This window comes from Nesterenkonia muleiensis, from assembly GCF_003600155.1.
GTDB classification, from domain to species: Bacteria; Actinomycetota; Actinomycetes; order Actinomycetales; family Micrococcaceae; genus Nesterenkonia; species Nesterenkonia muleiensis.
The window spans coordinates 1-55930 of record NZ_QWLD01000024.1; the positions used below are offsets into that span (position 1 = coordinate 1).

A 55930-nucleotide genomic window follows, 5' to 3' on the forward strand; every position below is an offset into this window, starting at 1 on the left:
CGGGTCGCCCTCAGGATCACCAGTGGGGTCACCTTCTGGATCACCGGTCGGGTCGCCCTCAGGGTCACCGGTCGGGTCACCTTCTGGATCACCGGTCGGATCACCCTCATCATCTGGTTCAATCACGGTGATAGCGGTGGTCGCGGGAGTCTCCGATACCTCACCAACAGCAGTCACCTCGGTCTCGCCCAACTCATAGTCGGCCGGGACCGGCAGCGACACACTGATGTTTCCATCCTCATCAGCAGTGGTCTCCACCGGCTCCTCACCGGGGATGCTGACCTGCACGGTCTCACCAGGGGCGAAACCCTCACCAGTAATGAGAGTCGACTCACCCTGCTCCACTTCAGAAGGATCAGCCGAGATAGAGGTCTCGAACACCGGATCCTCATCATCATCAGCCGGGATGATCGTAGAGGAGGCCAGATTCACCTCAGCCAACGGGCTGCTGGGCAACAGGCTGAGCTGCAGAGCTCGCACAGTCTCGGAACCCTCGCCGAGATCACCCGTCTCAGGTTGCACATTGGCAGTCAGAGAGACCAACTCTGTCACCACGTTATCCAGGAGTGGCCCAACAATAGTCTCGTTCAGACCACCCACGATGTCAGCGACAAGTGTATCCAGGGTCTGGAGCTCATCCACGATGTCGAAAACACCATTCAGAACACCGCCAAGCACGCCGAAAACAGCGTTATCCAGGTCACCTTCATCGTCAAGCCCCAAGCTGGTCAGCACAAGGCTCAGAACATCCTCGAGGACAGTGCTGTCTTCACCCGGAACGCCGATGGACAGCGAAGCGTCACCCGATTGGATCTGGGCCACGGTGGCGTCAAGGGAGATCATGAGGCTCAGCCCGATCAGGTCGCCAATAGCATTCGTGAGATCATCCAAGAGGTCACAGATCGCGCCAAAGACCGGCAGATTACAAACGCCTAGACCGGGGGTAACATTAAGGCCGCTGAGCAGTTCCACCGAAATCTCGAGGTCGACACCAGTGTTGCCGATCTCGTCCTCGATGTCTTCCACCAGGTCAGTCACGATGGCCGTCACAGTTGTCATCACGCCCTCACTGATGGCATCGATCACATCAGCGTTCAGCACCTCATAGTTGGCGGGCAGCGCATTCAAGCTGGGGAGATCATTTGAAGGATCATCCAGCACAGCCTCCAGGTCCACGTTGATCAGGCCTGTATTGAGATCAACGGTGATGCCCTGAGCTTCTCCTCCGACCGGATCATCGGGCAGCAGCGCCGAAAGGCTCGGCGCGGTCAGGCTCAGACTAGGGTCTACCGACAGCAGACCACTCTCTTCGGGAGTCAGAGCGCTCGTGAGGGCATCGAGGACGCCGCTCTCGCCCACCAGAGCATCAAGAAGTCCTTGAGTTTCGGCCTCCACGGCAGAGAGAGCGTCACCGAGTTCGCTGTAGACGCGGCCAAGCGCCGGGCTCTCCAGTGTCAGATCGGCAGAGGCGATGCCATAATCGCGCTCTACTTCCCCATCCGCGATCTCACGGATGCTGGATGAAATCGCCCCAAGTTCCAGACTGACATCGCTGACCAAGCCGTCCGTCAGTCCAGCGAGATTCAACTGACTCAGAAGCGCCGTCAGGTCAACCGCTGCGTTGGACGGGAACTGGTCTGCCACGCCCAGATCGATGGCCCCGCTGTCAGACACCGCACCGGTGGCTGCGAAAACATCGTCCTCCTGCACGGAGGCCACCTGGTTGACCGCACCCAGGTCAATCACGCCGTCTGTGCCGAACAGGTCGACGCTGATGCCAGAACCAAGATCGACACCTACAACATTGAGCAGCTCGACTCCCAACGGGTTCTGATGGAATAGTTCACCGTTCTCCGTGGGTGCCTGAGCGCCGGCGATCTGTGCGATGTCGTCGAGGTTGAGATCCACGGCTGATCCGCCGAGGAACTTGCCCAGAGCCTCAGAGTCGCCATGTGTGTCGGCGTTAGCCGGTCCGGCGGCGACTAAGCCAGTGCTGGTGGCCAAGAGTCCTGCTGTGACATAAGCCACTGACCTGCGTAACCAGCGCCTGGCGAGACCCGGCGGCCTTTCAGGACGCTGGGCACTACCTGATGGATTTACCATCATTCCCCCTAGAGATTCTATTTTTGACTGACTCAACCAGCGAGCAGACTGACCTCGAGCAAAACATCGCCGGACCAACCAGCTGGCTGTTACTCATTCGTCACGTTTCGCATTAATGATCACGAAACCATCTCGACGCTAACACAGCGCCAAGGCCACCAAAAGGTTTTACAGGGACTTTTTCAAGGAATAGCTAGAAAACTGAACACCGTCTGACAAGCAGGAGCAGTCCGAAACTCAGCCGATCAGGTCGCGGACTTGGATGACCTGGTCACGCCCCGGGCCCACCCCGATTGCTGAGAACGGCGCCCCAGACATCTCCTCCAGTGCCAACACATAGGCCCGAGCGTTCTCCGGAAGATCCTCCAAAGTACGGGCACCGGTAATGTCCTCCTCCCATCCGGAAAAGGTCTCATACACAGGCTCAGCGTGGTGGAAGTCAGTCTGGGTCATCGGCATCTGACCGTGCAGCGTGCCGTCCACGTCATAGCCCACACATACCGGGATCTCCTCAATGCCGGTGAGCACATCCAGCTTGGTCAGAAAGTAGTCGGTGAAGCCGTTGACCCGGGCCGCGTAACGGGCCATCACGGCGTCGTACCAGCCGCAGCGGCGCGGACGCCCGGTGTTCACCCCGAACTCACCGCCGGTCTTCTGCAGGTACTCGCCCCACTTGTCCTCCAGTTCGGTGGGAAACGGCCCAGCACCCACACGGGTAGTGTAGGCCTTCACAATCCCGATCGACCGCCTGATCCGTGTAGGACCGATGCCCGAACCGACGCTCGCTCCACCAGCGGTGGGGTTCGAGGAGGTCACAAACGGATAGGTGCCGTGATCGACGTCGAGGTAGGTGGCCTGACCACCCTCCATGAGCACCACTTTGTCCTCATCCAGGGCATCGTTGAGCAGGATGGTGGAGTCCACCACCATGGGCCGCAGCCGCTCCACATAGGAGAGGAAATACTCCGCAATCTCCTCGACGGCAATCGAACGCCGATTGTACAGCTTCACCAGCAGCTCGTTCTTCTGCCGCAGCGCGCCGTCGATCTTCTGCCGGAGGATGGACTCGTCGAAGATGTCCTGGACCCGGATGCCCAGCCGGCCCACCTTGTCCATGTAGGCCGGCCCGATCCCGCGGCCGGTGGTGCCGATGGCACGCTTGCCCAGGAACCGCTCGGTCACCTTGTCCATGGTCTGGTGATAGGGGGCCACCAGATGCGCATTGGCGCTGATCCGCAGCCGAGAGGTGTCCGCCCCGCGGGCTTCGAGCCCGTCGATCTCCTCGAACAGGGCCTCGAGGTTGACCACCACGCCGTTGCCGATCACCGGGGTCGCATTCGGTGAGAGGATGCCCGCCGGCAGCAGCTTGAGCTCGAACTTCTCCCCGCCGACCACCACCGTATGCCCAGCATTGTTGCCGCCGTTGGGCTTGACCACGTAGTCCACCCGGGAGCCGAGCAGGTCGGTGGCTTTGCCCTTCCCCTCATCGCCCCATTGAGCGCCGACGATCACGATGGCTGGCATATGGTGTCCTCTCACGCGGTCAAAAGCCGGCTCTGAGTCTATCAACGCGGAAGTCCAGTCAGCGTTGAGGCTCCCTGGCTAGGGTGAACAGTGAACATGGATACGCAGCTCAGGAAGTAGGGGAGCACATGATGGCACTTCGCAGTATTCCGCGCATCGCTCTGCGCCACGCGCCCAAAGTCCTAGCGCCCAAGGTCTATGCCGGCTACTACGCTTTCTCCCGCGGGGCTCGCCTCGCCCGCCGCGTGGTCGGCTGGAGGCGGGGCCGCCCATGAACCTCAGCGGAGCGCGCACCGTCACCAATTTCGAATCATCCGTCAACGCAGTCCGGGCGGTCTCCGGGTTCCTGAAGGGCACCGGCCACCCAGCCATGGGTACCGGGCCCAGCTCCACCCTGCTGGCCAAGGCCGCAGCTCTCCCCCCGCGCGGGGTGCGGGAGAAGCTCTACGAGCTCGCCGGACGCAGTGAAGCCCTCCCGGAGCGGAAAGTGCCCCAGGTTGATGTGGATGCCATTGACCGGTGGGTGGTCAGAGAGTACGACGACGCCGGCTCACCTCATCAGACTTACCCGGCAGTGATGGTGGGGGCGGTCTCCGGGGCGGCGTTCTTTCTGGCCACCGCACTGGGGATCCCGTTCCTGCCGCAGACCACCCTGGTCTCAGTACGCGACGGCTCCACTCATCCTGATGACATCGCCGGGGCGATGCGCCGCTGGGCGCCGGCAGCCCGGCAGATCGCCGCCAATAACCCCCGGGTCAGCGCCTACCATATGCACGATCCGGCCCAGGACCGGCCGATGATGGCTCAGGCCGCGTTCTTCCGACTCAAGCGGAAGTCCCTGGGCCCGGTCTATACGCAGTTCCTGCGCGACCGGCTGGACCCCGGCGGAGTGATCATCACTCTGGACAGCACGCGCACCTGGCGCTCCACCCAGACCGGGGAGCACAGCCTGTTCCAGTTCGGCTGCCTGGGCGGCATCCCGGAGGAGGAGTACAGCACCGGCAGTGAGCGGATCACCAAGTTCCTGGCCGACCAGGGTTCGGAGTACACCGGCTGGCAGCCCCCACAACCCACTGACCGCACTCCGGACGGGGAGTGGGGATTCGACCCGCAGCTCGGTGCTGCTGTGGACCAGCTGGCAGCTGAGTCCGGGTGGCGGCGTCGTACCCTGCACCAGAATGAGCCGCAGGACTCCTCAGCGTTCATCGCCGAGCTCTACCGCCACTGGTACCGGCAGCTGGGGTGGCAGGACAGCCGCTTGCTGGCCCAGACCTATCACCACCTGGACCCCTGGTACACCCTGGCCACCGGCTCGGTGCCGTTCTGGAACAGGTTCCATATGCGGCCCAGCTTCGAGGTGCTCTCCGAGTACCTATCCGCCGCAGATCCCTATGATGAGGTGCTGATCAGCCTGTTCTCGCACGGACTGGACTCCCCCGGCCTGGTGGAGGTGCCCGAATGGGACGAGCTGGCGCGAACTTCAGCCAGAAGCCGGGGCGAGATGATCGGCGTGGACAAACAGGCCTACCCCGCTGATACCGGGGCGGCCTTTCGCTACCAGGAGGCCATCAAGGACGTGGGCCCGCACCGAGAGCTTCCTGAGCCGCTGACTGTGGAGGAAGTGGACGAGTTTGCGCAGAATTATGGGATTGCCCAGGACGCCGGTTCACTTCCCGAGCACACTGACGACCTCGCCGGCCAGGGGACTAGAAACCCCGTGACCTGGGTTAACCTAAACGACCGTTAGAAGCGGCCAAATAACAGTAGGCACAGAGAGACTCGTACCACACGTCAGCGCCGTCGATGGCGACCTGGTCGCCGTCGAAGATTACGTGCTCGCCCTGGCGGCGGGTGTTGAACACCGCCTTGCGGCCGCACCGGCAGATGGTCTTCAGCTCCTCCAGGGCGTGGGCCAGATCCATCAGCCGGGCTGAGCCGGGGAAGGCCTTGGTGCGGAAGTCGGTGCGGATGCCGTAGGCCAGCACCGGCACATCGTCCAACACCGCGATCCGCAGCAGGTCATCGACCTGTTCGGGGGTCAGGAACTGGGCCTCATCGACCAGCAGACACGCCACCGGCTTCACCACCGTTGGTGCCTCGGCGCCGTCGTTCTCCAGTCCCTCCAGCAAAGTGCCGGCCGGATCTGCGGTGGCGTGCCGCTGATAGAGGCTGCGCAGCCCGGCCGCTGGCGGGATGAGGAAGTCCACGCTCCTGGCCACCCCGAGCCGGGAGACGATCAGGTCCTCGCCCTTGGTGTCCACCGCGGGCTTGGCCAGCAGTACCCGCTGGTCTCGCTCCTCATAGTTGAAGGCTGCCTGGAGCAGTCCGGTCGATTTGCCGGAGTTCATGGCCCCGTAGCGGAAGTAGAGCTTGGCCATCAGCTCCGGAGAGTCTTGATCTGCTCAGCAGCGGCGGGGTCGGAGTCGTTGAGCAGCTTGCCGATGCGCTCGACCTCATCCGTCTCCCCAATGGCTGCGGCGGCCTGACCCAGGGCGGCCAGCGAGCGCAGGAACCCGCGGTTGGGCTCATGCTCCCAGGGCACCGGTCCCTGTCCGCGCCAGCCGTTGCCGCGCAGCGAGTCCAGGCCGCGGTGGTAGCCGACCCGGGCGTAGGCGTAGCCCTCCACGGTGTAGCCGGCGTCCAGCGCCTCCTCCGCCAGCAGGGCCCATACCAATGACGACGTCGGGTGCTTGGCGGCCAGGTCCACCGGCTCCTCACCAGTGGCCAGGGACTCGACGACCTCCGGCTCGGGGGGCAGCAGAGTGGGGTCGGGCTCCATGAGATTGCGGCCGATCATGTTCATGGGTTCATCCTAAACCTGCCACCGGCTTTTCAGCGTGCTGTGATGCCCAGGGTGCGTCCCCTACACGGGGATGGCGGCGGACTTGGTCCCCTCAGGTCCGGAGGCATCGCCGTTCTTGCGCTTCCTGCGCCTCTTCTGCCTGACGATCTTGCCGTGGATCACCCGGTGCCGGACGAACCCTGAAATCTGGTCCACCAGGATGGTGATCGCGATGATCACGAACAGGGTGATCCCGATCGCCTCCCAGTCGTAGGGGCGCTGGCCGAACAGACCGTTGGGCGGGCTGATCAGCCGGCCGATGCCGCCGGCGCCCAAGGCGCCCAGGATGGCCGAGGCGCGGATGTTGACCTCGAAGCGGTAGAGCCAGATGGCGATGATGTCCGGCATGACCTGCGGCAGCACCGCCCAGCGGATCATCTGGGCGTGGGTGGCTCCGGAGGCCCGGGAGGCCTCCAGCGGTCCGGGGTCCACGCCTTCGATGGCCTCCGAGATCAGCTTGGAGAGGGTCCCGATGGAGCTGATGCCCAGGGCGAAGGCACCGGCCATCGCCCCGCCCATCTGCGCCGGCCCGACCCCGAGCAGGGGGATGAAGATGGCCACGGCGAACACGATCTCCGGCACCGCGCGGATCACTGAGAGGATGAACCGCATGGGGATGTAGATGGCCAGCGGGGTCATGTTGCGGGCGGCCAGGATGCCGCAGGGCAGGGAGAAGAGGGCCCCGACGATGGTGCCGATCCAGGCGATCGCCACCGATTCCAGCATGGCGTCGAAGGCGTTCGCCCAGTCCCCGCGGGCCTCCTCATCGGGGATCTGGGCCACCCCGCCGACCATCTGAACGCTGTAGTCCCACACCCGGGCAGGCATCTCCAGCAGGGCGCTGAGCGTCATGCCGGTGCCGGCTGCCGAGGAGACGAACAGCACGGCGATGGAGATCAGGGCCATGTTGTACCAGAACTTGGACGGCTTCACCGGGCGCATGTCCAGCCGGTCGGGGGTGTAGCCGGACTGGCCGGCGTCACTGGCAGCCTGGGCTTCGGCCCGCTGCCTGCTGGTGCCCAGGTAGGCCAGACCGTAGATGGCGGCCGCGACGGCGACCACGGCCGCGGAGATGACCAGGCCCCACATCATTCGGCGGAAGACCTCTGAGGTCTCTGCCGCCGGGGCGTAGGTGAGGAGGAAGCCCAGTGCCGCGAGCAGCACCGGGGCCACCACGCCGGCGGCGATCTTGTATCCGTGGCTCACAGCAGCTTCCTCCGGACCCACATGGAGAGCAGGTCGACTAAGAGCACCACGATCACCAGTGCCCAGAGGATGGCTCCGACGTTCTCATAGCCCTGGGACATCCGGCGGATCTGCCGGGAGAGCTCGCCGCCGATGCCGGCCACGCCGACCACTCCCAGGGCGGCGGAGGCTCGGATGTTCAGCTCAAAGACGTAGAGGCTGTAGGAGACGAAGCTGGGCATCACCGCCGGCAGCACGGCGACCCGGTCGCGCTGGAGGAGGTTGGCACCTGCGGCGTCGGCAGCCTCCAGCGGGCCGGGGTCGACCGCATCGATGGACTCACCGAGCAGCTTGGCCACGATGCCGATGTTGAACATCATCAGCGCCAGCACTGCCGCCAGGGCGCCCAGGCCGTAGGCGGTGCCGCCGATGAAGGCGGCGAACAGCAGCGCCCAGCCGACGTCGGGGATGGAGCGGACCACCGAGTTGATGGCCTTGACCGTCTGGCTGCTGGTCTTGCTGAAGCTGGAGACCGGGGAGGCCAGCATGGCCAGCAGCAGACCGATGAAGCAGCCGATGATGGTGGCCACCACCGCCATGCACAGGGTGATCAGCCACTCTCCCCAGATGGGCCGGGAGGTGCCGGCCACGTTGCTGAACAGCAGGTAGCTCCAGTCAGGATTGAAGTATCCGATGAGCTGCTCGCGGGTGTTGCCGGCGGTGAGCCGGCCCGGGACCTCGACGATCCGGTCGATGAAGTGGATGTTGGAGCCGGCCCAGTAGCTGAAGATCACCACCGTCAATGCCCCGAAAGCTGCCATCACGCCGGTGCGGGTGAACCAGCACAGAGCCAGGACGGCCAGCATCACCAGGAACCCGATGAGCGGCCACTGCGGGGCCCACAGCGTGGTCACGCCCAGCGGCAGGTAGAGCACGGAGGTATCGTCGCGGGTCCACCAGAAGAAGGCGAAGGCTGCCACGGCCACCACCACCAGGCCCAGATAGTTGACCAGCGGCGGTGTGGGCGGCTCGGGCCGGGTGACCCGGGCAGGGCCGGCCTCTGCGGAGGTGCGTTCAGCCACAGCGGTCACGCTCAGGGCTTCCTGTCAGGCTCGCCGGCAACGACACCGGCAACGGCCTCCGCCGGAAGATCCTCCAGGCTGACCGGGAAGTCAGCGGTGGCGATGTCCTCAGCGGTCAGCGAGCGCTGGTAGACGTCCTCGATCACCGTGTCCGTCGCCTCCTCGGTGGGGCCGTCGAAGACCACCCTGCCGGCGCGCATGCCGATGATCCGATCGGCGTAGTCGCGGGCCAGGTCAAGGTGGTGCATGTTCACGATGCACGTGATGCCCAGGTCCTGCTGGATCCGGCGTAGGTCGCCCAGCACTTTGCGCGCGGTGGGCGGGTCCAGGGAGGCCACCGGCTCATCGGCCAGGATGACCTCCGGGTCCTGGGCGAGCACGCGGGCGATGGCCACCCGCTGCTGCTGGCCGCCCGAAAGGGCGGAGGCCCGGTTGTAGGCCTTGTCCACAATCCCGACCCGCTCCAGGGACTGGAAGGCGACTTCCTTGTCCTCAGCCCCGTACCAGCCGATCAGGGAGCGCCAGGTGGGAGTGACTGCCGAGCGGCCGATGAGCACATTGTTCAGCACGCTGATGCGTCCCACGTTGTTGAACTGCTGGAAGATCATGCCGACTTTGGAGCGCAGCCTCCGCAGTTTGGACTTGTTCTTGGGATCCACCACGGTCTCGCCCACGGTCAGCGTGCCGCCGGTGTAGGGGACCAGCCCGTTGACCGCGCGGATCAGGGTGGACTTACCGGCCCCGGAGAGCCCGATGATGGCGACGAACTCGCCCCGAGCGATCTCCACGTTGACATCGTCCAGCCCCTTGAAGCCATTGGGGTAGATCACATCAACGTTCTCAAAAGTAATCATATTATGGAGAATCCTAGGACAGGGTGCGGCCCCGGGCTGGGAGCAGTCCGGGGCCGCACCGTCAGTCAGTCAGTGGGCAATCACTCGTCGCCGAACTCGTTGTAGACCTGGCGAGCGACGTCGAGGGCTTCCTCATCAGCCGGAGCCAGTCCGTTGATCTCGTAGACGTCATAGAGCGGATCGCCCTCGTCCAGGTCACCGGACTCGGCGAAGCCCAGCCACGCCTCGACCAGGACGTCCAGCTCCTCGTCGGTGAACTCGCTGGAGGCCACAATGCCGTCATTCGGGATCGGGCCGGCCCAGGCGAAGACCACCAGCTCCTCGCCCACATCGGGGTTCTCGTCGACGATGTTGCCGCGGGCGTCGTCGAAGGAAGTGCCGATGGTGAACTCATCGTTGTACACAGCCTCAACAGCCTGGTCGTGGCCGCCGGCGAACTGCGGGTCGACCTCCACGCCGAGCTCGTTGAGCTGGGTCTGCGGGAAGTAGAAGCCGCTAGCCGAGCCTTCCTCCACATAGGCCACCGCAGTGCCGTCCTCGATCAGCTCGAGCGCGTCCTCGCCCATCGGGCCGTACTCGGCGAGCTCACCGGACTCCTCGTCGTAGATGCCGTTGCAGAAGGAGAAGCCGTCCTCGTCCTGCACCACATCGTCCAGGCAGTAGGTGTCGGGGTCGTTGGTGAACCACTGGGTGACGTACTGCTCGGAGCCGAAGCGGATGGACTGCAGGATCGGGGTGCCGCCTGCCTCGTCCTCGGCCTGGATCATGCCGACCGGTCCGGACATCAGCAGCTGGACGTCACCGGACTGCATGCCCTGGATCACGCCCAGGTAGCTGTCGGCGAAGAAGATGTCCACTTCGAAGCCGCCGAGGGACTCGGAAAGCTGGTCGGCCAGAGACTCGGCGTTCTCCTGCTCAGCCTCGGTGGCGGAGTCGGTGGCCGGAACCAGGCCGATGGTGATGGAGTCGACAGAGGTGATCTCACCGGCAGCCTCGCCGTCCTCGTCCTCCTCGCCGCCGTCGTCGTCACCGTTGGCGTCATCGACCTCGGAGGTGTCGTCGTCGTCCTCCTCGTCACCGGCGACGTCGTCCTCGTCACCGGCACAGGCAGCCAGGGTCAGGGTCAGGACACTGGCCAGCGCGAAAGCTGACTTGGTGTTCATGCGCATAGTGGGAACTTCCTTTGAGCTCAATCAAGGTGTAAGTGCGGTGCCTGAGCCGGGAGCCGCTCCGGCCCCCTCCTCAGACAGCCCCGCAGACATGAAGCCCGCGAGTCTGAAACTCACTCTAAGTCCCGGTCAACCTTGCCACAACCTGGAAGAGGGTATTTTTTCAACCTGTCATCTGTTGTTAACGTGCGCCGTCCGCGCGAGCTGATCACTGCTCAGCCCGCCCAGCGGCGAATCACCGGAGCCGCCTCGGCGAAGCTCCGCACCCGGTGGCTGGGGCTGCCCAAGCCGGTGCCGAACCGGTCGATCAGGATGGTCTGGCCGCCGAGCTCATCCACATGGGCCAGGTCATTGGCCCAGATGTCACCCACCGAGAGGATCTGGGCTGGCGGCACCGGCGGGGCGGCGATCTGCCTGGCACGCTCCACCGCCTGGGGCATACCCACCGGCTTCTGTGCAGAGTTGGTCACCGCATCGAAGCTGCTCTGCAGCCCCAGCACCTCCAGCCAGGCACCGAAGTCCTCGGCCGGAGCGTTGGTGAGAAGAACGACGACGACGCCGGCTTCTCCGGCTGCCCCCCGCAGCTGGTTCAGCAGCGGGGCAGCCTCCGCCGGGGCGTGGAGGTCGGTGCTGGCCAGCCCGGCGGCCAGCAGGGTTCGCCGGGCCTGCCGGAAAGCATGGCCGGTCTCTTCATGGGTGAGCCCGGACTGCATGGCCAACAGCTGGACCAGTTGGTAGCCGTCCTGCAGCGGCCAGGAGCTCGGGTGCGGAGCTCGGGTCCCGGTGGCGGGCTCCTGCTCAGCGGCCAGCGGAGTGACGCCGGCCTCATGCTCTGCGGCATCGGGGTCGTATTCGATCTCCTGGACCAGCAGCTCATCATCAGCCAGCGCCTCGGCGACCACCTCGTGGACCCCTCTGCCGCCCGGGCCGGGCAGACCGCGCTGGTCCAGTTCGGCATCCACCTGGCCTGCGTAGGCCAGGATCGGGTCCTCACCCAGGCAGAGGGTGCCGTCAAAGTCCAGCAGCAGCAGTTTGTGCATGCTACTTGATGGACTTGCCGGCGGATCCGAGCTGCTGGGCCGCCTCCACAATGCGGGCTGCCATGCTGGCCTCAGCGGCCTTGCCCCAGACGCGGGGGTCGTAGGTCTTCTTGTTGCCGACCTCGCCGTCGACCTTCAGCACCCCGTCGTAGTGGGTGAACATGTGACCGGCCACCGGGCGGGTGAAGGCGTACTGGGTGTCGGTGTCGATGTTCATCTTGATCACACCGAAGCTCACGGCATCGGAGATCTCCTGCTCGGTGGAGCCGGAGCCGCCGTGGAAGACCAGGTCGAAAGGACGCTCTGTGCCGTACTTCTCCCCGGTCTGGTCCTGGATGTCCTTGAGGATCTCCGGGCGCAGCTTCACATTGCCGGGCTTGTAGACGCCGTGGACGTTGCCGAAGGTCAGGGCGGTGATGTAGCGGCCCTTCTCCCCCAGCCCGAGAGCCTCGAGGGTGGCCACGGCATCCTCGATGGTGGTGTAAAGCTTCTCGTTGATCTCGTTCTCCACACCGTCCTCCTCACCGCCGACGGTGCCGATCTCCACCTCGAGGATCTGCTTGGCCGCAGCGCTGCGCGGCAGCAGCTCAGCGGCGACCCGCAGGTTCTCCTCCAGAGTCTCAGCGGAGCCGTCCCACATGTGGGAGTTGAAGATGGGGTCGCGGCCTGCTTTGACCTCCGCCTCGGAGGCCTCCAGCAGCGGCAGCACAAAGCCGTCGAGCTTGTCCTTGGGGCAGTGGTCGGTGTGCAGGGCGATGTTGACGCCGTAGTTCTTGGCGACCTCCTTGGCGAAGGCGGCGAAGCCCAGTGAACCGGCCACCATGTCCTTGACCTCGGCGCCGGACCAGTAGGCCGCGCCTCCGGTGGAGACCTGGATGATGCCGTCAGAGTCCGCGTCGGCGAATCCCTTGATGGCGGCGTTGAGCGTTTGGGAGCTGGTGACGTTCACCGCGGGGTAGGCGTACCCACCGGCCTTGGCGGCATCGATCATCTCGGTGTACTTGTCAGGGGTTGCAATGGCCACGCTGAGCTCCTTCGTGTATGAGAGGTATGGTGGGCAGCATCATCGGTGCCGGCGCCGACCCCTTGGGGCCGGCGCTTGACTCACCATCCTAACGAGGAGCAGTACCGGTCACCACAGTTCCGGCTGATCCTCCAAGCGGCTGTCCTCGATGTCAGGCACCACCATGACCGGACCTTCGGCGTTGTACAGCGCGCTGCGGGAGACCGATCCCAGCAGGCTGCTGGCCAGTCCTCCTCGGCCACGGGTGCCGACCACGGTCAGCTGAGCTGTCCGGGTGGCGGCACTGAGCACAGCGGTTGCCTCACCGACCTCCACCACGGCGTTGATCTCCAGATCCGGGAAATGGCCCTGGACCCAGTCGACCTCTGCCCGCAGCTCTCCGCTGAGCTCTGCCTTGCGCCGTTCGACCAGCTCCTCGTCGCCGAGCACCAGGTCGGGGTACCACATCAGCGACCTGTCCACCGGCGGCAGCGCAACCAGCAGCTGCAGTGCCACACCGCGGCCCTCCGCGGCCTGTGCGGCGATCAGGGCGGCCAGGCGGGAGGAGTGCGAGCCGTCGATGCCGGCCACCACCGGGGCATCGGAGACCATCGGGGCAAAGCGCTCGGGACCGGTGGCGTCCGGAACACTGTAGTGACGGGGCACGACGACCGTGGGGCACTTGGCGTGCGCCGGCAGTGCGCTGGAGACCGATCCCAGCAGACGGCCGAAGAAGCCGCCGCGGCCGCGGGCACCGACCACCACCAGCTGAGCCCGTTCAGAGAGTTCGACCAGCACGCCCGCCGCGTCGCCGCCCTCGGCGCGGTAGGTCACCTTGCCGGGGTAGTCCTTGAGGTACTCGCGGGCTTCATCAAGGGTGCTCTGGGCGATCTGACTCTTGACCCTGGCCTCCTGCGCATCCGGGAGTGCGGCCAAGGCTGTGTAGACACCCACCGGGATGGTGTAGGCGCTGACCACAGTCAGCGGCACCTCCCCGCGCTGGGCGGCCCGGGCTGCGTAGTGCAGGGCCAGAAAGGCATGTTTGGAACCGTCGAAGCCGACCAGCACACCGAGCTCGCGGTCCTCCGCGGCGAAAGGAATGGTGCCCTGGGGGGCAGAAACCTGAGAGCGAACGTCGTTGTTCATCACTTCCCTATCCGGGGGTCTCCTACCTATGTGACGACGACTGTGACCCCCTAAATCAGTGGAACCATCCTCGTCACGCTCCAGTCTACTCCTTTTTTCTACAACGTGTAGAAATTAGGGAGCCATGACACCTGCCCGTTCCGCTCAGGCAGATTCGTCCCTCCGGACAGCAGTCTAGACCCTGGGTAAGCTGACCTTCCAGGGCTACCGGCCCCGCGCAGCCGGAGCCCCGCCGCGGACGATGTAACCTCAGCTCGCTATCCTCCGCATGCACACCGCGCAACGGCAAGACCACCATGATTGAGCACGGCGATGCTCTGATGTCACCGCTCCAGCAGCCTCACGTGTCCTCCACCGCAACCAGGAACTCCCCGAGCACCTGGTTGAACTCTTCCGGGCGCTCCAGGTTCGGGTAGTGGGCGGTGTTCGGGATGACCCTCAGCTGCCCTGCCGGCACCGCTGAGACCAGTTCGCGGACCATCCGCAGGTGGTCTTCGGCGTCCTGTTCGCCCACGATGCCGAGCACAGGAACGTCCAGGCCAGGCAACCGCTGGCTGATACGTGTCACCGGGGTCGGGGGTCTCGGCATCACCGGCCCGCTTGGACCGACGATGTGGGTGAACAGGGTGTGGCGGATCATGATGTCCACCTCCTGCAGGATCGCGTCCTCCAGGTCCTCGAGTTCGCGGTGCGGGCCGGCGACGAATTTCAAGGCCGCAGCGATCCAGGCCTCAGGGTCATGGGCCTCAGCGGCGCGCTGCCATTCTGCGAGGATGCCCAGCACCCAGGGATCACGGAACTCCGACTGGCTGGTCCCCGCCCCGCAGGCGATAACGCCGGCCATCCGGCCGGGGTGTTCCAGGGCGGCGTCGACTGCGGTGGAGGCGCCCATCGAGACCCCGGCCAGGACGGCACTCTCGATGCCGAGGGCGTCAAGTGCTGCGATGACATCGTCGCAGTGGCGAAACGCCGCTGGATCAGGCGCTGTGGTCCACCCATGGCCACGCGCGTCCAAGGCGATCAGCCGGCGGCTGCCGAAGGCTTGGAGCTGCCGGTGCCACATCCGGTGGTCCAGGGAGCCGCCGTGGAGGAGCACCAGGGGCGTTTCCGCAGGATCGGAGGAGGGCCGGTGCTCGGAGAAGGCAATCCAGGCGCCGCCGACCTCCACGTACTGAACCAGGGATGGTGCGTCGTCGTTCTCAATCATGACAACTAGGGTGTCATGTTGTGCATGAATTGGCAACCAAGGTGTCATAATGAGTCGATGAGCAGCGCCGATCATCCCTCCGCCGAGCCGCTTGCCCCCGAACCCCTGGCGCGCAGGCTGGCCGAGGTCTACCAGGTGCTGGGACCGCTGTACCGGAAGGTGTCCCGCACCGTTGAGCAGCTGCAGCCGCAGATGGGCATGTCCGTAGGGGTGCGCGCCGTGCTGGAGCAGCTGCGGCGGGCCGAGGGCCTGACCGTACCTCAGATGGCGCGGGCCCAGGAGCTGAGCCGGCAGTTCGTCCAGCGCATGGTCAACGACGCGGCCGCTGCCGGGTGGGTGGAGGCGCAACCGAATCCCGCGCACCGGAAGTCTCCGCTGATCAGGATCACCACCGCCGGCGCCGAGGCGATCGGGACGGTGATTCGCCGGGAGCACCAGCTGATGGGCCGGGTGCGGGGCGATCTCACCGATGACGAGATCCGTGCCACGCTCAGAGTCCTCACCGCGATGTCAGACGGGCTCGAGGATGTGCAGCGCGAGGCTTCTCCGTAGCATCGGTGCTCGCGATGTTCATGCGCTACCGTTTCTGAGCTCCCAACTGGGCATCGGCTAGAGTGCCTTGAGTGAAAATCGGTGTCTTCGACTCCGGGGCCGGCGGCGAGGCGGTGGCTGCCACCCTGCGCGAACTGCTCCCCCACGCTGTGGTCAGCACGGCCAGTGATCGCGAGCATGTGCCCTACGGAAGCCGATCCGATGCTGAGGTCCTCCATCTCACCGATCGCGCGATCCAGCCACTGCTGCGCGCCGGCTGCGAGGTGATCGTGTTGGCCTGCAACACCGCCACCGCAGCAGCCGTCGAACACCTCCGGCAGGACTATCCCGCGACTCCGTTCGTTGGCCTGGAACCCATGGTCAAACCCGCCAGCGCGATCACCCGGTCGAAGAGCATCATCGTCTGCGCCACCCCAGCCACCCTGCGCAGCCGGCGCTACCAGCGGCTCAAGGACACCTGGGGCGGTGGCGTCAATATTGTGGAGCCCGACTGCGCCGACTGGGCCGCCGCCATTGAACGCGGCGAACCGGAAACCATAGACCTGGAACCGCTGAGGCTGCTTGTCCAGCAGAGGGCTGCTGACGTCGTCGTACTGGGCTGCACCCACTATCACTGGATCAAGCACCGTGTGCAGCAGGCAGCCGGCGCAGAGGTCACGGTGCTGGAGCCGACCGACGCCATCGCCGCACAGATCCGCCGGGTCACCGCCGCGGCCGCGGGGCGCTGACGACTGTCTCCGAGGAGAACACTCCACGTATCATCGGACTATGGCCGGGGAACAGCCGTTCTCGGAGTTCGTCCAGGCGCCCCCGCGTGGCGCGCCGGGCGTCATCTCGATGCTCGGATACCGGGCCCATGGCCTGCCTGAGTCGGTCCACCGCGGTCTTCCCTCGTCGGCACTGACCTTCATTCTCGCCTTCGACGAGGGCGTCCAGGCGGCGGCAACTGCCCCTGCCCTGGCCTCTGCCACCCCAGCGAAGATCGTGCTCGGCGGCCTGCACACCACCACGGCATTCGTCCAGCAGCGCTCAGACTGGGCCGGCATCGAAATCACGGTACACCCGCTGGCAGCCCGGTCTCTGTTCGGCGTCCCCACCCGGGAGCTGAGCGTCACCGACTTCGACGGCAGCTCACTCCTGCAGCGATGGGGCGAGGAGCTGCACGGTCGCGCCGTCGAAGCCCGCGACTGGGCTGCCGCATTTGCCCACGTCGAGTCACGGCTGATCAGACAGTTCGACGGCCATCTTCCGGTCCGCCCGGAGCTTCTCCACGCCTGGCAGCTCTTGGAGCGCACTGGCGGCCGGATGCCCATCAGTGCACTTGCCCGGCAAGTCACCCTCACCCCGAGGCATCTGGGGACTCTGTTCCAGCGGGAGGTCGGGCTCTCACCCAAGGCGGTGGCCGGGCTCATCCGGTTCAGCAGGACCGCCAAGACCATCGCCGACCAGCTCCGGTGGACCGGGCAGCCGGATCTGGCGCAGATCGCATCCGACACCGGATACGCTGACCAGGCGCATCTCAGCCGGGAGTTCAGCCGCTACGCCGGCATCAGCCCTCGAGCCTGGATGGCTGAGGAATTCCGAAATATTCAAGACGGCGGACACAGCACGGAGGCATACTGACACCATGAATGCCACCACACCTCATCCAGCTTCCCTCTCCGCCGACCAGCCCAGCGTGTGGGTCACGCTGCAGGCCCATGACGCGGTGGCCCTGATCGACTTCTACGCTGAGAAATTCGGCTTCCACGTCACCGTGAATATGACCGAGGGCGATGTTGTCCACCACGCCGAGCTCCGCTGGCCCGACGGCGCGGGCGGAGTCATGCTGGGATCCTACGATCCTGAGAAGCCGTGGGTTCGCGAGCCTGGGACCGCCGGTGTCTATGTCGTCACCGGAGAGATCGACGCCCTCTATGAACGGGTCACCAGTCGCGGGGCCGAGGTCTTCCGCCCGCTGACTGATACCGACTATGGCAGCCGAGAGTTCGCCGTCCGTGACCCCGAGGGCAACCTGTGGTCCTTCGGCACCTATCTCGGCGAGCCTCGGGAGAATGCTTGATTGAGCAGCAGAAGGGCCCCGGGTATAAGTTCGGCCTCGACGTCGGCGCCCCGACCTGACTCAGAGGTTCCGGAATGGAGCTCATCACCGTCGGCGAAGACGGGAACACCCTCGGGGACATGGATGCGGATATGCCGTAGCCGCTGGGTGACCAGTGGCCTCAACCAGCGGTGCACGCGCATCATCAGCAGCGGAAACAGCACCACCAACCCCGGACGGCTCAAGGGTGCGATATGTGAGACCTCGGCCCAGCCGTCGTCGGGCCGTCCCTCCCGCGACAACGGGATACCACCGCCGATGAAGGAACCGTTCTGGATGCAGATCAGGGCCGACTGCTGCACGGCCTCCTCCCTGGCACCGATCTGCACGCCGAACTCCACGGAACGGAACCGCGGCACCTCCTGCGCCAGGGCCAGCAGATACCGCAGCCGGCGTGGCACTCTGCGCTGGAGGTTGGCCCGCTGGTTGACCCGGGCATCGAACCCGATGTTCACCGAGTTGGCAACCCACCGAGATCCCGGCTCGAACGAGCTCCTCAGCCGCAGAGCGTCCACTGACCGCAGCGGGAGCTCAGGCTGGTCCAGCGCCCGAAGAAGCTGGCGGACCGCCTCAGAGGTGCGGCGCGGGATACCCAGCACCCGGGCGAAGTCATTTCCGCTGCCGGTGGGAACGATCCCCAGCGGCACGGCTCGCTGCGCCACCAGATTCACCGCGCGGCTGACCATACCGTCGCCCCCGCAGACCACCACGGCATCAACCCCTGATTCCAGGGCCGTCTCCGCGTCACCGAGCTGTCGGTGCTGATCAACGGGGTCAGGAACCACCAGTTCCAGGTCAGGACCGCCGCGAGCCTCAAGACGCCGCTGCACCTCATCAAGAACGGGGCCCTGTCCGGCACCGGGGTTGAGCAGCACCAGGACGCGGCGGCGCCCACCCTCGGAACGGGTCATGTGCGCACTCCGGTTCGCCCCCTCGTCGTCATCGTGTCTGATGATGCTACCCGGTGGGCTACGGTGCTGAGTGTGGATGAGCAGACACATGAACGGGTGCGGGAGATCATCGCCTCAGTCCCGGCAGGGAGGGTAGCCACCTATGGCGACATCGCCAGGATCGCCGGGCTGCCCACCCCGCGGATGGTCGGCTGGGTGCTCCGGGAGGACGGATTCGACCTGCCCTGGCACCGGATCATCCGGGCCGACGGCGTTCCCACCCCGCATCTGAGGGCCGAACAGCTGGAGGCACTCCGCGCCGAGGGCGTTCTGGCCCGGGGGCAGAAGGTCGACCTGCGGCGCTACCGGTGGCAGGGGTGACTGCGCCTTGGGCTAACGTAGTTCTATGGCATGGGAGCGCACCGAGTCCTTCACCCACGGCGGCAGACAGATGGTCTACAGCCGGCTGGACGGCCCGGACGGACTGACCTTCGTGGTGATTCACGGGATCGGCATGGGGCGGCAGGTCTATGCCGACCTCTGCCGGGAGCTGGCGCGTTCGGGCACCGTCTACGCGGTGGACCTGCCAGGTTTCGGCGACTCACCGGAGCCCTCCGAGCCCCTGACCATGCCGGCCACCGGTGACTTCCTGGCTGATTTCATCCGGTCCCTGAACATCGAGAACCCGGTGCTGATCGGCCATTCGATGGGTGGCCAGGTGGTCGCAGAGACTCTGGCTCGGCACCCCGAGCTCAGTGACCGCGGGGTGCTGATCGCCCCTGCGGTCAACTACGCCGAGCGCACCGCACCCAGGCAGGCCCTGCGCATGGTGCAGGACCTCGCCGGGGAGAACCCCAAGGTCATGGTCCTGGGCACTGTCCAGTACCTCAAGGCCGGACCCCGTTGGTTCCTGCGCAAGATGCGCCAGATGCTCGAACATGAGCTGGAGGAGACCTGCCCGGAGATCCGTGCCGACGTCCTGGTCATGCGTGGGGAGAAGGACAGGGTCTGCCCACGGCCCTGGATCCAGGAGATCGCCGAGCTCCTGCCCTCATCGCAGATGGAGGAGATCCCCGGCCGAGGCCATGAAGCGGTCATCAGAACCCCTCAGCCCGCCGCCGATATGATCCTCGCCCACGCCGAAGCCACACGCTGAGCTGAACCCCTCATACAGGCAGATGCCCCTCCCTCGGGAACAATCACAAGCGCCGCATCGCGGAGGCGAAGCTGACGAGGCGCTACCTCTATGGGTGGCGATTTGCTCAGTTCGAACGCGGCGAATTGCACAATAGAGAGGCGGCCACCTGCTAGCTTGTACTCATGGTCTACCAGCGACGCATCGTAGACGACGTCCTCGACGAGCTCTTCCCCCACCTGGCGGCCATCGCCCTGGAGGGGGCCAAAGGCGTGGGCAAGACAGCGACAGCGAGCCAGCGCTCCAAGACAATCCTGTCTCTCAATCGGCGTGGCCAGCGCGAGACTCTGGCAGCCGATATCGACTACATCGCGCGGGCTGCGCCGCCAGTCCTGATCGACGAATGGCAGCTTGAGCCACCTGTGTGGGACCGGGTTCGAACCGCGGTGGACGAGAACAACACTGGCGGGCAGTTCCTGTTAGCCGGTTCGGCCGGGGTCGCCCCGGGCGTGCGGATTCACTCCGGTGCAGGTCGCATCGTCAGCATCCCGCTGCGACCACTCTCCTTCAGCGAACGCGGGTTGATGGAGCCGGCGGTCTCACTACGCGAGTTGCTTGCAGGCAACCAGCCCAAGGTCAGCGGACACTGCCCGATCGGCCTGCCCATTTACGCCGACGAGATTCTCGGCTCCGGGTTTCCTGGCATCCGCTCCCTGCCCGAACGGGCAAGGAACGCCCAGCTCGACAGCTACATCACCAGGATCGTCGAACGTGAGTTGCCGGAGAACGGCGTCGCGGTTCGCCGCCCCCGGGCACTCAACGCCTGGCTGAGCGCCTATGGAGCGGCCACCGCAACCGATGCGTCATACTCCAAGATCCTCGACGCAGCGACAGCTGGAGAACGTGACAAACCCGCACGCGGGACCGTCGATGCCTACCGCGAGCACCTCACGCGAATCTTCGTGCTCGACCCGATTCCGGCATGGATCCCCCTGTTCAATCCGCTCAAGCGCCTGACCCGTGCTCCCAAACACCATCTCGTCGACCCGGCCCTGGCGGCACGTTTGATGAAGATCAGCAAGGACGGCCTGCTGAGGGGCGAGGGGGATCGAGTCGCAGCCTCGACTGGCACCTGGCTGGGCGCACTCTTCGAGTCACTGGTGACACAGAGCGTGCGCGTCTACGCACATGCGCTCAACGCTGACGTTGGACACCTCCGTACCAAGGACACCACCCGCGAAATCGACCTCATCGTCGAGGGCAGTGACCGTCAAGTCGTCGCGATCGAAGTCAAACTCGCTGCCACTGTTACTGACCACGACGTACGTCATCTGAACTGGCTGCAGCAACAGATCGGCAGTCGCCTCTCTGACCGGGTCATCGTCACCACCGGCGAGCATGCCTACCGCCGCCCAGACGGGGTTGCCGTCGTCCCTCTGGCCCTACTCGGACCATAGCGGGACAGCCTCAGAGAGCCTTGCCAGCAGACTGAACCCAAAACACGCCCAAACACGACGCAGACCCTTGCTGAGCCGCCGTCGCACCGTAAATGAGGGCACTTCCGTCCGCAGTGACTTCGGCACCCCAGAGCCGGGCATTGGCCCGTTTGAGGTGAGGCTTCTTCACCAGGGCAGGCGGCAATGTCTGTGCAGAATTGTCGCGCAGCACCTCGGCCGAACCCACGGTGAGAGCCGTGGCATACAGTGCGGCCAAGAGCCAACCGGCCCCAGCGGGAGACTCCGCCAGTCCGGCCTCCACGGCCTCAGGGTCGGGAATATGCGCTTGATAGATCAGCACGGCCACGGCGAACCCGCCGATCACCGCAGCCCGCAGCATATCCATCCACACGAGCAGCCTGCGCCGGTCCACCCGATCGGCGATGACTCCGGCCGGCAGTGAGAGCACCAGCCAGGGCAGCCGGTGGCCAGCACCACCAGGGCGATCAGCAGCGGGTCCCGGGTCAGGGCAGTGGCGATCCAGGGCACGGCCGATTGGTCGCACACAGGGGCCCGGACTGAATCGAGTGCGGTTGTTCCTGGCCGAAGAGGCCAGAAATAGGAGGTCTATGAGCAAGGAACAGCAGCACTCGTGGCGCGGTGGGCCGCGGAGGAGGGCTGCTGGATCTGTTCAGGAGTCCTGCTGAGCAGGAACCTCGGCGTGCTGGCGGATCCAGGCGTGCATGGCGATCCCCGCGGCCACCCCGGCGTTGATCGACCGCGTGGAGCCGAACTGGGCGATCGACAACGTGGCGTGGGCGGCCTGCCGGACCTCTTCGCTCAGCCCGGGACCCTCCTGGCCGAAGACCAGCACGCAGCGCTCGGGCAGCTGGTAGGTCTCCAGCGGCACCGAGTCCGGGAACAGGTCCACACCGAGGACGACGACGCCGGCAGACTCCGCCCAGCCCACGAACTCCTCCACAGTCGGATGGTGCCTGATGTGCTGGTATTTGTCGGTCACCATGGCGCCACGCCGGTTCCAGCGCCTCTTGCCGATGATGTGGACCTCTTGGGCCAGAAAGGCGTTGGCGGTGCGCACCACGGTGCCGATGTTGAAATCGTGCTGCCAGTTCTCGATGGCCACATGGAACCCGTGCCGCTTGGCGTCCAAGTCCGCCACGATCGACTGATGCCTCCAATACCGGTAGCCATCCACCACGTTGCGGCGATCCCCGGTCCGCAACAGGTCAGGGTCGAAATGCTCGCCCTCAGGCCAGGGGCCCTCCCAGGGGCCCACCCCTACTTCACGCTCAGCGCTGTCCTGATCCACCCGCTCAGCCTACTGGTGGTCTGCTCACCGCAGCCCGCCCTGCCAGAGGGCGTCGAAGGGGGTGTTGCCGGCCACCCGCTGGGCGATGCCGGCGCTGACGAACTCTTTGGCGCGGCGGGCGGCCTCCAGCGGTGCCGTCCCCTTGGCCAGCTCCGCGGCCACAGCCGCAGCCAGTGAGCAGCCCGCACCGGAGACCGCATGCTCACCGACCTTCGGGGCACTGAGGATCTCGGTGCCCTCTTCGCCGACGAACACGTCCACCGCATCAGGGCCCTGCAGCCGGACCCCGCCCTTGGCCAGCACCGCCGCCCCGGAGATCCGGTGGATCTCCTCTGCGGCAGCCTGCAGCTGGTCCACCGAGCTGACCCTCCTGCCGGAGAGCTGCTCGGTCTCGAAGTGGTTGGGGGTCACGAAGGTGGCCCTGGGCAGCAGCTCCTCTTTGAGCGCGTTGTCGGTGTCCAGGGCGTGGCCGGGCTCCTGCCCCTTGCAGATCAGCACCGGGTCCAGCACCACATGCCTCGGTGACCTGCTGGCCAGTGCCGCCGAGACTGTGGCGATTGTGGCAGGTGAGCCCATCATGCCGAGTTTGACGGTGTTGAGCTGATCGGTGCTGTAGGTGGCGAAGATGGCTTCGATCTGATCGGCGATCACCTGCTGGTCCACCGGGGTGAACCGGTGGTTCCAGCTGTCCCGCGGGTTGAAGGCCACAATGCAGGTCAGTGCGGCGATGCCGAAGGTGCCCAGCTCCTGAAAGGTCTTCAGGTCAGCCTGGGCCCCGGCCCCTCCGGTGGCCTCGGAGCCGGCGATCGTGAGGGTCATCGAGGGGTTGTTCGCAGTAGTGGCCATAGTGTTTCCTTACGCAGGGCCTCCTCACACAGTGGTGGCGTCAGGCTGGTCTTGTCCGTCGCCGGCGTGGCACCTCAGCGCTGATGCGGCAACAGACCATACGAGTCTACCGGCGTCAGCGCTTGCGCAGGCCGCTGGGAGCTCAGGGGCAGACAGGGTGAAGGGGCGGCGTCGTGGTGTGTCTGCTGCTGATCCGCTCACACTTTTCGTAGAGCTTTCGACTTTTCGTAGGGAAATAACCCTACGCAAAAGAGAAAACTCTACGACGATTCACTGGACGGGACGCCATGACGTGTATCGGGGCTCTTCGATAGGGTCACTGTATGGGTGAAGTAGAGAATCCTCTGGAAGCGTTCAACCTCGACCAGCTGCGCGAACGGCGATCGATCAAATGGCGGGCCTTCGGCAATGACGTGCTGCCGCTGTGGGTCGCGGAGATGGACACTGCGCTGGCAGAGCCGGTGGCCGGAGCGCTGAGGCAGATCATCGAACGCGGGGACACCGGCTATCCGCATACCGGCCCGTATGTGGAGGCCTTCCGGAGCTTCTCCCAGCAGCGGTGGGGGTGGGAGCCCAGCCCAGCCCAGGTGCGCCCGGTGCGTGATGTGATGACCGGTGCGGTGGAGGCGCTGAAGCTGGTCGGCGAACTGTGGGACACCGTCATCGTCTCCTCCCCGGTGTATCCGCCGTTCTTCACCCACCCGGTCAGCGCCGGACGCCGCGTGGTGGAGGCTCCGCTGGGAGCCGACGGGCGGCTGGACTTCGAGATGCTGGAGGATTCGTTCAACCTGCGCACCGCCGGCGGGCAGGCGGCCTACCTGCTGTCGAACCCGCACAACCCCACCGGGGCAGTGCACACCCAGCAGGAGCTGGAGCGGCTCGCACAGCTGGCCGCCGACTTCGGGATCCGGGTGGTCGCAGACGAGATCCACGCCCCGCTGGTCTACTCCGAGGCCGCCTTCACCCCCTATCTGACCGTAGACCCGCGCGGATACTCGGTGATGTCAGCCTCCAAGGCCTGGAACCTGGCCGGGCTGAAGGCCGGGCTGCTGATCGCCGGCGAAGAGGTGACCGCCGAACTGGCCGGGCTGCCGCCCGAGGTCTCACACGGGCCGAGCCACGCCGGCGTGCTGACCCAGACCGCCGCCTACGCCGAGGGCGGACCGTGGCTGGACGCTGTGCTCAGCGGTTTGGACGCCAACCGCAGGCTGCTGGGCGAGCTGCTTGCCGAACATGCTCCAGAGGTCGCCTACTCCGCACCGGAGGCCACCTACCTGGCCTGGCTGGACTTCTCCGCCTACGGATTCGACGACGAGCCCAACGGGGGAGCCGAGACTCCCCTGGTGGGACCGGCCCGGCACCTGCTGGACCAGGGCCAGGTCGCGCTGATGGGCGGACATGCCTTCGGCACCGGAGGTGAGCACCACGCACGGCTGAACTTCGCCACCAACCAGGATGTCCTCACTGAGGCGGTGCGCCGGATGGGCGCTGCCTTGGCACGCTGAAGAGCAGCGCGATCACGGCCAGCGCACCGATCACCGCCAGCACCAGGTACATCATCTCCCAGCTGCCCAGCAGTTCGGCCAGCCACGCCCCCAGGGCAGGGCTGATCGCGATGCCGAACATCACCGGGGCGTTGAACACCCCGGAAAGCCGCCCATAGGCCCGCGGCCCCCAGCGGTCAGTGACCGCGGTGGCTTTCAACAGGGTGGAGATCCCCCGGCCCACCCCGGCAACCATGGAGATGGCGATCAGCCACACCGCATTGGTGGCGTCCAGGGCGAGGGCAGCGGTGCTCACCGCCAGCAGGCCGTAGATCCACAGATGCCGGGCCCGGACGCTCAGCCGCCGCTCCAGGCTCATGTAGAACAGTCTGCCGATGACCTGGCCCAGTCCGCCCAAGCCCAGGATCCAGGCTGCCAGGCCGGAGGAGACGCCGCGTTCGATCAGCATCGGCACCAGGTTGATCATGGCCGCGAACATCGCCATTCCGCCCAACGTCAGCCCCACGGTCATCAGCACATAGGCCGGCGAGCGCATCACCTGCCGGGCGTAGGCGGCCTCGCTCTGGCCCTCGGCGGCGTCGGGCTCTAAAGCCCCGCCGTGCCCAGGTCCGCGTGGCTCCACCGGCCAGGGTCTGCGCAGCACCACTCCGTGGACAGGAATCGCCACCACACCCAGCACAGCTGCCAGCACCAGGTAAACCCCGCGCCAGTCGAAGGTCTCCGTCAGAGCCTCGGTGACCGGGGCGAACACCGTGGAGGCCAGCCCGCCGATCAGGGTGATCATCATCAGCGCGAACACCCTGCGTGCCCCATACCACCTGGTCACCGCGGCGAATGCCGGCGGATACAGATTGCCGGCCATCGCCACCCCGGCGGTCAGCCACCCGGCCAGGAACACCCAATAGTTGGCGGCACTGGCGATCATCACCAGCCCGGCCACCCCGAGCACCGACCCTGCGGTCATCACCAGGCGCGGTCCGCGGCGGTCCAAGACCTTGCCCACCGGAATGCCCAGCAGGGCGGAGACCACCAGGCCAGCCGAATAGGCCACCGTGACAGAAGCGGTGGTCCAGCCGGTGTCCGCTGCGATCCGGGCCGAAAGCACCGGGAACGCGTAGTAGAGAATGCCCCAGGCGATGATCTGGGTGGTGCACAGCCCGGCGAGAATCACCGGAAGCGCAGGACGCTCCTTCGCCAATTCACTCCAGCCCGAGGTCGTCCTTGGAGAAGACGTAGAGGTAGGGCACCCCGGCCTCGGCCTCGATCCGCTCCTTGGCCCCGGAGTCGCGGTCGACGATGACGGCCACAGCCTGGATGTCACCTCCAACCTTGCGCACAGCCTCCACCGCGCTCAGCGGAGAGTTCCCCGTGGTCGAGGTGTCCTCCACCACCACCACCTTGCGCCCCTCGATGCTCGGGCCCTCCACCTGGCGTCCCTTGCCGTGGCCCTTGGGCTGTTTGCGCACCACATAGCCGTCAACAGCCCGCTGGTGAGCCGCGGCGGTGTGCAGCACAGCAGTGGCCACCGGGTCAGCGCCCATAGTCAGTCCGCCGATGGCCTCGAACTCGATCCCGGCGGCGTCGAGCATCTGCAGCACCAGCTGACCCACCAGCGGGGAGGCCTCATGGTGCAGGGTCAGCGGACGCATATCCACATAGAAGTTGGCCTGCTGTCCGGAGCTGAGAGTGAAGCTGCCGTGCTCCACGGCAAGGTCCAGGATGAGCTCGCGCAGCCGGGTGGCGGCGGCGTCGTGCTCTGCCAGCAGTGCCGAGGCGAAGGGTGCAGAAGTCATGGCCACCATCCTACGTGCGCGGGCACCGAGCACACTCAGGCAGTTTTCACCCCGGCGTTACACATACTGGCTAGACTGAGGCACATGCGCGAGCTTCAGCAGAGCATTGTCGAAGAGATGGGCGTCAAGCCCCAGATCGATCCCGAGGAGGAGATCCGGCGGCGCAGCGATTTTCTGGCCGAGTACGCCAAGTATGCAGGCGCCGAGGGCTTCGTGCTGGGGATCTCCGGCGGGGTGGACTCCACACTTGCCGGTCACCTGGCGCAGCGGGCGGCGGAGAAGCTGCGCGCCGAGGGTGTTGAAGCTCAGTTCCATGCGATGCGCCTGCCGCACGGGACCCAGCATGACGAAGATGACGCTCAGCGTGCCCTGGCATTCATCAACGCCGACCACGTCCACACCTTCAACGTCGAGAAGGCGGTGACCGGGGTGGATGTGGCGTTCAGGGAGACCTTCGGGGACTCCATGGCCGACTATCACCGCGGCAACGTGAAGGCCCGGCTGCGGATGACCGCCCAGTACGCGGTGGCCGGCGAGCACAAAGCCCTCGTGGTCGGCACCGATCACGGCGCGGAGTCCATCACCGGGTTCTTCACCAAGTTCGGCGACGGCGGGGCGGACATCCTGCCGAACTTCACGTTGAACAAGCGGCAGATCCGGCAGATCCTCCAGCACCTGGGCGCAGCCGAGGAAATCTGGTCCAAGGCCCCCACCGCCGATCTTCTCGATAACACTCCCGGTCAGCTCGATGAGACCGAACTGGGCATCAGCTACGACCAGATCGACGACTATCTGGAGGGCCGGGAGATCGACGACGCCGCCGCCCAGCGGCTGGAGCACCGCTACCTCACCACCCGGCACAAACGCACCATCCCGGTGACTCTGCTGGATAAGTGGTGGAGGGACTGATCCGCTGCCGGTGACCCCTTGTGACGTCTTTTTCGTCCGAAGGACCGCAGCAGCGTCGTCGTTGTGGGCCACCGTCGGCGGGGGCACGCTGGTAGCGTGGTGAGCGTGAAGATTGCGACCTGGAATGTGAACTCCCTCCGCGCCCGGGCAGACCGGGTGGAAGCCTGGCTGGAGAAGTCAGAGGTAGATGTCCTGGCGATCCAGGAGACCAAGTGCAAGGACGAGAATTTCCCCTGGGAACTGTTCGAGCACAGCGGGTACGACGTCGCCCACTTCGGTATCAACCAGTGGAACGGCGTGGCCATCGCCTCTCGGGTCGGGCTCAAGGACGTGGAGCGAACCTTCGGCAATCAGCCGCCCTTCGGCAAGAACGGCCAGGACCCGATCCAAGAGGCCCGTGCCATCGCCGCGACCTGCGGCGATGTGCGCCTCTGGAGCCTGTATGTGCCCAATGGCCGGGCCCGTGAGGATGAGCATATGACCTACAAGCTGGCGTGGCTGGACCAGCTGCGCGAGCATGCCTCGGCCTGGCTGGCCGAGGATCCGCAGGCGCAGGTGGTGCTGGCCGGGGATTGGAACATCGCCCCGCAGGACGGCGATGTCTGGGACATCGATTTCTTCGAGGAGAACCAGATGACCCATGTCACCGCGCCCGAGCGTGCGGCATTCCAGGCGTTCCTGGAGGCAGGCTATTCGGACCTAGCCAGGCCCCATACCGCTGACCCCGGGATCTACACCTACTGGGACTATACGAACCTGCGCTTCCAGAAGCGGCAGGGCATGCGCATCGACTTCCTGCTGGGCTCCCCGGCGCTGGCCGAGCGTGTGCAGAACGCCTATGTGGACAAGGACGAGCGCCGCGGAAAAGGCGCCAGCGACCACGCCCCCGTGGTGGTCGAAATCTCCTGAGGGCGTGGCCTGACGCTCAAGGCTCCTCGGTCAGATGCTGGTCGGCGTAGTGCTGCACAGCGGTGCAGACGAACTGGGCTCCGGCCGGAGACACCCGGGTGTAGTTGGCGGCGAAGCGTTCATCGTCAACGTACATCTGGGCGATCCCTTTGACCGCAGAACGCGGCATATGCGCGGTCTGCCAGCTTGAGCCCAACCAGCGAACATGACGTTCAGCCACGTCCTGGGCGGCTTCGGAGACAGGGGCCTCGCACTCGGCGATCACCTGATCCCAGGCGTCGTTGAGGTCTTCCAGCTCCTGCTGGAAACGCTGCCTGCCCTGCTCCCCCAGGCCGTCCCACCAGGTGTTGGACCGCTGCGCCGCGTCATCGCCCCAGCGCTGACGCACCTCATCCTCGTACTGACTGTGGTCGAAACCCTCGAACATTGTTTTGGGCATGATCGTCTCTCCTTTCCTGAGTGCGTTGATGGTGTCTTCCACCGAACGCATCTGAGCGTCGATTCTTTCTTTCTGACGCAGCAGGTGCTGCCTCTGCTGCTGCAGTGCAGTGATGTCGCTTGACTGACCTTCCAGCACAGCGGCAATGTCAGCCAGCGGAAGCCCAAGCTCCCGCAGCAGCAAAATCCGCTGCAACCGGACCAGGGCCAACTGATTGTAGTGACGAAGCCCTCCAGCGCTGAGGCTGGAGGGCTTCAGCAGGCCGATCTGGTCATAGTGGCGCAACGTGCGGGAGGTGATGCCGGTGGCGCTCACCACCTCGTGGGTCGACCACTCCATGAGGCCTCCTTTACTGCTCTGTGATCAGTTTCGCGCTGCCTTCCGCGTCAGGTTCAGTTCTACTGGATGACGCTACGTCAACCGCAAGCTCAGATGTTTGCGTGCCGCCCTACACTGGAGGCATGACTCCGAATCTGGCGTTTCAGCACGTCGAGAAGGCGGAGCAGACCGAGATCGACCCGCCTGGGAAGAGACGATCAGTCACCGGCTCAACGAGCTGATCGGCGGTCGGGTGAAGCCCGTCAGCGGCAGGGGGACACTGACCAGATGGCGAACACGGTCGGCTGCCCGGCGCACGTGACCCCGACCGAAACGCGAGCACCCCGAGGCTCGTCAGGAATTCCTTGATGCCCACGATCGCCACCTGGGAATCGAGGACGGCAGGCTCGGCGACGACGTCGTCGATGAGGCCGAGGCTGCGACCCAATTGATCCTTCAGCTGAGAGGCGGTAACAATGCACATTGCTGGATTCTTGATCATGCAGGGTGTGGCCTTGCCATGTTTCCTCCTCTGGATCCGTCCTTGGCTAGGTGCCCAGGCCTCTTGGGTCGAAGGCCGGAAGAGGGGCTGGCCGATACTGATGATGTTCATCTGCTGGGTGTGGTTCCAGGGGTTTGCCCTGCTTGCTCTGGGCTTGTGGATGGAGGACCGTGCTGAGGGTTGGTACCACGCAGCCATGGCAGCTGGGCTAGCCACGGTTGTCATCGGAGTTCCTATGGGCCTGCTCGGTATGCTTCTCTGGTGGCCAAGATTCTTGCTGCCCGGGTGGATTCGGGAGCGTTTGGCCGCTGGCGATCCGGTGCGGACAGCGGTGCCTATCCCTCAGGTGCGGGACCAGATGCGGCGCCGGGCCAACCGGCGGGCTATCGAGCGCATCACCTTCCCCGAGGGTGAGACGCGGTTGCCGATCACTTTTCCTGTGGGTATGGCTCGGTGGCTGGTCTCCACACTGATGATGGCGGTGGGATCGGTCTTGCTCTGGGGTGTCTTGTTCGGTATTCCACCGCACTGGTTCGCCGAAGACACATCACCTATGCTGCAGGTGATCAGGACTCTGTCGATTGTGGGAGCGCCCCTTTCGGTGTTCCTGGTGTTTCACTACGGCCGCGGTGTTCTGTTCCCGCAGCACCTCAAGCTCACTGAGAGTGGGCTCAGCACGCGAGGGTGGAGTATCAGCTGGGATGAGCTGGAAGGAACCCATGTGAAGGGGGATGAGTCCTCCCATAAAGGCCAGCTGTTTCTTCACGTGGTGCCTGAGGCTCTAGAGCGCGAAGGCTCTGGTGCCCGATGGTTCTCCGGCCGGCCGGTGGGTACCGGCGGAATGAAGCCAGCCGGGAATGTCATCGGTATCCAGCCCGGAACTAAGGACGCTCCCGCTCGGATGGAGAAGATCATCCAGGAACACGCCACCCGAGCAGATGCTCCACCGAAAGGACACTCTAGGCCTTGAAGGCCACTCTCACTCGTCGAAGCCGAGCCGGCCGTGCTGGTCGTTGGGCCGACACGGTAGAGGCGCGTCTGCACGACCTGTCGAACGCCCAGCGGGAGACGCCTCTCAGACACACGAAAACCCCCGGCTGACCGAGGGTTTTCGTTTCAGCATGACACCGGCTTCGTGGCTCCGACCGGCGTCGATCCGGTGACCTTTCGATTTTCAGTCGAACGCTCTACCAACTGAGCTACAGAGCCTGGTCTGAAAACCGGTGTCTTGCGACCCTGACGGGACTTGAACCCGCGACCTCCGCCGTGACAGGGCGGCGCGCTAACCAACTGCGCCACAGGGCCTTACATGTACTTCTTGTGCCATTTGGCACGATGTGAGACTCTACCAGAGCCTCACGGCGTCCGCCAATCATCACGATCAGAGGACATCGCGACCGGAGCCTTCTCAGCTCAATCGCAGTACCCCCAACGGGATTCGAACCCGTGCCGCCGCCGTGAAAGGGCGGTGTCCTAGGCCGCTAGACGATGGGGGCCCGACCCCTTGGGGAAAACAACACATAATCCGCTAAGGGAACCTGTAAAAGTGTAGTTGCTCAAAAGGCGCCCCGGCAAATCTTCCCTGCGGTCTCAGCCTAGACTTGGGTCATGCCCGTGCAGATGAGCGATGAAGAGTTCGACGCCGCCGTCAAGGACGCACTGGACCTCATCCCCTCCCAGCTGGCCGCCAAGATCGACAATGTGGCGGTCTTCGTCGAGGACCGCTACCAGCCCGAATCCTGGGAGGATCCCGGCACTGTGCTGCTGGGGCTCTATGAGGGCATCCCGCTGACTGAGCGCGGCGGAGAACCCTGGGCCATGCCAGACCGCATCACACTGTACAAAGAGGCGATCTTGGATATCTGCGAGACCTCAGAGGATGTAGTGGAACAGGTCACTGTCACCGTAGTGCACGAGGTAGCCCACTTCTTCGGCATCACCGACCAGACACTGCACCGCCTGGGCTGGGGCTAGTACACAGCGAAAGGCCTTAGCACAACCCTGTGACAAAGTTGTGGAACCTCAACCTTCAACCTACTTGAAGGTTTTCAAACACCAGATTTTGCCCATTAATCCCCGGAAACACGCGGATCTTAGCCTCACAGCTTTATCACAGAAACGACACGAACTATTGCCTCCGTGACCTTTTCGCAATTATCGTGAACCGCAGCAGCACCACGAGGGGCTCAGTCCAGACGCGTTTCCCATCACCGTCGCTCGCCTGACCGGACAGCTAGATCCCGGCCTGAGAGCGTCCGTGTCTGGACCGGACCCACAGCAGGTCTCTCATATATGAGACAGGCTGACGCGATGCTGCGGCTAAAGAGGAAAAGTGAGGAACTACCGTGAAGCACCGCCGCAATTTCGCGGTGGCGGCGATCACTGCCGCCGTCGTGACTACAGCGCTCGTCGGGACTACTCTGCCCGACCTGGTCGCTGACCGCGCCAGCGACGACGCCGTCGTCGATGCCGCCACCGACCAGAACCTCTCTGATGAGAATCTTGTCCGCACTGATCTGCCCGATGTACCCTCCGCCGAGGATATCTCCACCGCCAGAGAGTCCCAGAGCGCCCGCGATCAGATGATGGTCGACATTGTCGGCCGCATCGATCAGGCTGTGGACCGGGCTGACGAGCTGGAACTGGAGCTGATGCGCCAGCATTCACTCGCCCAGGCCCGCCTTGAGGCAGCGGCAGAGCTTCAGGAAGAAGCGGAGCAGGCGAGCCTGGCCGCTGAGACCGCCCTGGCCATGGAAGCCTCAGAGGAGTACCAAGAAGGCGAGACATCCGCCGCAGATGTACTCCTGGGCGATGAGGATGCTCTGAGCGAGGACGCCACCAGTCAGCAACTCACCGACCAGGCAGAGCGTGAGGCCGCCGACGCCGCCCAGCTGCAGCGCGAGGCTGAAGCCGCGGCGGCTGACGCTGAGGAAGCCTCCGAGGAAGCAGCATCGGCTCTGGCTGCCACCGGCACCACTGACGGCTCCACCACCCAGAGCCTCGGCGAGCTCGACACCGTACTGCGCGAGCTGTTGGAGACCCTGAAGGAGGAAGAGGGCTTCGAAGGCAGCCTGGATGACTTCCTGACCTACATGTATGGGGAGAACCAGCGCGCAGACGGCGGCAGCGGCTACTTCGACTCCGAAGGCAATTTGGACGGAGAGGCCGTCCGTGAACGCATCCGCCAGCTGCGCGCCTCAGGCCCACAGACCGCCGTGGCGGCACCCTCCACCCAGACCACCGAGGATTCTTCGGACGATGAGGAAGGGGAAGCCGCATCGTCCGAAGAATCCGAGGTCAGCGAGCCCGCCTCCTTCGACTCCCTGAGCTCAGAGCAGCGCGAGCTGCTCTCCTCCGGAGCCGAACTGGAGGGCTTCGAAGGCACCGGCGACTACTACCGGGTAGTGCTGGAGAATCAGGCACTGACCAGCGGAAACACAGTGGACTGGGAGGCACTGGCCGCCCATGTGGCCTATCTTGAGTCCAGAGGTGACCAAGAAGAACCTGCCGAGACCTCCTCGACCAGCACCAGCAGCCCCTCACCTTCGCCGAGCCCGACGACGTCCTCGTCGCCGAGCCCGTCATCCTCGCCCAGCCCCTCCCCCACACCCACCCAGACGGCCGCTGCCAGCTATGGCTCACTGAGCTCCGGCCAGAAGTCTCTGCTGGGCGAGGCCGCTGAGCTGGAGCCCAGCTTCGACGGAGGTGCCCGGGACTACTACAACCTGGTGCTGAACAACGATCTGTTCACCACCAGCAACGGGTCCATCAACTGGACGGTGCTGGAGGGCCACATCACCTACCTGGAGAACCAGGCCTCTGCCGCGGACTCAACACCATCGCCGACCCAGAGCCCCTCCTCCTCCCCCTCGGCCTCGCAGAGCCCCTCAGCGTCACCGAGCCCCACACCGACACAGACCTCAAGCCCGTCGCCGACCTCCTCACCCTCGCCGACATCCAACCCGGCACCCACCCACTGGGACCAGCTCAGCCGTGAGCTGCGTGACCTGCTGAACGAGGGTGCCCGGCTTGAGCCAGGGTTCAGCGGCTCCGGGGGTGACTACTGGCGCTCAGTGACGCAGAACTCGGACCTGACCAACAGCGACGGCACCGTCTCGACCTCCAAGCTGGCCTCCCACGTCAGCTATCTCCGCAGCCAGCAGTCCAGCGGCTCTGGGGGCTCGTCAGGAAGCTCCGGCGGCTCCGGCTCAGGAGGTTCTTCGTCCTCAGGTGGTTCCAGCTCTTCAGGTGGAAGCTCCTCGGGTGGTTCCAGCTCATCCGGAGGAAGCTCATCCGGGGGCTCATCATCCGGAGGAGGCTCGCAGCCTGCCGGCAACACCGGCGGAGGCAGCGCGGCCCAGATCGCCATGAACTGGGCCCGCAACGAGGCCACCCGGCCAGGCACCAGCTACGTGCTCGGCGCCAACGGCCCCAACGCCTGGGACTGCTCCAGCTTTGTGCAGGCTGCCTACCGGCAGGCCGGTGTGAACCTGGGCCGCACCACATATGCTCAGATCGCCCAAGGACGCCAGGTCTCCTGGGGCGAACGCCAACCCGGCGACCTGATCTTCTGGGGCGACTATCACGTGGCCATCTATCTGGGCGGTGGCATGATCGCCGACGCCGGCAACCCACGGTCCGGAGTCAGCGTGCGCAGTGTGTTCGGCAATCCGACCAGTGTGCGCCGGGTCGTCTAGAACCAACCCCACCGACACAACGACGACGCCCTCTGGCACTCAGGTGCCGAGGGCGTCGTCGTTTGTCCCGCAGGTGAGAAGTTCTACAGCACGGGGCCGAAGTCGGGGCGGTTCTCAATGCGCTCATCGTCCCCTTCTGGAACCACCATCAGCGGACCCTCGGCGTGCTGGAGAACCCCCTGGGAGGTAGAGCCCAGCAGCATCCCGGCAAAGCCGCCTCGGCCGCGAGTGCCCAGTACCGTCAGCTGTGCCCCGCGGGTCTCCTCGACCAGCACGTCCACAGCGGTGCCGTCGATCACCTCAGCATCAATGTCCACCTCCGGGTAGTGGCTGTTGAGCCACAGCCGGCCGGCCTTGAGCTTCTCCTGGAGCTCAGCCAAGGCGTCGGAGTCCTCAATATGGGTGGGGATCCACACCAGGGTGGAGCCCAGCGGAGGCAGCGCGCAGACCAGTCGAAGCTGGACGCCCCGCTCAGAGGCTTCCTGGGCGGCGATGAGCGCAGCCACGCGTCCATAGTCAGAACCGTCCACCCCGGCGACAACCGGCCGCTTGTCCTGCGTACGGAGGGGGTGGGCACCCTCTTCGATCAGCGATGCCGGCACCGCAGCACCAGGCTCCTCTGCCGCTGACACAATAGGGATGGCACCAGTGGCAGTCGTCACTGCGTTCTCCTGCTTGGAGGAGAACTTCAGCGGCACCAGGACAGTGGGGCATTTGGCATGCGCGGGCAAGGCCGAGGAGACCGAACCCAGCAGTCGGCCAAGGAAGCCGCCGCGGCCGCGCGAACCGACCACCAGCACATCTGCACTCTCAGAGTATTCGAGAAGAACGGCGGCGGGGTCGCCGGATTCGATGCGGTAGTCGACCTGACCTGGATAGTCCCGCAGAAACTGCTTGGCCTCGTCGATCACCTTCTCAGCACCTGCCCGCAGTGACGAGTCGTCCATCATCGCGTAGCCCCCGTCCATTGAGGAGGCGGCGAACGCTGGGATCGAATAGGCGGTGACCACGGTGAGCGGGAGCTCACGCCGATGAGCCTCTGCCGCAGCCCAGTGAGTGGCCCGCAGAGACTGTTCGGAACCGTCCACTCCGGCAACGACGCCGGGTCCGTGCTGGGTCATCATGGAGCCTCCTCAGTCGGGTGTGTCCACATGGTACAGCGTTAGTCCTGCCGGCGGGCACAAGCCCCGCTCGGCTCTCGGCTGGCTTGTGCCAGCCATCACAGCGTTAGTCCTGCCGGCGGACACAAGCCCCGCTCGGCTCTCGACCGCGTTTGCGCGGCTGCCGGCCCCACGCGTTGGTCACGGCGGTGGGCGCATGGTGCGCACACTCCACGACCAGGCTCACACACGCCCCCCCTTTGGCTGACCCCGCTACTCGGCTGAGCCCAGCTGCTTGTGCTCTTTCCTCGTCTGCTTAGTGGCAGCTTTGAGGTGCTTCTTCTTGACCCGGCGCTCTTTGCGCTCAGCGCGCTGACTCTCCCGCTCCAGCCCTCGCCTGAAGTCCTCGACCAGAGCAGAGGGAGTCTCTTCGGGAAGCTCACCGAAGGTCTTACGCGCAGCAGTGGTGATCTGACGAGCAAGCACCCGGTTGCCGACACCGCCGACGACCGCCCCGATCCCGAAGGGCACCGCACGAGCGAACATGGATGTCCCCTGGCGGATGAAGAAGCGGCGGACGAACTGCTTCTTCATCTGCTGACTGACCAGACTGGCCATCGTGGATGCCCCGGCGGAGCTGGAGGCAAGACTGCTCATCGGCACGATCGAGCCGATAGGTCCGACGCCGCGGCCATCCGCCTGTGCGGAGAGCTCACCGAGCAACCGGCGGCCTTCATCGCCGAGCATGACCCCCATGACCAGCAGCTTGGCCCGCTGCGGGTCTTCGGTGCTGATGCCGGAGAGCTCAGCCACTGACTGCGCGTAGAGGGCGCAGATCTCCAGGAAACTGCCGGTCGCCACTGCTGAGAGTCCCAACGAGGTGACGGTGCCGACCCCGGGAACGGCGGCGGTGGCACCGATAATGACCCCACCTCCGGTCATCGAGCGGGTGAACTCCTTGTCCAACTGCATGGCCAGCTGCCGATTGGTCAGAGTGGGGTGGGCTTTGCGCAGTCGGCGCAGATTCGCCAGCACAATGGGCCGCTGCACAGTGACCGCACGGGTGAGCCAGGTCTCGGCCGAGGGGGTGAGGGTCCCATCCTCCCTGAAGGCCTGGCGGGAGACCACAGAGATTGACTTCGCGGCGAGGAATCCGGTGGCAGCGCTGCGGATCACGGGCTTCTTCTTGGCGGCACGCTTCTGCTGCTTCTTCACCGCAGAGCGGTTCCCGCCGGAGGAATCAGCCAGAGCATTACCGCCGGCAAAGGGCACAAGATTGGTCGAAGCCATAGGGCGAGTCTAGGTGGTCAGCGGCCGATCGTCAGGTCGACCCACACGAGGCGGTCGTCAAGGCTGTAGGACGAATCAGGGTTCACCACCTCATAACCGTGTTCCCCCTCACCGGGCCAGAACACGCCCGACCCGCTGACCTCCAATGCGGCAGAGGGCAGAACGAAAGAGGCCCGGCGGTCCGGCTCACCGGCGATCTGCCGCGTGGCCACCGCCTCAGGCTCGCCTTGGGAACCGGGGCGCTCGGCAATCGGCACCTCGGTCACAGCCTGCGGTTCGGTGTCCTGGAGCACCGGGGAGTCAAGGAGCACCGCGAGATCCTCCGCCGAGGAACCCTCAGCAGCGGGAACGCCAGCCACCACGAAAGGGGTTCCCGGCAACAGCGAAGCGGTCTCGCCGTCGTCGTCATAGAGATACCACGCATGGCCAGAGACGTAGTCGGCCACCACCCGCCGGATATCGTCTCCCCGGTCAGGATCGGCATCATCGGGCGGAGCGGCCACCGAGGTGGTCACCACGTGGATCTTCTGGCCGTCTACCTCCACCGGCACGTCCCAGAGACTGGTCTCGTTCAACCGGAGCACCGAGGACTCCAGATCCGAAAAGCGACCCTCCGGCATGGAACTCTCCGGCAGATCGCTCCACAAAAAGTTCTGGAAAGTGCGCACCTGATCCTCCAGGATCGGGTACCTGGAGAAGATCACGGTGCCGTACTGACCGGAGTATTCGCCGTACCCGATAGCGTCTCCGGCCCCGCCGATAGTGCCATCGCCGTCAAGATCCACCCCGGATTCCCGGCCTGAGTTGGTGGGCGCGGTGAACACATACGGATAGTCCAGCCCAGTTTCGGTGTGCTGACCGGCGGAGAGGTATCCACCCAGCTCTTCTGCGATCTGCTGCTGCTCGTCATAGGTCACCCCGGTCAAGATCACCACATCAGGGTCGTTGATCTGCACCGTCTGCGCCACTGCGCGGGACTGGGTATGGTTCCCGGTGCGAAGGGAGTTGATCAGATTCTCCACCGGCTGCTCCGCCTCGGAGTCAGCAGTGACGTCGGCGTGGAGAGTGGCAACCCTCAGATCGTCCTCATCTTTCGGGACCACTGAGGTGGAGACCTCAGCTTCTGGCTCGGAGGGAGTGGGCTGCCCAGGCGCAGGGTACAGCGAAAGAGGGGTCACGGTCTCGGTGACCCCAGCAGCTCCAGCACCTTGAGCTGAGGTAGTGGACTGCGCTGCGGGAATAACTATGAGGGACAGGCCGGCAGCGAAGGCCAGTGCGGCCCCGGGCCTAGCGACATCCCTCATTCTCATCCGGCGCGCAGGCTTAAGTAGGCCTGTGGGCATGTCTTCCACGGTAACCGGAACTCGGCGAACAGCCAAGCCTCTGATGCCCTCAGGACGAACAGTTATCAAGGTGTAATCACCGTGAGATGTATATGGTGGGACGGTAAACACGTACATTTCACTCGCTTTCGAGGAGGACTTCATGGCTTCGCAGCCAGAAGCTGAACTGAAGCACTGGTCACCAAAGGCTGTCTGGAAAGGCCTCCACAAGCCGGTCTTCATCCCTGCGGTACTCATCATCGTCGGTGCGCTCATCTTTGCCACCTGGTTCGGCCGAGTCCACGGGGCGGAGGCCTTCGAAGACCTGAACACCGCCATCACCAACGGTGTTGGCTGGTGGTACATTCTCATCTGCACCGGCTTCGTGGTCTTCGCCCTGTGGGCGGGACTCTCCCGGGCCGGCAGCATCCGGCTGGGCCGGGACGATGAAAAACCGGAGTTTTCCCTGGTCTCCTGGTTCACCATGCTGTTCTCCGCGGGTATGGGCATCGGGCTGGTGTTCTGGGGCGTGGCCGAGCCTCTGAACCACCTGGTCAACCCGCCTGAGACCAGTGGTGAAGTCGGCGTCGATGCCAGTGGTGAGACAGTGCTGGCCACCGAGTCGGAACTGGCCAGCAGCGCCATCGGGCAGACGCTCTTCCACTGGGGCCTGCACGCATGGGCCATCTATGTGGTGGTCGGACTCGGCCTGGCCTATATGACCTTCCGGCGCGGGCGTCCGCTCTCGATGCGCTGGCTGCTGGAACCGGTTTTCGGACGCAGACTGATCGAAAGCTGGGTCGGGCACGTCATCGATGTCATTGCCATCGTCGGCACCATGTTCGGCGTGGTCACCTCACTCGGCCTCGGCGTCCAGCAGATCGTTGCCGGACTCGGATTCATGGGCTGGACCGAGGGCGGCAGCACAGTACTGATCTGGCTGGTCATCTTCATCACAGCCATCGCCATATTCTCGGTGGTCTCCGGTGTGCACAAAGGCCTCAAGTGGCTCTCGAACATCAACATGATGCTCGCCGCGATCCTGGCAATCTTCGTGCTTCTGGCCGGTCCCACACTCTTCCTGGTCCAGTCGCTGATCTCCAACACCGGTGAATATGCCATGGCCTTCCCACAGCTGATGTTCGAGACTGATGCGCTCTACGCCGGCGGTGACACCAGCTGGTCCGCAGACTGGACCATCTACTACTGGGGGTGGTGGATGAGCTGGGCACCGTTCGTGGGCATGTTCATCGCGCGCATCTCCCGCGGCCGCACCATCCGTGAGTTCGTCTTCGGCGTTCTGCTGGCCCCCACTGTGGTGGGCATCATCTGGTTCTCCATCTTCGGCTCCTCCGGGATCTACTACCAGATCAGGGACGGCATCATGGTGGATGAGGACGGCGGAGTCTCCACCGACGGCTCGCTGTTTATGCTCCTGGAGCAGCTGCCACTGACCTCGATCATGGCAGTGCTGTCCATTGTGGTGATCACCATCTTCTTCATCACCTCCTCGGACTCCGCCTCCCTGGTGATCGACATCCTCGCCAACGGAGGGCGCGCCGAGACCCCGCGGCTGACTCGGGTGTTCTGGGCTCTGTTGGAGGGCCTGGCAGCCATCGTGCTGCTGACTGCCGCTGGTGAGGCGGCCGATGCCGCGCTGCGTGTGCTGCAGGTCAGCTCCATCGCAGCCGCAGCCCCGCTGTCGATTGTGCTGGTCCTCGCGGTACTGGCCATGATTCGCATGCTGCAGTACGAGAGCAGGACCATGCCGCGCTATGTCCGAATCCGGCCGCAGGCCTCCAAAGCGGCGCTGGTCGGTGCTGCCCGGGAGGCCGCCGGCACAGCTGAGGCTCCCGCGGTGCAGCGCAGCCTGCGCGAGATCCTCGCCTCGCAGGGCCAGGCACTGCGGGGTGTGCTCGGCGGGACCTCGGCCACGTTCGTGGGTCTGCCGCCACGAACCGAAGACAGCGCCCAGCCCAGCGGAAGCTTCACCGGGGACAAGCTGGTCTTCGCCGTTCAGGACGTCCCGGCCAGCGCGACCTCTGTGGACGCAGCCACCGGCACCATCGGCCTCGACGAGGACGCCGCCTACCAGGATCCGATCAGTGGGGAGGTGTTCGAGACTCCGGAGTTCGCTGAGTCCAACTCCGGGTGGAACTACCAATCCGAACAGTTCTTCACCGAAACCGTGACCGGAACCGTTCCCGTGGTGGATCCCCAGAAGAACGACGACGCCGGCACCTAGCCCCAACGGTGTGGAGCCCCGGCCCGGCGTCTCACCGGGCCGGGGCTCCACCATGCTGACCGGGGACCGCCGGGGCGTTCTCGGCACCTGCGTGGCTCACCGCTGTGAAAGTGCCAACATCGCGTCGGCGATTGCCTCCTAAGAGGGGTTGAAGGTGGCCGGATCCGCTCCGGTGCGCTCATTGCGGTCGAGGGCGTCGATGGCTTCCAGCTCGGCGTCGGAGAGGTCAAACCCGAAGACGTCGAAGTTCTCCTCAATCCGGGAGGGCGTCACGGATTTGGGGAACAGGATCCGTCCGCGCTGTAGGTGCCAGCGAATGATCACCTGGGCGGGGGTCACCCCATGAGCGTGGGCGGCGTCGAGGATCGGCTGGTCCCCAAAGACCGCGCCCTGGGCCAGCGGGCTCCACGCCTGGGTGGCGACGCCGTACTTGTTGTTGGCATCCTGAACCCTCCGCTGCTGCAGCGCGGGGTGGACCTCCACCTGATTCACCGCCGGAGTGACCGAGCCGACCTCTGCCACCCGGTCCAGGTGCTCGGGCAGGAAGTTCGAGACGCCGATGGACCGGGTCTTGCCCTCAGCCCGTAGTTCCTCCAGCGCCTTCCACGCCTCGAGGTACAGCTCGTCAGCGGGGGCCGGCCAGTGGATGAGGTAGAGATCCACAGCGTCTAAGCCGAGCTTGCCCAGCGAAGTCTCCAGAGCCTGCTTGGTCCCGCCCTGCTTGAAATCTGAGACCCAGAGCTTGGTGGTGACATAGAGCTCGTCCCGCGGGATGCCAGACCGTGCGATCGCCGCGCCGACTCCCTCCTCATTGCGGTAGACGGCTGCGGTGTCGATATGCCGGTAGCCGGTCTCGAGAGCCTTGGCGACGGCTTCCTCGGTCTGGTCAGCGGGAACCTGCCAGACGCCGAAACCCAGCTGAGGAATGGCGCTGCCGTCGTTGAGCCTCACAGTGGGCACTGCTGTCATGATGACCTTTCAACAGTTCTGGTTCCGGCGGCGGGGGGACCCCGCACGCCTCTCGGCCGCGTGCGGCGGCAGCGGCCTTCACGCCTAAAGGTGCATGCCTAGACGCGGGCCTCCATAGGTGATCAACTCAACTAGGTTCCGGCGCATTCCGCGCCCCACTCAGCGCTCGGTGCCCCACCGAGCTATTCCTGAACCTCCATCTGATCCACCAGGCGCTGGCTGAGCGTGACCAGGGGGTAGATCAACGACAGCATCATCACCACAGTGGCACCGATGAACACCACCGGCAATCCCAGATGCTCACCCACCAATCCCCCGGTGATGGCTCCCAGCGGCATCAGCCCGTAGGCGAGGGTGCTGGCGGATCCGCCGATGCGGCCGAGCATCCCCTTGGCGACAACCTTCTGCCGGATGGTCGCGGAAATGACATTGCCGGTCATATTGGCGAATCCGGTGACGAACAGCGCTGCACTGATCGCCGGCACACTGGGCCAGATCACCGGCACCACCAGCACCGGAAACTGCACCACCCAGGCCCACATCATCAGCGGCACCTCGGAGACCCAGCGCTTCATGACGTCGATGCAGAAGGAACCGATCACCGCGCCTGCAGCCACAGCCAGCAGCAGCAGCGGAAAGTGCCTCTCCTGCATCCCCACCGCAGAGCCCGGACCGACCACCCAGAGAATGAACACCGAGAAGTAGGCGGTGCTGGCGAAATTGGCCACAGCGGACATGGCGATGACCGGGCGCAGCACCCGGTGCCGGATCATCACTGCGAAGCCGTCTTTGAGATCGGCCAAGGAGGTGGTCTTCTCCTTCTTCTCCACTGTGTAGTTCCCACGGAGCCCGAAGGCCAGCAGAAGCAGTGTGGCCAGACAGATCATGGCGGGCACCCCGAAGAGCCATCCTGCTCCGAGCACCACGAGCACCGCTGCCACTGGCCCACCCACGAAGTTCTGGAAGACCGTGTCTGCTGCCATCACCCTGCTGTTCGCCGTCGCCAGCCTCGAACGGGGCGCCACCTGGGGGATCATCGAGGTCCCGGCCAGATCCACGAAGACCTGGGTCACCCCATAGAGCCCCACGAAGACGATCAGAACCCAGATGCTCAGCTGCCCGGTGATGGCCATCAGTGCCAGAGCCGCCAGCAGCACCACACGGATGCCCAGTCCCAGCATCCGGACCCTTCTGCGGTCGGTACGGTCGACGACGACGCCGGCCAGGATCCCGAACAGCAGCCACGGCAGCCAGAGGAAAGCACTGATCAGTGAGATCTCCTGCGGGGAGCGAGTCAGGGTGACAGCCACCAGCGGCACCCCCACCGCCAGGACGCCGTCAGCCAGATTGGCCGACGCCACGCTGGAGAGATGAACGTGGAAGCGGGTCCCCAGCTTCTCCTTCTCCTCGGGGTCGTATGCGACCGGCTCTGCCTCTGCTGTGTGCGGCATGACGTTTTCCTCCGTAGACTGTTCCCGAGAGAGTTATGCAGAGTTTTCTCTGCAATTGTTAATGTGCAAAGGTATCTCTGTAAATGAATGAGCGCAAGCCCTCGGGCGAAGAAAAATACGAGACCCTGCCGGGAGAAGCCGAGCTGCAGATGGACACCAAGGCCATGAAGGCCTTCGCCCATCCGCTGCGCATGGCCATGTTCACCTACTTGAACGACCGCGGCTCGGCGACCGCCACCACCCTGGCCACCCATCTCGGCGAAAGCACCGGACAGACCAGCTACCACCTCAGGCAGCTGGAGAAGCACGGTCTGGTCAGCGAGGACACCGAGAAGGGCACCGGCCGGGAACGCTGGTGGAAGCCCATGGGCTTCTCCGTGCGCCGGGCCGCGACCTTCCAGGACCCGGCCAATCGCCCCGCACTGGACACCCTGATGGAGCATCAGCTCCATGAGCGCAGTGAAGCGCTCCGCGGGTGGCTCAGCCGCATGGGCTCCGAACCTGAGGAATGGATGCACGCCTCACTGATGAGCTCATCCACCGCCACCATGACCTCATCCGAATCACACGCCATGATCACGGAACTGATGCAGGTGATCGACAAGCACACCGACGCCGCGAAAGGCCGCGTGGAAACGGAGGGCGAAGGTCAGGGTGACCGCCGCGTCCGCCTCTATATCAGCGCCTTCCCGCTGCAGGATCCCGACCAGGACTGACTGGGCGGTCTCCGGAGATCACACGCCCAGGCGCTGGCGCAGCTCCCGGGCATGCCTGCGCGAGACCTCCACCCGGGAACGCTGCCGGTCGTTCATGACCAGGACCAGGTGCCCGCGGAAGTCCGGCACCAGCTCCCGCACATACCGCAGGTTCACCAGGTAGGAGCGGTGCACCCGGCAGAAGTGCCCGTGCAGCCGGCGCTCCAGCTCGTTGAGCGAGAAGGAGACCAGCACCTTGTCCTCAGCCAGCTTGAGCGAGGAGTAGCCGCGGGCAGCCGCCGCGTAGACGATGGCGTCCCCCTCGACCAGCACGGTGCGGCCATCGCGCTGAACCGGGATCCGCACCAGACGCTCACGGTCAGGCGGTGAGCTGTCCCGGGCCGGAGCGGCCTCGGCGCCGTCGTCGGCTCCCGCCTCCTGCGTCTGGGCGGAGGAGCCTGAGCCCAGAGCCCGCTCCACCGCCCGCGCCAGGCGCTCGGCGTCGAAGGGCTTGACCAGGTAGTCGGCTGCCGCCAGGTCGAAGGCCTCCACCGCATAATCAGGATAGGCGGTGGTGAAGATGACCTTGGGCTGCTTGGGCAGCTCGCGCAGCTGCTCAGCGACCTCCAGCCCGGTCAGCCCGGGCATGCGAATATCCAGGAACACCAAGTCGTAGTCCAGCGAGCGCAGAAGCACCAGGGCCTCCTCGCCATTGGTGGCCTCTCCGACCACCTGGACGTTGAGGTCTCCAGGAGCATCCTCCAAGAGGTAACGAAGCTCCTCGCGGGCTGGTGACTCGTCGTCGACGATAAGGGCGCGGGGCGTCACAGCTCACAGTATACGGAGAGTTCACCGCAGCGGGATCCTCAGCTCCACGACCGTGCCGCCGGACTTCGGGGTGGAGATCGACAGGTCGTAGCGATTGCCGAACAGCGAGTCGAGCCTCTCGGAGATGTTCTTCAGCCCCACCCCGGCATGCCCGCCGGAGCTGTCCGGGCCGGTGAGCACCGACTCGGCGTGATCGCCGATGTCCTCACGCCCCGCAGTGAGCCTGGCGAGCACCTCAGGATCCATCCCCGCACCGTCGTCGGAGACCCGGATCAGCGTCGTGCGGGTCAGCGGATCGACCCGGGCCCGGAGCCGGACAGTGCCACCCTCTTTCTTGGCCCCGATGCCGTGCTTGACCGCATTCTCCACCAGCGGCTGGATGGTCAGCACCGGCACCCGCGAGGTAAGCACCTGGGGATCGATGTCGTAGCGGACCTGCAGCCGGTCGCCGAACCTGGCCTGCTCCAGGGACAGATAGGTGCGCACAAAGAAGTACTCCTGGGCGAACTCCGCCAGATGACCCTCCTGACGCACCGCATAGCGGAAGAACTCGGAGAGCCGCAGCAGCAGCTCCCTCGCCTCTTCGGGCCGCGTACGGGCCTTGGAGGCAATGGTGTTGAGGATGTTGAACAGAAAGTGCGGGTTGATCTGGGCGCGCAGTGCGTCCAGTCGGGCACTGGCGGCCAGCTGCTTCTCACGGTCGAGCTCCGCCAGCTCCAGATGCAGGCTGAGCATATTGGCCATGTCCTCCACCAGCTGTCTGGTCGGTGCTGCGGTGGTGGCCTGGTAGACACCCAGCGTGCCGACCACGCGCTGTCCAATGCGCAGCGGGGCGACCACAGCAGAGATCACCGCGCAGTCTGACCTGCGGCAACCCACCCCCGCCTTGTCCCGGACCACCACTGTCTTACCCTTCCTCACCGCGCGGGGGGCGGCGACTGTCTGCATGGCGCCGCCGGAGACGTGGTGGTCCTCTCCCGGGCCGATATAGGCCAGGATGTTCTCAGTGTCGGTGATGGAGACGGCATCGCCGGAGAGCATGGGGCGCAGCAGCTCGCAGGTGCGCCGGGCCGCATCCTGGGTCAGGCCGGAGCGCAGCGGGATCGAGCGCACAGCCAGATCGCGTACGCCGTGGTCGGGGTGGTCGCTGCGGGAGTGCTGGTGGGGCTCGCTGCGGCGGCTCGGAAGCAGGCCTCCGACCGCGCGCGGCCCACGGAGGGCAGAGGGGTAGCCGATGACAGTCACCACGGTGATGAGAACCCCGATCCCCACAGTCGGCAGCACCGGGAGGGCGGGGGCGACCAGCAGCTGGGTCACCACGTAGACGACTGCCCAGATGCTCAGCACCGCTGCTGCCAGGACCACACTACCGCGCACCGCCGCGCTCCTTTCTGCTCCGACGCTCACGCAGGGTCAGCTGGGCCATCCGCTCAGCATGCCGGTCGGCGGCAGTGCCGTGCATGATCGCCCAGTCGGCCTCCACGCCCTCCGGCGCCCGGGTGCCCAGGGAGACCAGGATCGTGACCAGGATGGCCGCAGGTGCAGCCACCAGGGTGGGGGCGGCCAGCAGCTCGCGCAGCGTGGAGGCTTCCATGAAGCTGGCGGTGAGGAACATCGCAATGGCCCCGGCTGCTCCGGTCATCATTCCCGCCAGAGCGCCGGTGGCAGTGGTGCGGCGCCACCAGATGGCCAGAACAATCACCGGGGTCAGCGCCGAGCCGGCGATGGCGAAGGCCCAGGTGACCATAGTGGCCACCAGTGAGGGCATCGCCGGGGTGAAGGCATCCGGGCTCAGCGCAATGGCCAGTCCAGCGGCGGCAGCGGCGGCGGCCAGGGTGAAGAGACGGCCGACCCATACCGCCTGCCGCTGGGTGGCACGGGGGTTGATATGGCGCTCATAGACATCGTGCCCCCAGCTGGTGGCCGAGGCCAGCAGCAGCCCGGCGACGGTGGACATCGCCGCGATCAGCGCCGCGGCAGCGATCAGCCCCAGTCCTGCCTGGTCCCCGTAGATCCGGCCCAGCACCGGCAGTGCATGCTCCGGCACCCGCAGCACCCCGTCAACGGTGAGCTCCTGCAACCACGGGTGCTCGCTGACTGCACCGGGGATGAGGTCCCGGGCAGCAGTGCCCAGCATGACTGCCAGGGCGTAGAAGATGCCCACCAGCATCAGCACCCATACCGTGGTGGTGCGAGCCGCCCGTCCGGTGGGCGCGGTGAAATAGCGGTTCATCACATGCGGCAGCCCAGCGGTTCCCATGCCCAGGGTCACCACCAGCGCCACCTGACCCAGCTGTCCGTAGCGAGCGCCAGGCTCACCGAAGACCGCCGGCTGGTCCGGGGAGGCGGCATTGCGCTCTTCTGTCATCTCCCAGCTGCCGTCCACATACTCGGGATTGACCAGCGGCTGGCTGTTCAGCGTCTCAACGGCCTCACCGTAGTGGAACCCATCGGCACTGACCACCGCAGCCAGCCAGAGCAGCGCGGCCAGCAGCAGCATGAACTGCACCGCCTGGTTCCAGGTGGTGCCGCGCATACCGCCGAAGGCGACCACCACAGCGATCACCGCAGTGGAGAGCAGCACACCGGTGGCATAGGGGCTGAAGCCGAACAGCCCGTGGCCGACCAGCAGCTCCCAGGTGATGCCGCCGCCCACCGACTGCGGGATCAAGTAGCAGAGGATCACCAGCTGGACCACCCCCACCGAATGCAGCCGGACCGCATCCGAGCGCAGCCGCCGACCCAGGAAGTCGGCCAGCGAGAACTCCCCATAGCGGCGCAGCGGGGCGGCCACCAGCAGCAGCACCGGCACGAAGCCGGCCGCGAATCCCACCGCGTACCAGGCGCCGTCGAGCCCGGAGACATAGACCGCTGCCGCCACGCCCAGGAAGCTCGCCGCAGAGAGGTAGTCGCCGCAGATGGCCCAGGAGTTGGTGGCCACACCCACTCTCTGCCCGGCCAGATAGAAGTCGACGGTGGACGAATGCCGCGGCCGGGTAATCATCGAGACACCCAACACGATCACCAGCACAGCGACCAGCGTGATGATGGCAGTGGTGGTCATGGGCGCCGACCTTCACGCCTGAAGTCATGGTCTTCGGCATCGGGCTCCGCGTCGCCCTGGGAACCGAGCATGCGGTGCTCCACGCTGGAGCTCAGCGTGGCAGCGGCGATGCCGATCCCGGCGAAGATCACGAAGAGACCGGCAGCCACCGACAGGAACCCGGGGCTGAGATTGCCGACAAGCCTCGACTCCAGCCACCACTCCAGAGTCATATCCAGCACTGGGAATGCGGCCACCACGGCCAGGAAGACCACAAAATAGGTCACCGCCACCCTGCGCTGAGTACGAAAGGCAGCATCCACTTCGGCCGGGGTGTCGCGGACCTCGCCGTCGTCCTGCGGTGAAAGTGTCACCTCACTCAGGTGACGGGCCAGCGCTTATACATGGTCCACGACGCCTTGGTCAGGACCACCGCTCCGCCGGCGGCGAGCACCAGACCCATCCCCGGCAGGAAAGACCCCCACTGGGTGTTCATATTGCCGGCGAGGAGGTTCCACGCCTGCAGCAGGCAGATGCCCGCCACCAGAAGACCCGGGACGGCAGCGTGGGCAATAGCCAATCGCCGCCAGGGGATGAAGGCGCCGGCGAAGGAGAGACAGCCCACAGCCAGAGTCATCACGCCAGGGCCATCTGTGCCGCGCAGCACGAAGGCCTCACCGATGATCTCCTGGGTCAGCGTGACATAGACCCAGGGCAGAAACGCAGAGATGATCATCATCATCCCACCGATCATCATCGGCCAGCTTCCCATATGGAATACACCCCAGCCGTGCGCCTTCCCTGCCTTGAGGCGGGCATAGACCCCAGCCAAGCCCTTCTGTTCAACTGCCGACGTCGTGGTCATACTGATCTCGCTTCCGGTCTTTCACACTGCAGGTCAGGTTCTTGACGCAACTCCTTCATCGTACGGTGATACCCGTCACATAGACCAGGCGACCCGGGGGAACGACCCGCCAGCGGCAGGGTCCGGACACATGAGTGGTTGATTTCAGCAGGTGTGCGGTATATCACAGCGAAATGACCGCCCACCGGCCTAGACCGACCACTCGCCAAGTCATACCGGCCACTTGCCTCGATCACCTTGTGAGACAGGTCACATAGTTGTTGGCTTAGCTCAGGCATTTGTGCAAACACGCACAGATGTGACCATCGCCCCTGTACAGAGCAAAGGAGTCGCACATGTCTGACGCGACACAAGAGGGCTCTTCCGGTGCAGCACCGCCAGCGGAGAATGATTGGCGGCAACGCTACTGGAAGAAGAACCTGAGGCTGATGATAGTCCTGCTGGCCATCTGGTTCACCGTCTCATTCGGCTTCGGCATTCTGCTGATCGAGCCGCTGAACACCATTGAGATTGTGGGCTTCCCCCTGGGCCTGTGGTTCGCCCAGCAGGGATCCATCTACACCTTCGTGGTCCTCATCCTCGTCTACGCCCTGTGGATGGACCGGATCGACGACGAGTTCGGCGTCTCCGAGCGCAACGGGAAGGGTGAGCGGGAATGAGCTCAATGCAGTTCTGGACCTTTTTCTTCCTCATCAGCTCATTCGGGATCTACATCGTCATCGCCTGGCGCTCCCGGGTGAAGGAGACCAAGGAGTTCTACGTCGCCTCGCGTGGGGTGCCCACCATCGCCAACGGCGCGGCAGTAGCCGCGGACTGGATGTCTGCCGCCAGCTTCATCGGCATGGCGGGCATGATCGCCTTCCTGGGCTCCGACGGTTCGGTGTATCTGATGGGCTGGACCGGCGGCTATGTGCTGCTGGCCCTGCTGCTGGCCCCCTACCTGCGCAAATGGGGCAAGTTCACCGTTCCTGAGTTCGTCGGCGACCGCTACAGCGACGGCGTGCGTGTCATCGCGGCAATCTGCGCCATCGTCATCTCCTTCACGTATGTGGTCGGGCAGATGACCGGCGGCGGGGTGGTCTTCTCCCGTTTCCTGGGGCTGAGCGCCGAATGGGCAGTGGTGGTCGCCGCTCTGGTGATCTTCTTCTACTCGGTGCTCGGCGGCATGAAGGGCATCACCTACACCCAGGTGGCTCAGTACATCGTGCTGATCACCGCCTACCTGATTCCGGCGGTCGCGGTCTCCCAGCAGATCGGTGGTTTCCCGATTCCGCAGGTGACCTACGGCAGCATTCTGGCAGAGCTGGATCAGCTGCGGATCGACTTCGGACTGGACCGGTTCACCGAGGCCTTCGCCGGGCGTGACGGCGGGCAGCTCGATGTCTTCCTGGTCACCGCATCGCTGATGATCGGCACAGCAGGTCTGCCACACGTGATCATCCGCTTCTACACCACCAAGACGGTCCGCGGTGCCCGCTTCTCCGCTTTCTGGGCGCTGCTGTTCATCTCGCTGCTCTACCTCACCGCCCCGGCAGTGGGAGCATTCACCAAGCTGAACCTGCTGCGCGGGACCGAGGGCGCCACCGCAGACGACCTTCCGGCCTGGATCGCGCCGTGGGCAGAGGGCGGCTACGTGACGCTGAACGAAGAGTCCGGGGTCATCCAGACAGTCTCCAACAACGCGGCCTCCGGGGCAGATCTGATCGTCTCGAATGACATCCTGGTGCTGGCCAGCCCGGAGATCGGCGGCATGCCTGCTCCGATCATCGGGCTGATGGCCGCAGGCGGCATGGCCGCGGCCCTCTCCACGGCAGCCGGTCTGCTTCTGGTGATCTCCTCAGCTGCCTCTCACGACATCTACTACCGGATGATCTCCAAGGAGAAGGCCACTGAGAAGACTCAGATGCTAGTGGGGCGCCTAGCGATGGCTGGTGCGCTGGTGGTGGCGATCTTCGCCGGCCTGAACCCGCCGGCCTTCGTGGCCCAGGTGGTGGCCTTCGCCTTCGGCCTGGCGGCCTCCACCTTCTTCCCGATCCTGATTCTGGGGATCTTCTGGAAGAAGGCGAACGCCAAGGGGGCCGCCGCAGGCATGCTCACCGGTCTGATCTTCAGCGGCGGCTATATGATCTACACGCTGGAGCTCTTCGGCCTAGCCGCCAACGAGCATATCCTGGGCATCTCGCCGGAGGGGATCGGCACCATCGGCGCCGCAGTGAACTTCACTGTCACCATCGTGGTCTCGAACCTGACCCGCCCGCCCAGCGAGGAGGTTCAGGAGATGGTGGAGTCGATCCGGTACCCGGCCAAGCAGCAGCTGGAGGCTGCCGGCAAGCTGTAGTTCCACGCATCACCTTCTACGCAGTACCGAGTGGCCCGGTCTGGCAGATGTCAGGCCGGGCCGCTGGGCGTCGTCGGGGCTGCAGAGTCAGTCTCGGAGCGGACCCAGGTCAGGTAGCCCTCGCTGCCGCCGATGATCGGCAGCATGATGATCTCCGGCTCCGCATAGCCGTGCTCCCGCTCAATGAACTCGTGCAGGGCAGGAACTGCGGAGACCGTGGTCTTGAGGTCCAGGCGGTACTCCCGCTCATTGCCCACCTGCGCTTCGCCCCCGGGCTCGGCCCACCGGAAGTGGGAACGAATCTCAGAGATCTGCACGCAGGCAGCCAGCCGGCGCTCCACCGCGGCCTGGGCCAGGCGCTCGGCCTCCTCAGGGGAGTCGGTGGTGGTCTGGACGGTGATGAATTCCGGAAGCGGCGGTCGCGTCGTCGTCATAGTTCCCCAGTCTGCCCGAGGCCGGTATCCTAGGCCAGTGCGACGAGCTCCCCGTGAGAAATCCAGGATGACCTGGCTGGTGGCCAGCGTGCCGGTGATCATGCTGGCCATGTTCATTGTCCCCTATACCCTGCTGCGCGAGGCGGACGCCTGGTACGGCAGTCTGCTGTTCTGGACGGCGGGCACCCTGGTGGTGATCGCCGTCAATGTGGTGGTCTCGCTGAGCTGGGAGGATGAGCGATGAGCCCCGCCTGGGTCTGGACCGGGGTCGCGATCTTCGTGGTGATCTCCCTGGTGGCGGCCATCTGGTCACGCGCCGGACGTTCTGCCGATATGTCCGACTACTTCTTGGGCGGGCGGCGGATGGGCGGCCTCGTCTCCGGCCTGAGCTATTCGGCCACCACCTATTCGGCGTTCATGCTGATCGGCCTGGCCGGATTGACCTATACCGGCGGAGTGGGCGCGCTGGGCTTCGAGCTGCTCTACCTCTGCGGGGTGACTCTGGTGCTGGTGTTCGGTCCGCGCTTCTGGCGGGTCGGCAGGGCCTACGGCTACGTGACTCCCAGCGAGATGATCGGCCACCGGTACCGGTCACAGGCAGCGGGCACGACGACCGCGCTTGCCTCCTTCGTCTTTCTGCTCCCCTACGCCGCAGTCCAGTTGGCAGGGGTGGGATATCTGCTCTCCGGAATGACCGGCGGGGCCATCAGCTTCACCGCCGGCACCCTGATCGCGCTGGCGCTGGCGGTGGCTTTCGCGATGATCGCCGGGCTGCGCTCGGTGGCATGGACTGACTCGGTGCAGGCGGTGGTGATGATCCTCGGTGCCACCCTGGTGGTGATCATCGTGATCAGCCAGCTCGGCGGTCTGGGCAGCTTCTTCGACTCGCTGAGCAGCGACTATCCGGGTGCACTGAGCGTCCCGGGTGATGGCTTCTTCACGTTCAGCACCTTTTTGGCGCTGACCCTGCCGTGGATCTTCTTCTCAATCTCCAACCCGCAGGTCTCGCAGCGGCTGTTCACCCCCGGCTCCTTGGGTGACCTGCGCCGCATGCTGATCAGCTTTCTGGTCTTCGGGCTCATCTACACCTTCGTCGCCGTGTTCTGGGGGTTTGCGGCGAGGATTCACTTCCCGGGGCTGGAGGAGCCGGACAGCGCGACGCCGACGCTGCTGGCCTCGGATCTGGTGCCGACACCCCTGGCCATCATCGTGATGGTCGGCATCATGGCAGCCTGCATCTCCACCATCGACTCAATCATGCTGACCCTGTCCTCGATGATCAGCCGCGATGTGGTCAACGCCCGCAAAGGGGTCACCGAGCGCACCCAGCTGCTGGTGGGCAAGCTGGTGATACCCGTGGTCGGCGTACTGGCCTACCTGTTCGCACACCTTCAGCTGGACCTCATCGCGGTGCTGAGCGTCTCAGCCTCCGCCGGGCTGCTGGTGATCGTGCCAGCGACCATCGGCGCGTTCTTCTGGCGGCGCGGAACAGCTGCCGGGGTGATCAGCTCGGTGCTGGTGGCCGGAACACTGGTGCTGGCCCTGGAGTACAGCGGGCAGCGTCTGCTGGGCCAGGGCAGCGGGGTCTGGGGACTTGTGGTGGCTGTGGTGGTGTTCGTGGGCGTCAGCCTGGCCACTTCCGCCCCGCGGGCGCACGCGGATGAGTTCATCACCGCCTCACGGCGCCCGGCCACACCTGCTGCGGCAGATGCGACGTCACGCAGCGCTGCTGCCCGGCGAGCCTAGTCGCCCCTCCCACCACCTCTCTGTGCATCGAGTGCGGTTGTTGATGGCTGATAAGGGCCCCAAACGCCCATCTTCGCCAAGGAATGACCGCACTCGATTGACTCGAAGACCTGGGAGAATGCGGAGTGTGCTTCCACCTCTTCCCGCCTCCACGCGGCTCTCCCACTCGGGCACGCTGGCTGAGCTGAGCCGTGATGAGCTGACCGAGAACGGCGTCGTGCTCTGCATCGACGGGGCGGAGCAGTCCCACGTGGAACTCGGCGACCCGGAGTTCCTGCTGCACGACTACCTCCGGAGGATGCGTTCGGTGCTGACGGCGCTTGACCCAGCGGCCGCCAGCGTCCTGCATCTAGGCGCCGGCGCTCTGACCCTGCCCCGCTGGATCGCGCATTGGCGCCCGGCGGCGCACCAGACGGTGGTGGACATCGAACCCGAGCTGGTGGGTTTTGTGCTGGAGCACCTGCCCCTGGACCCCGCCCCGGAGAATGTGGTCGCCGACGCCGCACAGGTGCTCACGCCCGGCGGCGCGCTGGCCGGCAGAGCATTCGAGGTGGCCGTCGTCGATCTCTTCAACTCCTCGGCAGCCCCCGCAGCGCTGAGCTCCTCGGAGTTCTTCGCCTCAGTGTGGAATGCCCTGACCCCGGGCGGGCTGATGCTGGTGAACTTCGGCGATGAGGCGGATATGGGGTTTGCCCGCACACTCACCACCACTCTGCTGCAGGCCGTGGAGGACGACGACGCCGCCTCCAGCCTGCTGAGCGCTCCGGCTGATGTGCTGGCCGCCCAGGCGGAGGGCAATCTGGTCTTCGCCGCGGCCCGCCGGGGGTTCACCGAGCCGCAGCTGGCCCAGATCTGGGCGGCCGGGCCGCATCCGGGCGATGTCCTGTCCGGTGACGAGCTCCGCGCCTGGTGCTGGGCTGCCTAAACGCTGCTGAGGAACCACGCGTCGAGGATGCGGCGAGCGCGGGCCGCCGCATCGGCCCGCTCGCTGGCCGGGGCTTTCGCCACAGTCAGGGCAAACATCGACGAGGCGGTCACCAGCTCCCCGGCCGAGACCTCCGGGGAGAGTTCGCCGACTTGCTGACCAGCTCTGTGCACCTGCGCTACGAGACTCCGCAGCTGGTGGCGAAGTGGAGCACCGCGTTCCCGGGCCTGCTCCGCTGAGACGATCTCAACGAGCGCCGAGGCCTCAGCAGCCTGGTGTTCCAGGGCTTGCATGAACACCGTATACGGACGGTCAGAATCGGCGACATCGCAGCTGAGCTGCTGCAGATTCTCCTCGAAGACCGCTGTGGCCAGGTCTACCCGGTCGCTGAAATGACGGTAGAGGCTGCCCTGGCCGACCCCGGCGCGCTGAGCGATTCGACTCAGCGGCGCCGCCGCCCCGTGATCGGCGAATTCACGGCGGGCTGCGGCAATCAGGGCCCGGCGGTTCTCCGCGGCGGCCAAGGGGCCACGATTCGGCCTTGATGACCGCCTGTTGTCATTGTTGCCCTGCTTCTGTGCCACACACGATATCCTAGACCTACCGGACACAGATGTCCGGTAGTGGCTGCAGGAACCCGCAGGCACACCTGGTGCCGAGCCTGCAGCCAAAGAAAGGTGAGTCATGGAGCTAAAGGACAAGGTCATCGTCGTCACCGGCGGCGGGGCAGGCATCGGCCGCGCCACAGTGCTTGAGCTTCTCTCCCGGGGAGCCCGTGTGGCTGCAGCCGACCTCAACGAGCAGGCGCTGGAGTCTACGGCCCAGCTGGCCGCCGCAGGAGACCGGCTGAGCCTGCATACCCTGGACATCACCGACCGCGAGGCGGTCCTTGCCCTGCCTGAAGCCGTCCTCGCCCATCATGGTCAGGTGGACGGGCTGATCAACAACGCCGGCATCATTCAGCCCTTCGTGCACATCAAGGACCTGGACTTCGCCACAATCGAGCAGGTCATGGATGTGAACTTCTGGGGCACGGTGAACACCATCAAGGCGTTTTTGCCGCAGCTTCTGGCCCGGCCTGAGGCCAGCTTGGTGAACGTCGCCAGCATGGGTGCGATCCTCCCTGTGCCCGGCCAGACCGCCTATGGTGCCTCCAAAGCAGCCGTCCGGCTGCTCTCCGAGGGCCTCTACGCCGAGCTGCAGGACACCTCAGTCAGCGTCACCCAGGTGTTCCCCGGGGCCATCAGCACTGAGATCACCAAGAATTCCGGAGTAGAGAGGGCCGGCAGCGCTGACAGCTCCACTATGAAGATGACCTCTGCAGAGGAGGCCGGGAAGCGGATCGCCGATGCCATCGCCGCCAAGCGCTTCCGCCTGAACATCGGCAACGACGCCAAGCTCTTCGAGGCTCTCAGCCGCCTGATCCCTCAGCGTGCCATCAGGATGATCGCCAAGAAGATGAAGGACATCGGCTAGGACCGGTGCAGCCACTGCTGGATCAGTCTGATACCGGGCTTGAAGTGCCTGGACTGGGGGTTGTTGAGGAATGCGTGGGATGAGCCTGCCATCACATGGTGCTCTGTGGGGACTCCGGCGCTGATCAGTTCCTGGGCATAGAGATCACCGGAGGCCCGGAAGGTGTCCCGTTCAGCGTTGATGACCAACGCTGGGGGATGGTTCCGCAGCATGGTGCCGCCGGGGAAGGCGGCAGGATCTCCCGGACGACGGCGCCCGCCCGCGTAATTGCGGATCATCACACCTCGGGCCAGCCGGCCGTGATAGAGACGTCGTCGTCCCCGGATTTTCCGGCGAAGCTCCCGTCCCAGTTCGGGGTTGCTGCGGTGGAAGAACCCGTAGACCAGTACGGCTCCCCGCACTGCGGTCTCCTCCTGCGCCAGCCTCAGTGCTGCGGTGGAGGCCAGGCACGCCCCCGCGCTGGCCCCGCCCAGGAAGATGTCATCGCCGGAGCGCAGCCGAGCCCACCGCACAGCGGCCATCACGTCGTCCAGGGCCGCCGGGTACCGATGTCTGGGGCGCGATACCCTGCCGGTGCCACGAACCGGCACAAAGGGCGGCGGAGCCAGTGTGTAGTCCACCGTGAGCACCTCGATGCCGCGCAGTGCCAGGACAGCGGCCACGTCATGGGCCTCCGGCATCTCCAA

At 65.3% G+C, this 55930-nt stretch carries 56 protein-coding genes and 3 tRNA genes (1 of these 59 cut by a window edge); 23 read left to right on the top strand and 36 right to left on the bottom strand.

What is annotated here, in order from left to right; all coding sequences use genetic code 11:
* Both DVO78_RS17495 and DVO78_RS07455 read right to left on the bottom strand, forming a co-directional pair.
* A partial coding sequence (locus DVO78_RS17495) for a choice-of-anchor G family protein (RefSeq protein WP_162301574.1) occupies positions 1-2004 on the bottom strand: 2004 nt, incomplete at its 3' end.
* Positions 2005-2340: 336 nt separating this feature from the next.
* On the bottom strand, positions 2341-3627 hold the full coding sequence (locus DVO78_RS07455; protein ID WP_120004195.1) for an adenylosuccinate synthase: 1287 nt from the start codon (positions 3625-3627) through the stop codon (positions 2341-2343).
* A 128-nt stretch (positions 3628-3755) separates the two neighbouring features.
* Between DVO78_RS07455 and DVO78_RS17500 the strand changes: the two genes are divergently transcribed.
* Both DVO78_RS17500 and DVO78_RS07460 read left to right on the top strand, forming a co-directional pair.
* On the top strand, positions 3756-3902 hold the full coding sequence (locus tag DVO78_RS17500) for a hypothetical protein (protein ID WP_157983917.1): 147 nt from the start codon (positions 3756-3758) through the stop codon (positions 3900-3902).
* A complete protein-coding gene (locus DVO78_RS07460; RefSeq protein ID WP_120004196.1) occupies positions 3899-5374 on the top strand; it encodes a hypothetical protein in 1476 nt (491 codons plus the stop codon). The genes DVO78_RS17500 and DVO78_RS07460 overlap by 4 nt, the downstream gene beginning before the upstream one ends.
* On the opposite strand, the gene DVO78_RS07465 is transcribed toward DVO78_RS07460, so the two are convergent.
* The 10 genes from DVO78_RS07465 to DVO78_RS07510 form a co-directional block, all read right to left on the bottom strand.
* A complete protein-coding gene (locus DVO78_RS07465; protein ID WP_120004197.1) occupies positions 5355-6005 on the bottom strand; it encodes a thymidine kinase in 651 nt (216 codons plus the stop codon). The two genes, DVO78_RS07460 and DVO78_RS07465, sit on opposite strands and share 20 nt — an antisense overlap.
* A complete protein-coding gene (locus DVO78_RS07470; RefSeq protein ID WP_120004198.1) occupies positions 6005-6430 on the bottom strand; it encodes a DUF3151 domain-containing protein in 426 nt (141 codons plus the stop codon). The genes DVO78_RS07465 and DVO78_RS07470 overlap by 1 nt, the downstream gene beginning before the upstream one ends.
* A 60-nt stretch (positions 6431-6490) precedes the next feature.
* On the bottom strand, positions 6491-7675 hold the full coding sequence (gene phnE / locus DVO78_RS07475; RefSeq protein ID WP_238385194.1) for a phosphonate ABC transporter, permease protein PhnE: 1185 nt from the start codon (positions 7673-7675) through the stop codon (positions 6491-6493).
* Positions 7672-8745 (bottom strand): PhnE/PtxC family ABC transporter permease, encoded by a 1074-nt coding sequence (locus tag DVO78_RS07480; RefSeq protein WP_120004199.1) that lies wholly within the window; start codon positions 8743-8745, stop codon positions 7672-7674. The genes phnE and DVO78_RS07480 overlap by 4 nt, the downstream gene beginning before the upstream one ends.
* Positions 8746-8747: 2 nt before the next feature.
* Entirely contained in the window at positions 8748-9590 is an 843-nt protein-coding gene (gene phnC, locus DVO78_RS07485) for a phosphonate ABC transporter ATP-binding protein (RefSeq protein ID WP_120004200.1), read from the bottom strand.
* 80 nt (positions 9591-9670) lie between these two features.
* Positions 9671-10753: a PhnD/SsuA/transferrin family substrate-binding protein gene (locus DVO78_RS07490; protein WP_157983918.1), complete on the bottom strand. Its 1083-nt coding sequence runs from the start codon at positions 10751-10753 to the stop codon at positions 9671-9673.
* A 221-nt stretch (positions 10754-10974) separates the two neighbouring features.
* A complete protein-coding gene (locus DVO78_RS07495; protein ID WP_120004202.1) occupies positions 10975-11799 on the bottom strand; it encodes an HAD family hydrolase in 825 nt (274 codons plus the stop codon).
* 1 nt (position 11800) lies between these two features.
* On the bottom strand, positions 11801-12823 hold the full coding sequence (gene fbaA / locus DVO78_RS07500) for a class II fructose-bisphosphate aldolase (protein WP_120004203.1): 1023 nt from the start codon (positions 12821-12823) through the stop codon (positions 11801-11803).
* Positions 12824-12931: 108 nt separating this feature from the next.
* Positions 12932-13948 carry a universal stress protein gene (locus tag DVO78_RS07505; RefSeq protein ID WP_120004204.1) on the bottom strand — a complete coding sequence of 339 codons (1017 nt, stop codon included), beginning with the start codon at positions 13946-13948 and terminating at the stop codon, positions 12932-12934.
* A gap of 340 nt (positions 13949-14288) precedes the next feature.
* On the bottom strand, positions 14289-15155 hold the full coding sequence (locus tag DVO78_RS07510) for an alpha/beta fold hydrolase (RefSeq protein WP_157983919.1): 867 nt from the start codon (positions 15153-15155) through the stop codon (positions 14289-14291).
* Between the two features lie 57 nt (positions 15156-15212).
* On the opposite strand from DVO78_RS07510, the gene DVO78_RS07515 reads away from it, so the two are divergent.
* The 4 genes from DVO78_RS07515 (at position 15213) to DVO78_RS07530 (ending at position 17769) form a co-directional block, all read left to right on the top strand.
* The gene (locus DVO78_RS07515; RefSeq protein WP_120004206.1) at positions 15213-15707 is read left to right on the top strand and encodes a MarR family winged helix-turn-helix transcriptional regulator; all 495 of its coding nucleotides are present in this window, start codon (positions 15213-15215) and stop codon (positions 15705-15707) included.
* A 71-nt stretch (positions 15708-15778) separates the two neighbouring features.
* On the top strand, positions 15779-16435 hold the full coding sequence (locus DVO78_RS07520) for a glutamate racemase (protein WP_120004207.1): 657 nt from the start codon (positions 15779-15781) through the stop codon (positions 16433-16435).
* Positions 16436-16475: 40 nt separating this feature from the next.
* Entirely contained in the window at positions 16476-17330 is an 855-nt protein-coding gene (locus DVO78_RS07525) for an AraC family transcriptional regulator (RefSeq protein ID WP_120004208.1), read from the top strand.
* Between the two features lie 4 nt (positions 17331-17334).
* Positions 17335-17769, top strand: a complete 435-nt coding sequence (locus tag DVO78_RS07530; RefSeq protein ID WP_120004209.1) for a VOC family protein — start codon at positions 17335-17337, stop codon at positions 17767-17769.
* On the opposite strand, the gene DVO78_RS07535 is transcribed toward DVO78_RS07530, so the two are convergent.
* On the bottom strand, positions 17739-18719 hold the full coding sequence (locus DVO78_RS07535) for a diacylglycerol/lipid kinase family protein (RefSeq protein ID WP_157983920.1): 981 nt from the start codon (positions 18717-18719) through the stop codon (positions 17739-17741). The two genes, DVO78_RS07530 and DVO78_RS07535, sit on opposite strands and share 31 nt — an antisense overlap.
* Positions 18720-18791: 72 nt before the next feature.
* On the opposite strand from DVO78_RS07535, the gene DVO78_RS07540 reads away from it, so the two are divergent.
* From DVO78_RS07540 to DVO78_RS07550, 3 genes are all read left to right on the top strand, one after another.
* Entirely contained in the window at positions 18792-19079 is a 288-nt protein-coding gene (locus DVO78_RS07540; protein WP_120004211.1) for an MGMT family protein, read from the top strand.
* Positions 19080-19104: 25 nt separating this feature from the next.
* Positions 19105-19854, top strand: coding sequence for an alpha/beta fold hydrolase (locus DVO78_RS07545; RefSeq protein WP_120004212.1), 750 nt, complete (start codon positions 19105-19107; stop codon positions 19852-19854).
* 164 nt (positions 19855-20018) lie between these two features.
* A complete protein-coding gene (locus DVO78_RS07550; RefSeq protein ID WP_120004213.1) occupies positions 20019-21290 on the top strand; it encodes an ATP-binding protein in 1272 nt (423 codons plus the stop codon).
* 10 nt (positions 21291-21300) lie between these two features.
* On the opposite strand, the gene DVO78_RS07555 is transcribed toward DVO78_RS07550, so the two are convergent.
* From DVO78_RS07555 to DVO78_RS07565, 3 genes are all read right to left on the bottom strand, one after another.
* The gene (locus tag DVO78_RS07555; protein ID WP_157983921.1) at positions 21301-21834 is read right to left on the bottom strand and encodes an MFS transporter; all 534 of its coding nucleotides are present in this window, start codon (positions 21832-21834) and stop codon (positions 21301-21303) included.
* Between the two features lie 126 nt (positions 21835-21960).
* On the bottom strand, positions 21961-22599 hold the full coding sequence (locus DVO78_RS07560; protein WP_120004215.1) for a TrmH family RNA methyltransferase: 639 nt from the start codon (positions 22597-22599) through the stop codon (positions 21961-21963).
* 24 nt (positions 22600-22623) lie between these two features.
* Entirely contained in the window at positions 22624-23445 is an 822-nt protein-coding gene (locus DVO78_RS07565; protein ID WP_120004216.1) for a PfkB family carbohydrate kinase, read from the bottom strand.
* Between the two features lie 323 nt (positions 23446-23768).
* Between DVO78_RS07565 and DVO78_RS07570 the strand changes: the two genes are divergently transcribed.
* Positions 23769-24950, top strand: coding sequence for a MalY/PatB family protein (locus DVO78_RS07570; RefSeq protein WP_120004217.1), 1182 nt, complete (start codon positions 23769-23771; stop codon positions 24948-24950).
* Here DVO78_RS07570 and DVO78_RS07575 read toward each other — a convergent pair.
* Positions 24907-26148 carry an MFS transporter gene (locus DVO78_RS07575; RefSeq protein WP_120004218.1) on the bottom strand — a complete coding sequence of 414 codons (1242 nt, stop codon included), beginning with the start codon at positions 26146-26148 and terminating at the stop codon, positions 24907-24909. The two genes, DVO78_RS07570 and DVO78_RS07575, sit on opposite strands and share 44 nt — an antisense overlap.
* A gap of 1 nt (position 26149) precedes the next feature.
* The gene (gene pyrE, locus DVO78_RS07580; protein WP_420799076.1) at positions 26150-26752 is read right to left on the bottom strand and encodes an orotate phosphoribosyltransferase; all 603 of its coding nucleotides are present in this window, start codon (positions 26750-26752) and stop codon (positions 26150-26152) included.
* Between the two features lie 75 nt (positions 26753-26827).
* Here pyrE and nadE point away from each other — a divergent pair, with 75 nt between their 5' ends.
* Positions 26828-27652 carry an ammonia-dependent NAD(+) synthetase gene (nadE, locus tag DVO78_RS07585; protein ID WP_120004219.1) on the top strand — a complete coding sequence of 275 codons (825 nt, stop codon included), beginning with the start codon at positions 26828-26830 and terminating at the stop codon, positions 27650-27652.
* 105 nt (positions 27653-27757) lie between these two features.
* Positions 27758-28561: an exodeoxyribonuclease III gene (locus tag DVO78_RS07590; protein WP_120004263.1), complete on the top strand. Its 804-nt coding sequence runs from the start codon at positions 27758-27760 to the stop codon at positions 28559-28561.
* Positions 28562-28577: 16 nt separating this feature from the next.
* Here DVO78_RS07590 and DVO78_RS07595 read toward each other — a convergent pair whose 3' ends face one another.
* Together DVO78_RS07595 and DVO78_RS07600 are read right to left on the bottom strand one after the other, a co-directional pair.
* A complete protein-coding gene (locus DVO78_RS07595) occupies positions 28578-29339 on the bottom strand; it encodes a MerR family transcriptional regulator (protein WP_120004220.1) in 762 nt (253 codons plus the stop codon).
* A gap of 142 nt (positions 29340-29481) precedes the next feature.
* The gene (locus tag DVO78_RS07600; RefSeq protein ID WP_120004221.1) at positions 29482-29820 is read right to left on the bottom strand and encodes a hypothetical protein; all 339 of its coding nucleotides are present in this window, start codon (positions 29818-29820) and stop codon (positions 29482-29484) included.
* A 100-nt stretch (positions 29821-29920) separates the two neighbouring features.
* Between DVO78_RS07600 and DVO78_RS07605 the strand changes: the two genes are divergently transcribed.
* A complete protein-coding gene (locus DVO78_RS07605) occupies positions 29921-30790 on the top strand; it encodes a hypothetical protein (RefSeq protein WP_120004222.1) in 870 nt (289 codons plus the stop codon).
* Between the two features lie 166 nt (positions 30791-30956).
* Here DVO78_RS07605 and DVO78_RS07610 read toward each other — a convergent pair.
* From DVO78_RS07610 to DVO78_RS07620, 3 genes are all read right to left on the bottom strand, one after another.
* Positions 30957-31029 (bottom strand) — tRNA-Phe (locus DVO78_RS07610).
* Between the two features lie 22 nt (positions 31030-31051).
* Positions 31052-31125, bottom strand: a tRNA-Asp gene (locus DVO78_RS07615).
* A 118-nt stretch (positions 31126-31243) separates the two neighbouring features.
* Positions 31244-31316: transfer RNA gene (locus DVO78_RS07620), tRNA-Glu, on the bottom strand.
* A 112-nt stretch (positions 31317-31428) separates the two neighbouring features.
* On the opposite strand from DVO78_RS07620, the gene DVO78_RS07625 reads away from it, so the two are divergent.
* Both DVO78_RS07625 and DVO78_RS07630 read left to right on the top strand, forming a co-directional pair.
* Positions 31429-31794 carry a metallopeptidase family protein gene (locus DVO78_RS07625; RefSeq protein ID WP_120004223.1) on the top strand — a complete coding sequence of 122 codons (366 nt, stop codon included), beginning with the start codon at positions 31429-31431 and terminating at the stop codon, positions 31792-31794.
* 371 nt (positions 31795-32165) lie between these two features.
* Positions 32166-34517 (top strand): C40 family peptidase, encoded by a 2352-nt coding sequence (locus tag DVO78_RS07630; RefSeq protein ID WP_238385195.1) that lies wholly within the window; start codon positions 32166-32168, stop codon positions 34515-34517.
* Positions 34518-34600: 83 nt separating this feature from the next.
* Here the strand turns inward: DVO78_RS07630 and DVO78_RS07635 are convergent, their stop codons facing one another.
* From DVO78_RS07635 to DVO78_RS07645, 3 genes are all read right to left on the bottom strand, one after another.
* Positions 34601-35641: a universal stress protein gene (locus DVO78_RS07635; RefSeq protein ID WP_120004224.1), complete on the bottom strand. Its 1041-nt coding sequence runs from the start codon at positions 35639-35641 to the stop codon at positions 34601-34603.
* A 249-nt stretch (positions 35642-35890) separates the two neighbouring features.
* Positions 35891-36907, bottom strand: coding sequence for a hypothetical protein (locus tag DVO78_RS07640; protein ID WP_120004225.1), 1017 nt, complete (start codon positions 36905-36907; stop codon positions 35891-35893).
* A gap of 17 nt (positions 36908-36924) precedes the next feature.
* Positions 36925-38217, bottom strand: a complete 1293-nt coding sequence (locus tag DVO78_RS07645) for an endonuclease/exonuclease/phosphatase family protein (protein WP_157983922.1) — start codon at positions 38215-38217, stop codon at positions 36925-36927.
* Between the two features lie 175 nt (positions 38218-38392).
* On the opposite strand from DVO78_RS07645, the gene DVO78_RS07650 reads away from it, so the two are divergent.
* Positions 38393-40474, top strand: coding sequence for a BCCT family transporter (locus DVO78_RS07650; protein WP_120004227.1), 2082 nt, complete (start codon positions 38393-38395; stop codon positions 40472-40474).
* Positions 40475-40612: 138 nt separating this feature from the next.
* Here the strand turns inward: DVO78_RS07650 and DVO78_RS07655 are convergent, their stop codons facing one another.
* Together DVO78_RS07655 and DVO78_RS07660 are read right to left on the bottom strand one after the other, a co-directional pair.
* Positions 40613-41443, bottom strand: coding sequence for an aldo/keto reductase (locus DVO78_RS07655; RefSeq protein ID WP_120004228.1), 831 nt, complete (start codon positions 41441-41443; stop codon positions 40613-40615).
* Positions 41444-41625: 182 nt separating this feature from the next.
* The gene (locus DVO78_RS07660; protein WP_120004229.1) at positions 41626-42894 is read right to left on the bottom strand and encodes an MFS transporter; all 1269 of its coding nucleotides are present in this window, start codon (positions 42892-42894) and stop codon (positions 41626-41628) included.
* Positions 42895-42977: 83 nt separating this feature from the next.
* Between DVO78_RS07660 and DVO78_RS07665 the strand changes: the two genes are divergently transcribed.
* Complete coding sequence (locus DVO78_RS07665; protein WP_120004230.1) at positions 42978-43610, top strand: winged helix-turn-helix domain-containing protein; 633 nt, start codon at positions 42978-42980, stop codon at positions 43608-43610.
* 18 nt (positions 43611-43628) lie between these two features.
* Here the strand turns inward: DVO78_RS07665 and DVO78_RS07670 are convergent, their stop codons facing one another.
* From DVO78_RS07670 to DVO78_RS07690, 5 genes are read right to left on the bottom strand one after another with little or no spacing between them, the layout of a single operon-like run.
* Positions 43629-44417 (bottom strand): LytR/AlgR family response regulator transcription factor, encoded by a 789-nt coding sequence (locus DVO78_RS07670; RefSeq protein WP_120004231.1) that lies wholly within the window; start codon positions 44415-44417, stop codon positions 43629-43631.
* A 21-nt stretch (positions 44418-44438) separates the two neighbouring features.
* On the bottom strand, positions 44439-45794 hold the full coding sequence (locus DVO78_RS07675; protein ID WP_120004232.1) for a histidine kinase: 1356 nt from the start codon (positions 45792-45794) through the stop codon (positions 44439-44441).
* Positions 45784-47481: a sodium/solute symporter gene (locus DVO78_RS07680; protein ID WP_120004233.1), complete on the bottom strand. Its 1698-nt coding sequence runs from the start codon at positions 47479-47481 to the stop codon at positions 45784-45786. Before DVO78_RS07680 ends, DVO78_RS07675 begins: the two co-directional genes overlap by 11 nt.
* Entirely contained in the window at positions 47478-47834 is a 357-nt protein-coding gene (locus DVO78_RS07685) for a DUF485 domain-containing protein (protein WP_120004234.1), read from the bottom strand. The genes DVO78_RS07680 and DVO78_RS07685 overlap by 4 nt, the downstream gene beginning before the upstream one ends.
* Positions 47835-47839: 5 nt before the next feature.
* Positions 47840-48325: a hypothetical protein gene (locus DVO78_RS07690; protein WP_120004235.1), complete on the bottom strand. Its 486-nt coding sequence runs from the start codon at positions 48323-48325 to the stop codon at positions 47840-47842.
* Between the two features lie 335 nt (positions 48326-48660).
* Here DVO78_RS07690 and DVO78_RS07695 point away from each other — a divergent pair, with 335 nt between their 5' ends.
* Together DVO78_RS07695 and DVO78_RS07700 are read left to right on the top strand one after the other, a co-directional pair.
* Positions 48661-48984, top strand: coding sequence for a DUF4212 domain-containing protein (locus DVO78_RS07695; protein WP_120004236.1), 324 nt, complete (start codon positions 48661-48663; stop codon positions 48982-48984).
* Positions 48981-50663 (top strand): sodium:solute symporter family protein, encoded by a 1683-nt coding sequence (locus DVO78_RS07700; RefSeq protein WP_120004237.1) that lies wholly within the window; start codon positions 48981-48983, stop codon positions 50661-50663. Before DVO78_RS07695 ends, DVO78_RS07700 begins: the two co-directional genes overlap by 4 nt.
* A 50-nt stretch (positions 50664-50713) precedes the next feature.
* Here the strand turns inward: DVO78_RS07700 and cutA are convergent, their stop codons facing one another.
* On the bottom strand, positions 50714-51097 hold the full coding sequence (cutA, locus tag DVO78_RS07705) for a divalent-cation tolerance protein CutA (RefSeq protein ID WP_120004265.1): 384 nt from the start codon (positions 51095-51097) through the stop codon (positions 50714-50716).
* A gap of 67 nt (positions 51098-51164) precedes the next feature.
* On the opposite strand from cutA, the gene DVO78_RS17735 reads away from it, so the two are divergent.
* The 3 genes from DVO78_RS17735 to DVO78_RS07715 all read left to right on the top strand — a co-directional run bounded on the left by DVO78_RS17735 (position 51165) and on the right by DVO78_RS07715 (position 53768).
* Positions 51165-51341: a hypothetical protein gene (locus tag DVO78_RS17735; RefSeq protein WP_202912127.1), complete on the top strand. Its 177-nt coding sequence runs from the start codon at positions 51165-51167 to the stop codon at positions 51339-51341.
* Positions 51338-52843 (top strand): sodium:solute symporter family protein, encoded by a 1506-nt coding sequence (locus DVO78_RS07710; protein WP_120004238.1) that lies wholly within the window; start codon positions 51338-51340, stop codon positions 52841-52843. Before DVO78_RS17735 ends, DVO78_RS07710 begins: the two co-directional genes overlap by 4 nt.
* 127 nt (positions 52844-52970) lie before the next feature.
* Positions 52971-53768, top strand: coding sequence for a spermidine synthase (locus DVO78_RS07715; RefSeq protein WP_157983924.1), 798 nt, complete (start codon positions 52971-52973; stop codon positions 53766-53768).
* On the opposite strand, the gene DVO78_RS07720 is transcribed toward DVO78_RS07715, so the two are convergent.
* The gene (locus DVO78_RS07720) at positions 53765-54352 is read right to left on the bottom strand and encodes a TetR/AcrR family transcriptional regulator (RefSeq protein ID WP_202912128.1); all 588 of its coding nucleotides are present in this window, start codon (positions 54350-54352) and stop codon (positions 53765-53767) included. The genes DVO78_RS07715 and DVO78_RS07720 overlap by 4 nt on opposite strands.
* A 100-nt stretch (positions 54353-54452) precedes the next feature.
* On the opposite strand from DVO78_RS07720, the gene DVO78_RS07725 reads away from it, so the two are divergent.
* Entirely contained in the window at positions 54453-55244 is a 792-nt protein-coding gene (locus DVO78_RS07725) for an SDR family NAD(P)-dependent oxidoreductase (RefSeq protein ID WP_120004241.1), read from the top strand.
* Here the strand turns inward: DVO78_RS07725 and DVO78_RS07730 are convergent.
* On the bottom strand, positions 55241-55930 hold the 3' portion of the coding sequence (locus DVO78_RS07730; RefSeq protein ID WP_162301575.1) for an alpha/beta hydrolase. The gene runs 195 nt beyond the window's last position; only the last 690 of its 885 coding nucleotides appear in the window; its start codon lies off the right edge, out of view — the gene reads right to left on this strand; its stop codon occupies positions 55241-55243. The genes DVO78_RS07725 and DVO78_RS07730 overlap by 4 nt on opposite strands.

Coding starts and splice junctions, on each gene's coding strand:
- DVO78_RS07535 (WP_157983920.1), bottom strand. CDS start 18,719: ATGACCCGTTCCGAGGGTGGGCGCCGCCGCGTCCTGGTGCTGCTCAAC.
- DVO78_RS17735 (WP_202912127.1), top strand. CDS start 51,165: ATGACCTGGCTGGTGGCCAGCGTGCCGGTGATCATGCTGGCCATGTTC.
- DVO78_RS07565 (WP_120004216.1), bottom strand. CDS start 23,445: ATGGCCACTACTGCGAACAACCCCTCGATGACCCTCACGATCGCCGGC.
- DVO78_RS07640 (WP_120004225.1), bottom strand. CDS start 36,907: ATGGCTTCGACCAATCTTGTGCCCTTTGCCGGCGGTAATGCTCTGGCT.
- DVO78_RS07465 (WP_120004197.1), bottom strand. CDS start 6,005: ATGGCCAAGCTCTACTTCCGCTACGGGGCCATGAACTCCGGCAAATCG.
- DVO78_RS07595 (WP_120004220.1), bottom strand. CDS start 29,339: ATGGAGTGGTCGACCCACGAGGTGGTGAGCGCCACCGGCATCACCTCC.
- cutA (WP_120004265.1), bottom strand. CDS start 51,097: ATGACGACGACGCGACCGCCGCTTCCGGAATTCATCACCGTCCAGACC.
- DVO78_RS07700 (WP_120004237.1), top strand. CDS start 48,981: ATGAGCTCAATGCAGTTCTGGACCTTTTTCTTCCTCATCAGCTCATTC.
- DVO78_RS07665 (WP_120004230.1), top strand. CDS start 42,978: ATGAATGAGCGCAAGCCCTCGGGCGAAGAAAAATACGAGACCCTGCCG.
- DVO78_RS07695 (WP_120004236.1), top strand. CDS start 48,661: ATGTCTGACGCGACACAAGAGGGCTCTTCCGGTGCAGCACCGCCAGCG.
- phnC (WP_120004200.1), bottom strand. CDS start 9,590: ATGATTACTTTTGAGAACGTTGATGTGATCTACCCCAATGGCTTCAAG.
- DVO78_RS07505 (WP_120004204.1), bottom strand. CDS start 13,948: ATGAACAACGACGTTCGCTCTCAGGTTTCTGCCCCCCAGGGCACCATT.
- DVO78_RS07645 (WP_157983922.1), bottom strand. CDS start 38,217: ATGAGAATGAGGGATGTCGCTAGGCCCGGGGCCGCACTGGCCTTCGCT.
- DVO78_RS07515 (WP_120004206.1), top strand. CDS start 15,213: ATGAGCAGCGCCGATCATCCCTCCGCCGAGCCGCTTGCCCCCGAACCC.
- DVO78_RS07470 (WP_120004198.1), bottom strand. CDS start 6,430: ATGAACATGATCGGCCGCAATCTCATGGAGCCCGACCCCACTCTGCTG.
- DVO78_RS07690 (WP_120004235.1), bottom strand. CDS start 48,325: ATGACCACGACGTCGGCAGTTGAACAGAAGGGCTTGGCTGGGGTCTAT.
- DVO78_RS07460 (WP_120004196.1), top strand. CDS start 3,899: ATGAACCTCAGCGGAGCGCGCACCGTCACCAATTTCGAATCATCCGTC.
- DVO78_RS07455 (WP_120004195.1), bottom strand. CDS start 3,627: ATGCCAGCCATCGTGATCGTCGGCGCTCAATGGGGCGATGAGGGGAAG.
- DVO78_RS07635 (WP_120004224.1), bottom strand. CDS start 35,641: ATGATGACCCAGCACGGACCCGGCGTCGTTGCCGGAGTGGACGGTTCC.
- pyrE (WP_420799076.1), bottom strand. CDS start 26,752: ATGGTGGCCATGACTTCTGCACCCTTCGCCTCGGCACTGCTGGCAGAG.
- DVO78_RS07490 (WP_157983918.1), bottom strand. CDS start 10,753: ATGAACACCAAGTCAGCTTTCGCGCTGGCCAGTGTCCTGACCCTGACC.
- DVO78_RS07510 (WP_157983919.1), bottom strand. CDS start 15,155: ATGATTGAGAACGACGACGCACCATCCCTGGTTCAGTACGTGGAGGTC.
- DVO78_RS07550 (WP_120004213.1), top strand. CDS start 20,019: ATGGTCTACCAGCGACGCATCGTAGACGACGTCCTCGACGAGCTCTTC.
- DVO78_RS07655 (WP_120004228.1), bottom strand. CDS start 41,443: ATGACAGCAGTGCCCACTGTGAGGCTCAACGACGGCAGCGCCATTCCT.
- DVO78_RS07605 (WP_120004222.1), top strand. CDS start 29,921: ATGATGTTCATCTGCTGGGTGTGGTTCCAGGGGTTTGCCCTGCTTGCT.
- DVO78_RS07710 (WP_120004238.1), top strand. CDS start 51,338: ATGAGCCCCGCCTGGGTCTGGACCGGGGTCGCGATCTTCGTGGTGATC.
- DVO78_RS07680 (WP_120004233.1), bottom strand. CDS start 47,481: ATGACCACCACTGCCATCATCACGCTGGTCGCTGTGCTGGTGATCGTG.
- DVO78_RS07525 (WP_120004208.1), top strand. CDS start 16,476: ATGGCCGGGGAACAGCCGTTCTCGGAGTTCGTCCAGGCGCCCCCGCGT.
- DVO78_RS07545 (WP_120004212.1), top strand. CDS start 19,105: ATGGCATGGGAGCGCACCGAGTCCTTCACCCACGGCGGCAGACAGATG.
- DVO78_RS07660 (WP_120004229.1), bottom strand. CDS start 42,894: ATGCCGCACACAGCAGAGGCAGAGCCGGTCGCATACGACCCCGAGGAG.
- DVO78_RS07495 (WP_120004202.1), bottom strand. CDS start 11,799: ATGCACAAACTGCTGCTGCTGGACTTTGACGGCACCCTCTGCCTGGGT.
- DVO78_RS07570 (WP_120004217.1), top strand. CDS start 23,769: ATGGGTGAAGTAGAGAATCCTCTGGAAGCGTTCAACCTCGACCAGCTG.
- DVO78_RS07530 (WP_120004209.1), top strand. CDS start 17,335: ATGAATGCCACCACACCTCATCCAGCTTCCCTCTCCGCCGACCAGCCC.
- DVO78_RS07650 (WP_120004227.1), top strand. CDS start 38,393: ATGGCTTCGCAGCCAGAAGCTGAACTGAAGCACTGGTCACCAAAGGCT.
- DVO78_RS07725 (WP_120004241.1), top strand. CDS start 54,453: ATGGAGCTAAAGGACAAGGTCATCGTCGTCACCGGCGGCGGGGCAGGC.
- DVO78_RS07625 (WP_120004223.1), top strand. CDS start 31,429: ATGCCCGTGCAGATGAGCGATGAAGAGTTCGACGCCGCCGTCAAGGAC.
- nadE (WP_120004219.1), top strand. CDS start 26,828: ATGCGCGAGCTTCAGCAGAGCATTGTCGAAGAGATGGGCGTCAAGCCC.
- DVO78_RS17500 (WP_157983917.1), top strand. CDS start 3,756: ATGATGGCACTTCGCAGTATTCCGCGCATCGCTCTGCGCCACGCGCCC.
- DVO78_RS07600 (WP_120004221.1), bottom strand. CDS start 29,820: ATGATCAAGAATCCAGCAATGTGCATTGTTACCGCCTCTCAGCTGAAG.